The organism is Halalkalibacter alkalisediminis, from assembly GCF_028610705.1.
GTDB classification, from domain to species: domain Bacteria; phylum Bacillota; class Bacilli; order Bacillales; family Bacillaceae_D; genus Halalkalibacter; species Halalkalibacter alkalisediminis.
On the sequence record NZ_JAQQWT010000005.1, the window covers coordinates 241,701 to 299,371 of the forward strand.

A 57,671-nucleotide genomic window follows, 5' to 3' on the forward strand; every position below is an offset into this window, starting at 1 on the left:
GTACACACACTATCACAACAACATGCGTACAGTTTTGTATACATGCACACATTTTTGCAAACAAACTGCATACAAAACGTAAACATGCACACATTAATGTAAACATTCGTTTTTTTTTTGATCTCAGTTCGACAATTTACCTCCCCCTCCTCTCTTTCGTCAAAATAAAAAAACGTTCCTATAGGCACCCTAAATAAAAACTCCGTCGCTTACCTTTTCTTCAAGTGAATTTGCAAAATCCCCCTCCCCCCACTCCTTCTTTTTTCTAGAAAGGAATCTAATGGTTTTCCATGCCTCATTGCTTTCAAAAAAAAAATGAATCACGTTGCACAAATCCTCAGTCCACTCGAGAAAAATAATGGACTAATTATCTCTAGCTCTCTTTCGTCAGGCCAATCACTAAATTGATCACTTCTATTTCAAGCTTGTTCTAATTACTCACTACCTTCATTATTTAATAACCCAAAACATACCGATGCCCTAACATCCTATTGAAAATATTTTTTTAGTTTACTATTAACTAGTTTTATAACAGCGCTTTTAGTTTGTAATATACACTTTGGAGATGTTTCGTCATTCAATGCCATGCTTCGTTCAGGTTTCATTCGTCTGATTGCTTCTAGTGATTCCGATACACCTATTCGAAACCTTTTGCTTTACCATCATTGACATTGCGTTTTTTATGACCGCAATCACCGATATCATAAAAAGTAATTGTCTTATCAACCAAATCTCAATTAGTGATATTTAAGTTATGATCCATCAATCGTTAATTCCTTTTAGGTTCTATCTTCACATGATTAAATTTACTATTAACCTTTGGTATTTAGGAGTGACTAAAAATTCTACCGGTAAATCAAAGTTTATTAGTCGCGATCCGTATCCGACATCTTTACTTTCTTTTACTTCACTTAGGGAACCCTGTTTTAAACAATGTAGCTAGTACCCATTACATTGTTTGTCTTTTTAAAAGCTTCTTTAATTTCTTCTCTCACCACATCCCATGCTAACAAGATAACAACACAACAAGCGTTTGGTCACCCTCCGTTTTATAACATGGATCTAGTTCTAATGCATGGTCACTTTTAATTGCTTAGCCAACGACAGATGACATTATGATCTTTTAAAGCAGGGGAGTGAACTCTGCTATGTGCCGCCATCCAATAAATGATCCTTTCCAATAACAGGACGACTTTCTGTATCTTTTACGCAACCACATTGGATATATTCCATTCAAAATCAACTTTTCCAAATAACCCCTTGATCAAATCATGACCTACACCCATTGCGCAATTCTACTTTTACTCATAAAAAATGCACCCGAATCGAGTTTCCTGAGCGAAACTAAATATTTCCATCTTACTAGTAGATTATAGTGAAGTTGCAGACTCGCTAATCGCGGTTAAATTGTATACGAATACGATTATATGTATACATTTCTGTTTACAATGTTACAAACTTGTACACATACTGCGACAACAAGATGTGTACAAGTTTGTATTCATGCATACATTAATGTGTACTTCATGTATGCAATACGTAAACACGTATACATTAATGTATACGCTTGTTTTTTTTTACCTTTCTCCTCTCCCCTACTCCTTCTCTTTTCTAGAAAAGAAGCTAACGGTTATCGATGCCCCTTTGCTTTCTTACAACAAATGAATCATGATATAGGCCTCTTTAAGAAGCAGATAATTGACTATTTATCCTAACGCTCTTTTTCAGCCAGTCCCTAAATCGATTCAATCACCTCTATTATGAATAACCCAAAACATGTCCATGCCCAACACCCTATTGACAACGCTTTCAGTTTCTTATTAAATGATTATAACAACGTTGTTATTCAACTATACTTTGGAGGTGTTTCGTTATGTCTTATAAATTAATTGAAAAGCTCAAAACGCAATATATGAGCGGATGTGGAAAGTGGTATTCCTATAACTGGCATTATGTAGAAGGTTGTATTATGAAAGCTTATTTAGAAAGTTATAACCAAACTGGTAATGAGGAGGAATACCTTTTTGTGAAAAATTTTATAGACCAACTAGTTGATGAAAATGGAAATGTTGAACAGATTGACGTCAGCTACTACAGTATTGATCAAATTAGAATGACTGAAATTCTATTTAAACTCTATGAAAAAGAACAAGATCCAAAGTATAAAAAAGTTCTAGATCTAATCTATAAGCAATTAGAAACATATCCACGTACTTCGACAAAAAACTTCTGGCATAAAACCAATTACCCCCATCAAATTTGGATGGACGGTCTTTACATGGGTCAGCCTTTTTACGTTCAATATATTAAAGAATTTGAAGCTACTAAAGACTATTCCGATACTCTAGAACAATTTAAACAAGTAAGGAAGCTTTTGTTCGACGAAGAAACACAACTTTACTTTCATGCTTATGACGAAAGTCGTGAAATGTTTTGGGCAGATAAGTCTACTGGCCTCTCCCCTCACGTTTGGGCTCGTGCCGTTGGGTGGTTTGTGATGGCCCTTGTCGATATTCTTGAAACGTTAGCAAACGAAAAGGTTGATACACAACCATTAAAAGATCTCTTAAAAGAAGCTGTCGATGGCATGCTACGCTACCAACACTATAGCGGCATGTGGTACCAGGTTGTTGAATTAAGTGGACGAAAAGGCAATTACTTAGAATCTAGCGGCACATTAATGTTTTCATATGCGATTTTAAAAGGAGCTAGGCTAGGCTATCTTCCGGAAGGCTATCGAACATTCGGAAAAGCGGCATTTGATGGAACCGTCAAAAAGTATGTTACCGAAGAGAATGGCGAAGTTTTATTAAGTGGCATTTGTAAAAGTGCCGGTCTTGGTACACACCCAGATACAGGCGTTGTTAGAGATGGAAGCTACGACTATTACATCGCTGGAGAACCAATCGTAACCAACAACGGACATGGCGTTGCTCCACTTCTAATGGCTTTTAATGAAATAAAGCATATTCTTTAAACTTAATTGAAGACAAGGCTATCTGACGCATATATTCAGATAGCCTTTCTTGTGATTAAAGCTCAAGAACACTTATCCACATGTGGATAAACGTTTTGTTGAATATTTTTTCTTCTTATTCAGTTGTGTATAACCTTTTGGCCCCACTTTAACGATTATCCACAAAAAAAACAACCAACCGTAAAAGGTTGATTGTTCTATGCTTACGCTTGGTTCATTTGCTTACTTCTTAACTGACCACAGGCTGCATCGATATCTGTTCCATGTTCAATCCGAATTCCGCAGTTGATTCCGTTTTTCTTTAATATGTCATAGAAAGCAAGTACGGTTTCTTCCTCGCTTCGTTGATATTGACTATGCTCATCAACTGGGTTATAAGGAATTAAATTCACATACGCTCGCATACCGCCAATAAGTTCTGCAAGCTCCTCGGCATGCTCTCTCTGATCATTTACATCCTTTAAAAGAATGTATTCCAACGTAATTCTACGATTGGATTTCTCGATATAATATTCAATCGCCGGCATTAATTTTTCGAGCGGAATCGCTCGATTTATTTTCATAATTCGCGTACGGAGCTCATCATTTGGTGCATGCAGCGAAATGGCTAGGTTGACTTGTAATTTTAAATCAGCAAACTCATAAATTTTATTTGCAAGGCCACTCGTAGAGACCGTAATGTGCCTTGGGCCAATCTCTAACCCTTTTTGGTCCTTAACAATTTCCAAGAAATCAACCATATTCGTAAAGTTATCAAATGGCTCCCCGATTCCCATAATGACAATGTGGCTCACTTTTTCACCCTTACCTACTTGGTCTAGGTGAAGTTGAACCTTCATAATCTGCTCAACAATTTCTCCACTCGATAAGTCACGATCCTTCTTCAACAAACCGCTCGCACAAAAACTACAGCCGATATTACAGCCAACCTGTGTCGTTACACAAACCGATAATCCGTACTTATGTCGCATTAACACCGTTTCAATTAGATTTCCGTCTTTTAATGTAAACAAAAATTTAACTGTCCCGTCTGCTGACTCTTGCTTTGTATGCTCGGTTAATGTTTGAATGTGGAAATGCTCTTCAAGTAAACGTAGGCAGTCCTTGTTTACATCACTCATCTCGGAAAACTCGGTTACTCTCTTTCGATATAACCAGTCCCACACTTGGGCTGCTCGCCCTTTTTTATGTCCACGTTCCAACAGCCACGTCGTTACTTGTTCGGATGTTAACCCATAAATGGATTCTCTATTCATTGTGTTACCCTCTTTTCTAGCCGTTAAATGTAATGCATTCCTAATGATCTATCTTAGTATTGTCGCAAATTTAATTTCGTTAAACAAGGTTTGCACCACTTGTGATTCATTATTTCGAGAATCATACTAATTCCCTCTATATATCCAAGTCTTATTATATTACACTTTAATGAATAGATCTTTTGATTACTCTCCTATGGGAGAACTTTCCTCCCTTATCAATAAAAACCGAAATAATAAAAATGATGTTTCACCATAGAAGGAGCCTGTAATGGATCATATTTTAACACGTAATTACGTTCAGGTCACAGGTCATGGGAGCCAACCGATGATTTTTGCTCCTGGTTTTGGCTGTGATCAAAATGTTTGGAATCTCGTTGCTAAAGCGTTTGAAGATGATTATCGTATTATTTCCTTTGACTATGTTGGAGCTGGTCATTCAGATGTAAACGCCTATGACCCAATCAAGTATAGTACGTTAGAGGGTTACGCTCAAGATGTACTTGATGTATGTGAAGCTTTACAAATAAAAGAGGCGGTGTTTGTCGGACATTCTGTTGGGAGTATGATTGGTATGCTCGCTTCCATTCAACAATCACACTATTTTTCACACCTCATTATGATAGGGCCTTCGCCTTGCTATTTAAATGATCCTCCTCTTTACACAGGTGGTTTTGAGGAAAAAGACTTATTAGGACTGGTTGAGATGATGGAGAAAAATTACATCGGGTGGGCCAATGTATTTGCATCGACTGTTATGAGCAACCCCGATCGACCCGAACTTGCAAAGGATTTAGAGACTCGCTTTTGTTCGACTGATCCAATTATTGCACGTCAATTTGCAAAAGCTACTTTTTTTTCAGATCATCGTGCGGAGTTAACAAAAGTTCGTATTCCCTCACTCATTCTTCAATGTTCGGAAGATATTATCGCTTCACCAGCTGTTGGTCAATATGTTCATCAACACATTCCAAACAGCACCTTTACATTGATGCAAGCAACAGGACATTGTCCTCATATGAGTCATCCTACTGAAACGATTCAATGTATACGTGACTACTTAAACCGATGAAGGAAGGGAGAGAGGATATGGACGAGCAATTGAATGATGCACCGTGTGGCTTTTTAGCGCTATCCGATGAAGGTACAATCGTATCCATTAACCAGACCTTACTTTCATTACTGGGGTATTCATTAGAAGAATTGTCCAAACAAAACATCAACTGCATCCTTTCAGTTCCTGCTCAAATGTTTTATCAACTCTACTTTTTTCCTCTTGTAAAAGTCGAAAAACAAGTTGAAGAAATGTACATTTCTCTTCTTACAAAAAAGGGGGAAGAGATTCCTGTCCTTCTTAATGCATGTCGAAAAGAGAAAGACGGGGTACCTCTTACCAACTGTGTGCTGATTCCGATGCGTAAAAGAAATGAGTTTGAAAATAAACTTCTGTTAGCCAGAAATGAGGCCGAACAAGCATTAGCAGCAAAAAACAAAGCCAATTCAGACTTAGAAATGGTGCTGAAAACGCTAGAAACGAAACAAGAAGAGCTTTTAGAGTTAAATAACCAAAATCAAAAATACAAAACAGATACAGAAAAAGAGCTAGAACTCGCCCGAAACATTCAAGAAATCTCTTTAACTGAACCTATCCAAAATGAGCATCTTCAAATGGAATCATTTTATAAAGCCTCAAGCGATTTATCAGGCGATATGTATGGCTTTTACCAGATCGATCCACATCGATACGGAATCATCATTCTTGATGTAATGGGACATGGAATATCGTCAGCCTTAGTCTCTATGTCGCTTCATTCCTTGTTTCAGCGATTAATATCAAGAGGCATTTCAGCAGATATTGTCATGAAAGAACTCGATCGATATCTACATGACTTATTTGAAAACAATGATGAGGCGAGACACTATTGTACCGCTATTTATCTATTAATTGATACGAAGAAACAAGAGATTGAGTATGTTAATTCAGGTCATCCCCCTGCTTTCTGGCAAGGTCCTTGTGGGGAGCAGGTTGAACTTTTCTCTTCGACGCCCCCAGTTGGCTTGATTGAAGGAATACAGTTCAAAACCAAAACGTTTTCCTACACTAAAGGAGGCCGATTACTCCTTTATACGGATGGCGTGACCGACCCACTTGGCTCTAACCATTTACAGTCGATCTTGAGAGAACACCCAAATGACTCCATAACCGAATTAAAAGAACGGATTTTACAATCGCTCCATCATAAGGAACACTCCTACCATAAAAACGATGATCAATGTTTCATTATCGTTGATTTTAAATAAAGAGGATGTCTCACAGCTTGACAGCTCTTGAGACACCCTCTTTTTTATTGGTTTCACTTCTTTTATACAATCGATTCTACTACAATAACGGACCAACCCTTGCCTTTATAAGCATTATACCCTTCTGTTAAGCAGAAAGCATAAATTTGATTATTCTCCAATACATAGCCCCGATCTTCTCGACCAGACAAAACCTTTTCTACTGCTTTCAAATGCGTTAGTTTTCTTTCTAAAATTCCTGTACGGTCTTTAGAAGCGATCACATAGCCATCTGAATTGATGAGATAAAGTTGACTTTTTTCATCAAGCTTAACACGATCAATAATATCGTAAATAAACTCCCAGTTGAATCTGGTTGTAAAAACGCCAATCACTTCACCCTCATCATTATGAACAGGGCTAGAATACCCCATTGTATAGCCACCGATTACCGCAGAATAATACATATCCGTTACATGCACGGCCTTTTTTTGAATCGTTTCCTTAAACCACTCACGGTCTGACATGTTCTTTCCTACTTGGCCTTGACTTTGTGAAGCAACCATAATTTCCCCTGATAAATCTACTACAAATAAATCAAAGTACACTTCGTAAATGTTATAAATATTTTTCAAAAATGATTGAGCCGTTTGCTTTGATTCCGCTGTCGGTTGAAGCAAACAGTCTTTAATGGCATCAAACGTCGCCCAAGCTTGGACATCACAGTTGCGCTCAAACAAGTTGCGATCCACCTTATCAATCGTATCAAAGGCCATATCGACCGTACGGACCGCAATAATTTCATTTGCTTTATTTTGAATGCTATTAATAATCGTTTCACTTTCCTTACTCGCATTCAAACTTTGTTCAGCAAACTTTTTAATCTCCGTTGCAACAACGGAAAAACCTCGCCCTGCTTCTCCCGCACGAGCTGCCTCAATTCCCGAGTTTAAAGCTAATATATTTGACTTTGTTGATATGTCTCTAATCTTTTTCATTACATTTTGCATTTCGAGGTTATCTTGCTTTAATTCACTCATTAAAACCGAAACATTCAGACTTTTATCAGCCGTATGGTCCACCATTCCATCTCCTTTTTTCAGACGATCTCTTCTGTATCAAACTTCTTTAATGGGGATTATATCATAGGAAAATAGTCTTTCTATATATTTTCATTCAAACCTTGTGTCGACTTGTAAGAAAGAGACTCAATGGTTCCTATCTGTCCTATATAGGCCCTGATTTTTTGTCATTTTACTTTGTATGATCATCTTACAGTGAAAAAATTCACTCGCGTTGGTATATTTGCATCCACTTGTTCGTTAAATAAGCTTTAGTTTTTGAATGGTTTAGTCATTTTAAACAATAGACAAAAAAGAGTTTAGCTATAGTGTACATCCAATAACTTACATAGAAATGATACGATAAGCGCATGAACAAAAATACATTCAATCATTCTTCTACTGTATGATTTTGCAAGCTAAAAGGCGTACATGTAGGAAAGATGATTTTTTATTAGATACCGGTGAAAGGAATGAAGAATCATGAGCTTACAGACCTTAAATGAACAAGTGAAAACAGATCTTTCCTATCTCGCTTATGGAGGGGCTGATTGGGTCCGCCCACTCACCCATCCAGAAGGACACGTTTATGATGTCGTGATCATCGGTGGCGGTCAAAGCGGTTTAGGCACAGCCTTTGGTCTTTTGCGTGAGCGAATCTCTAATATTCTTATCATCGACGAAAACCCCGAAGGCTTAGAAGGACCTTGGGAGACATATGCTCGAATGGTCACATTACGCACACCCAAGCATTTAACCTCAATTGATCTCGGTGTATCTTCTTTAACATTCCGTTCATGGTGGGAAGCCCAGTTTGGATCAAAGGGTTGGGAAGCCATTGATAAAATTCCAAGAGGCGAATGGATGAATTATTTACGCTGGTATCGCGAAGTTCTTCATTTACCCGTTGTGAACGAAGTGAAATTAAGGTTAGTAGAGCCTCTAGAAGAAGGCATCCACCGCCTCCACTTAGATGGCACAGGAGCCCCTTCTGACACCGTTCTAGCACGTAAAGTCATCTTAGCAACTGGCATTCAAGGTGGTGGAGAATGGCACGTGCCGCCAATGATAACGGAAAACGTACCTCGTTATCTCTATGCACACACCTCTGAAAGCATTAATTTTGATGAGCTAAAAGGCAAGAAAGTCGCTATTTTAGGCGGGGGTGCATCTGCCTTTGATAACGCTAATTTTGCGCTTTCTGAAGGCGTAGGAGAAGCCCATGTCTTTGTCCGCCGTAAAAAAATACCACGTATCAACCCCATCCGCCAAATGGAAGGATCCGGTATGATTGAACGGTTCCATGTGTTATCAGATGCTGATAAATATGCGGCCATTGCCCATTTCTTTAAACACAATCAGCCACCGACCAACGATACATTTGAACGCGCAACCTCATGGGCTGGGTTTCATCTTCACCTTGGTGCACCGTGGCTTAATGTAGAGAAGAGCGATGCCGGTGCAGTGGTGACGACACCACAAGGGACATTTACTTTTGATTTTCTAATCATCAGTACGGGCCTCTTAACCGATCCTGCTCTGCGTCCAGAGTTGAGCCTAGTCGAAAGCTCCATTGCACGCTGGAGCGACTGTTATCAAGCTCCAGCAGAAGTCGCTAGTCCAGTGTTAGATGCCCACCCTTACCTTAGCCCTGGTTTTGCTTTTTTAAGCCGTGATGAAGCATGTAGGAAGAATTTACATGGTCTATTTGCGTTCAACTACTCTGCTCTCATTAGCTGTGGAATTTCAGCCTCTGCTCTTTCAGGGATGAGAGTGGGAGTCCCTAAGCTTGTGACCGCAGTTGCAGATCAACTTTTCCTCGATGACCGTGATGAGATTTTAAGCAACTTTTTCTCATATGATGAGGTGGAGTTTATTGGGGAGTGGTTGGGTACTAGGGAGATAAAGGCCGGCCATAGCTAGCCTGAAAAAGTGTTGTGATCCAAATTTAATACACTACAAAAATAAAGCTTACTGTTGCTAAAATGTAGCCAGTAAGCTTTTTATTATCGATACGTTGTCCTCAGATAAGAGCCATCACTTGAAATTTTAGCCGATCATCTTCTTCTCGGTCCCCTGAAAAAATTTCACAAAGACTACTGTTTATCCAATGGAAACTTAATCGTAACCATTGTCCCTTCACCCTTTGAACTAGTAAAGTGAATGGTGCCATTATATTTTTCTACAATATTAAAACAAATCATCAAACCTAAACCAGTTCCTTTGCTTTTTAAAGAGTAAAAAGGAGTACCCAGAGATTTTACTTCTTCTTCAGACATACCGCAGCCCTGATCCATTATTTTCATTTCAACATATCCTTTTTTTCTTTCTGCCTTCACAATGACTGAATCACCCTTATCGGAGGCCTCTATAGCATTTTTTATAAAGTTAATCATTAACTGTTTAAACTCTATTAAATGAACAGCAATATAGCAGTTTTCCTCAACACTCAATTCGATACTATTATCATGGATAATCCCATAAGATTTTAGTAAATCTGTAATACTCTGCAAAGCAGCCTTGACATCGACCCTCTCCATCTTCTTATCTTTATCTGGTTTGGCAATCATTAAAAATTGAGAAATGACATGTTCTGCTGTTTTTAATTCATCGATCATCAAAGTAAAGTTCTTCTTTGTCTCATTGTTTAATGATTGATCTTTTTCATAAAATTGCAAGAAACCTTTTACGACTGTCAACGGATTTCTTATTTCATGTGCAACAGCTGCTGTTAGTTGACCCGTTGTCTTTAATCGCTCCGACTGCTGCATTTGTTCATAATATAACCTTTGTTTTTTTATACGCAAATAGGATAGATGAAAAATGAAAAATAAAATGACCTGGATCGATATAAAGTTAATCACATTTCCTATTAGATCCATTTTTAAGTGTGAAAAATTATTACTATAATCAAATAGTATAATAAAACAGAATGTACATGCGATTAATAATGAGTTGAAAAATAAGGAGAGATAAAACAACTTCGCGTCAAAAAACAGGATAGAAAATGCAGGTATTACACATAGGAATACAAACAAAGATAATGTCTCAGGATACAAAAAGAAAAGGGTATAGAAGTAGATCGTTCCTATTATGATCAATAGTGTTCTAAAAACATGTGTCTCAAACCTAGGATAGATTAATAATAAAATGGTGAGTATGACAACTAAAACCATATGTGACATATAACCTATATTAAAATCAAATGGATTCTCAATAAATAACCCCATTGCCATAAAAGCGATGATGCTTAGCATTACGATGTAATAGACTTTTTTATGTAACTGATTGTAAAATTCTTTCATGAATTCACACCTTGCCATCATTTTATCTTAATCTACCAAAGATATTTTAATAGATAAAATTTCATTTTTATTTATGACCGTTATAGAAAATGTAATATAAACTGCTATTAATATCAATTATAGCTTTGTTTTAAAGAAATATCTTATCCTCACACAGTGCTTTACGAAATAAGAAGTAAATCCGTCCTATTGGAGAAGGGCTATTAAAATAGCAAATCAGCAGTAAAAAGAAAGTCTATCAGAGATGGTTGAGATGGCCGAGATATCCGTGCCGATTCACGACGAAATTAGCTGTTTCCTGTAGGATGTTCCTACCTTTCTTCACTTTTCATCAACACTAAACACTTATTTCACATCAGAGACCTTACATAGTATGATAAAATAACAACGTAATTAGAACTTTAAAATTTAACTACTAATCGGAGTGAACTACATATTGGAATCAAAAAAATCATTACCTGTCTTATTTGCTGTTATGTTTCTTGTTATGGTCGGGTTTGGGATCATTATTCCTGTGATGCCATTTTACGTAGAGGAAATTGGGGCCACCCCGACTCAATTAGGGTTATTAATGGCCGTGTATTCAGTTATGCAACTTCTATTTGCGCCGATGTGGGGTCGCGTTTCTGATCGTATTGGCCGAAAGCCTGTCATTATGGTTGGGATTTTCGGACTAGCTCTATCCTTTTTCTTAATGGCGGTGTCATCGACACTATGGATGCTTTTTGCCGCAAGGGTTATCGGCGGATTTTTCTCTTCTGCTAATATGCCTACGGTTATGGCGTATGTAGCAGACATTACATCAGAAGAGAATCGTGGAAAGGGAATGGGAATCATTGGGGCGGCTGTTGGCTTAGGTTTTGTCTTTGGCCCTGCCTTAGGAGGAGTCTTCTCTCAGTCTGGATTAAGCATTCCATTTTACATAGCCGGTACATTGTCTATCATTACGTTTCTATTTGTTCTCTTTGTATTAAAGGAATCTTTAACTCCTGAACAACGCAACAAGCAGTTAAAGGAAAGAACACCGTTATTAAGTGCCCTGAAAGGTCCAGTTTCTATCCTTTTTATCCTGCAATGGTTTGTCTCTTTATCATTAGCTGGTCTAGAAGCTACATTCGCTTATTTTGCTTATCAAAGAGCTAATTTAGGAGCGGTGGAGCTAGGATATATTTTTATGATCATGGGGCTAGCAGGAGCGCTTGTGCAAGGTGGTCTAGTAGGAAAGCTTACGAAGAAATATGGCGAAGGGTTAGTCATTCAAATAGGGATTGTCATTTCTGCGATAGGCTTTGCCCTCATTTTATTTGTTGATAGTTTTCTAACTGCCGCCCTGTTCTTAACGGTTTTTGGAATCGGTAATGGCTTTATTCGTCCGAGTGTTTCTTCTTTGTTAACAAAAGCATCACCAACCGGCTACGGTCGTACGACAGGGCTTTTATCTTCCTTTGATTCACTTGGTCGAATCATCGGTCCTCCGCTTGGTGGATGGCTCTTTACGATTACGATCGGCTTACCTTATATTTTAGGAATCGTTTTATCTGTCTTCGCTTTGCTTTTATATCAAATTTATAAATCAAAAATGAAGAATCCTGTACCAGGTACTTAATCATACATTAAAAGGTCTGATCTCAGAAGGAACCCTTTCTGAGATCAGACCTTTTGCTATTTAACGTTTTTGATATAAGTAACCTAGTAACCCACCTACCAAACTTGGTAGTAACCAGCCTACTCCTTCTGTATATAAAGGTAAGTGTGCGAGCGTATTTGTGATGAAGTCAGAATAAAGCCCTGCCATCGTTAATCCGTCATAAATGCTTACGATTCCAGCTCCGATAATCGCGCCACTATAAATGGAGCTCGAAAGTGGTTTGACTAAATGCAAAATGGATAAAGAAATCAATACGATTGTAATCGGGTAAATCGCAATCAAAAGAGGCAAAGAAAATGAAATTAACTGACTTAGCCCTAGGTTCGCCATCGTAAAACTAAAGAGACATAGAACGGCAATAATGACAGGGTAGGACACTCTTTTGAATCGCTTGGTTAGAAACTCTCCACATGCTGAAACCAACCCAATAGAAGTCGTTAAACAAGCCCCTGTAATAACAAACGCTAGCAGGATCGTACCAAACGGGCCAAACAAACGAGAGGTGACAGCGGTGAGGATCGCCCCACCATTGTCTAACACCCCAACTGCATTCACACTCGTCGCACCAATATAAGCTAGCGCAATATACACAAATGAAAGCCCCACTCCGGCAATGATTCCTGCTTTAATTGTATAAGAACGAATGTCTCCCACTTCTCTGAAACCCTTTTCTTGAATTCGGTTAATAATAACGATCCCAAATACAAGTGCGGCAATCGCGTCCATTGTTAAAAACCCTTCAAGAAATCCGCTGAAAAAAGCTCCCTCTATGTAAGTCTCTGCCGCATAACCAACATCTCCAAGTGGTGAGATAAAGGCTCGAATCGAGATGATGACAATTAAGACAAAAAGAATCGGTGTTAAAATTTTACCAACGCGATCAACGAGCTTAGCAGGATTAAGAGCAAGCCAAAACGTAATGGAGAAAAAGATGAGTGTCGATACGAATAAACTGAATCCACTCGTACTTGGAAGAAAGGGTACGACCCCGACTTCATAAGCTACCGTCCCTGTCCGTGGTATACCAAAAAAGGGACCGATCGTTAGATAAATGACAACTGGAAAGACGACGGCGAATGTCTTATGAACTCTTTGGGAGAGTGTATCTAAATCCCCTCCTACATTTGAGATCGTAATAATCGCCAAAAGAGGCAGACCTACACCCGTGACTAAAAAACCGAAAATGGCAGGCCATATCGATTCACCTGCTTGCTGCCCAAGCACAGGCGGAAAGATTAAATTTCCTGCTCCTAAAAACAAAGCAAACATAAAAAAGCCTAAAGCGAGAATTTCTTTTACTGGTAACTTCTGTTTCATTTGTGGATCCTCCGCTAACTTGTCTTTGAAAAATCTTTGAAACGATTACCAAATGTATCAGCATATCAAAGATTTATGATAGAGCCTGTGATAACAGTTAATTTTATTTTTTAAAACTTAAGCACATTCTTATCATAGGTTAAGTGCCCATCTGTCAAATATACATAATCATCACTAAAACCGCAAAGAATCTAACAAATAATTTGTAGATACATGTAAGTCGGTTAGTAACGGGATTTCCTATCAAGCATGCGGTTTTTAAAGCCCGTGGTTTAACGATTGAAGAGTCTATTGGAGATTTTTATTTATTTGTTTCTTGTTCATCACTCAAGTAGCACCTATTATGAATGTAAAAGAAAAGAATGGAGCTGATTGGCATTGAACCTTAAACCTCGTGATGAATCATCAGAGTTGAAAGCACTTAGATCTCTTAATATTCGTATGAATTTACCAGTAAAAGTTAAAAATTACTATACGAACCTTGAAAAAGGCTTTAAAGGTGAGCAAGTACTTGATGGCTGGCTCGAAAATCTCTCCTTTGAAAAGCTGGTTCTAAATGATTTATTGCTAGAGTGTAACCATACATTATTTCAAATCGACACATTGCTCATTTCTCCTGATACCATTTATCTTTTCGAAGTAAAAAATTACGAAGGTGACTTTTTTGTAGAGGACGATAGGTGGTTTTCTGCTTCAAGGATCGAGATCAAAAACCCCTTGCTTCAATTAAAACGAACTGAATCCTTATCTCGAAGATCGCTTCACGAATTCGGAAATAAGTTGCCTATTGAAAGCTATCTTATCTTCGTAAACCCCGAATTTCAACTTTATCAAGCTCCCTTAAACCTTCCAATTGTGTTCCCAACTCAGCTTAAACGTTTTATACAAAACCTAAAGCCGAAATCCTCTCGATTAAAAGAAACCCACTTTAAATTAGCGGAACAGCTACAATCTAGTCCCTTAATAGAAACACCTTACAATAGACTACCAGACTATGATTTCAATGAACTTAAAAAAGGAGTTTCCTGTGTTCATTGCCGATCATTAGATACGTCCCATACTAAAATGTTCCTAATTTGCAAGGCTTGTGGTAGTTCAGAAAGTTATCTTACTGCCATTTTACGCACTATCGAAGAATTTAGAGTTCTTTTTCCTAATCGAAAAATAACTACAAACGAAATTTATGATTGGTGTAACACCACTAAAACTATAAAAACGATTCGTAATGTGCTTCTTGAAAATTATGAAAAAATAGGGCAAGGCCGTTCCGCTCATTACATTGTGAAGGAGTAGTTAACTACAACTTGTTTATTTTGCCGCTCCGGCTCCTTTGATTTGCTGCGTTAAGACCTTCTATTTCTCTTGTGCATGCTTTTCATATACGTAAACAATTCTTTAGTGACCTGTACTTCTCCTCCGCTCTCTTTTCACATACCTAAACGACTCTTTAGTGACCTGTACTTCTCCTCCGCTCTCTTTTCACATACCTAAACGACTCTTTAATGACCTGTACTTCTCTTCGGCTCTCTTTTCACGTACCTAAACAACTCTTTAGTGACCTGTACTTCTTCTCCGCTCTCTTTTCGCGTACCAATCAGCTCAACGGCGGTACCTTTAAACCTGATACTCATTTGTTAGAAAAATTCCGATGAATTCCTACTACGATTTTTATTGCGTCAGTATAAAAATCGTAGTAAGCTTGTAGTAACTTAATTAAATTAATTAATTAAGTTACTACATCTTTTAAATACATGTAACGAACATATTCTAAGGAGGCATTATGAGTACTTTAGCCAATTTATCAAAAGAATTTCAATCGATTTTTAATACAACACAGTCACCTAGAACCTTTTTCGCCCCAGGTAGAATGAACCTGATTGGTGAACATACGGATTATAACGGAGGACATGTGTTTCCTGCTTCCCTTTCGTTTGGAACCTATGCACTTGGAAGCAAGCGATCCGATCAAAAGCTGCGTTTTTATTCAATGAATTTCCCTGACGTTGGAATCATTGAATCCGATTTATCAGATCTATCCTTTGATGAGTCTGATAACTGGGCAAACTACCCAAAAGGGATGTTTCTTTATATGAAAGAAGCAGGTAAAGACATTCTTCAAGGTGCTGATATTTTGTTTTACGGGAATATTCCAAATGGTGCCGGTCTCTCTTCTTCTGCATCGATCGAATTAGCGACTGGCGTTTTATTAAATGGACTATTTGATCTGAATATGGAGCGTATCCCTATGATCCAACTTGGTCAAAAAGTTGAAAACGAATACATCGGTGTGAACAGCGGTATTATGGATCAGTTTGCGATTGGCATGGGCAAAAAAGATCATGCCATCCTACTAGACTGCCAAACATTAAACTATAAATATGCACCAATTGTATTGAATGACCATGCCGTTATGATTATCAATACAAATAAACAGCGGACTTTAGCTGGATCTAAATACAATGAACGTCGTGCCCAGTGCGAAGAAGCACTAAATGAATTACAACAAGAGTTATCAATAAGTAGTTTAGGAGAATTAACGACGGATCAATTTGAGAAAAATAAACATCTCATTACCGATAAGATTAATCAAAAACGAGCCAACCATGCTGTACATGAAAATGCACGGACATTAGAAGCATTAGATAAATTGCAGCAAGGCGACCTTAACGGGTTTGGTAGACTAATGAATGAATCACACCTCTCTTTACGAGACGATTATGAGGTAACTGGTCTTGAGCTCGATACGATTGTGCAAGCTGCTTGGGAACAAGAAGGCGTTGTCGGTGCACGTATGACCGGTGCTGGATTTGGCGGTTGCGCCATTGCCATTGTTGAGAATGACAAAATAGAAGAATTCAAGAAAAATATTAACCGTATATACCATGATGTCGTGGGCTATGATGCTACTTTTTATACGGCGTCAATAGGCGATGGGGCAAGAGAACTTAATGAGGAGTGTTAATATGAGTGTTTTAGTTTTAGGTGGAGCAGGATATATTGGTTCACATGCAGTCTATCAATTAATAGATCAAGGTGAAAACGTCGTAATTGTCGATAATCTTGAAACGGGTCACAGGGGTGCTATTCATCCGAAAGCAACCTTTTATGAAGGCGATATTCGAAATTTTGATTTTCTAAACGCTGTTTTTGAAAAAGAATCGATTGATGCTGTTATTCATTTTGCTGCCAATTCACTTGTCGGTGAATCGATGGAAAATCCCCTTAAATACTTTGATAATAATGTTTATGGAACACAGGTTTTGCTTCAAGCAATGGTTGAGCATGATGTGAAAAAGATTGTCTTCTCCTCCACTGCTGCAACCTACGGAGAGCCTGAAGCCGTACCAATTACTGAAACAATGCCAACAAACCCAACAAGTACGTATGGAGAAACCAAACTTACCATGGAAAAAGTCATGAAGTGGACGGAACAAGCACATGGTGTTAACTTTGTTTCCTTGCGTTATTTTAATGTAGCTGGCGCTAGAGAAACGGCAGAAATAGGAGAAGATCATCGCCCTGAATCACATTTGGTTCCCATTATCTTACAGACTGCACTCGGACAACGATCTCATATTACCATTTTTGGTGATGACTATGAGACACCAGATGGAACTTGTATTCGCGACTACGTCCATGTTGAAGATCTCATCAATGCCCATTTATTAGCACTCAATTACCTGAGAGAAGGCGGCAAAAGTAACGTGTTCAATCTTGGAAGCAATCAAGGATTTTCAGTAAAAGAAATGATTGATACAGCCCGAACCGTAACAGGTAAAGAAATCCCAGCAAAAATGGGTACACGTAGAGCTGGTGATCCTAGCATTTTGATTGCTAGCTCCGATAAGGCAAAGCAAGTATTAGGCTGGACTCCAACACGAACTTCAGTGACAAAAATTATTGAAGATGCTTGGAATTGGCATGCAACAAATCCTGAAGGCTATGGGAAGGAAGGAATATGATGATTTTTGAAGATCTAGCCGGACTTTTTCAAAAGGCTATGGAAGTGGAATTAATTGAACCAGCTGATTTGTATTATGTTCGTAATCAGGTGATCCATCTACTTGGGTTAGAAGCATTTCCAGAAGAAGTCGTTCAAAAAACAGATGATACGATTCCAAACCTCCTGGAGAACTTAATAGATTATGCCGTAACACAAGGGGTGATCATGGATGTCCTAGATGAAAAGGAAATGCTATCAGCTAATATTATGAATTGCTTTGTTGCAAGACCCTCTGTCATTAATAAAACGTTCAACCAAAAATATGAGGAATCACCAATAGCCGCAACGGATTACTTTTATAACCTAAGTAAAAACAGCAATTATATTCAGATGAATCGAATTAAGAAAAATATTTCATATAAAGTTGATACTCTATATGGCCAGCTCGACATTACCATTAATTTGTCAAAGCCAGAAAAAGATCCAGAGCAAATCAAACGAGAACGTTCGATGAAACAAACGCTCAACTATCCAAAATGTCTTTTATGCAAAGAAAATGAAGGATACACAGGGAGAACGGGGCATCCAGCCCGTGCGAATCATAGAATTATTCATGTTCCTCTTACGGGAGAAAACTGGTATCTACAATATTCACCATATGTTTACTATAACGAGCATAGCATTTTGCTTTCTGAAGAGCACTGCGATATGAAAATTGATCGACATGCATTTGAACGATTGCTTACATTTACAGATCAGTTTCCACACTACTTTATTGGTTCAAATGCCGATTTACCAATTGTAGGTGGTTCTATACTAAGTCATGACCATTATCAGGCTGGACGTTATGAGTTTGCCATGACACGAGCAGAAGATGCCTTTTCATTTGAATTAAATGCCTTCCCAGATATCGATGCATCGGTTGTTAAATGGCCGATGTCTGTGATCCGCTTAAGAGGCACGAAAATAGATAGACTCGTTACAGCAGCTGATGAGGTTTTACAAACTTGGAGAAATTACTCTGATGAACTTGCCGATGTAATGGCCTATACGGGTAATACACCGCATAACACCATTACACCAATTGCTAGAAATCGTAATGGCCTCTTTGAAATCGATCTTGTGCTCAGAAACAATCGTACAACAGATGAACATCCACTTGGCCTTTTTCACCCACATGCAGATGTTCACCATATAAAAAAAGAAAACATTGGCTTAATTGAGGTTATGGGGCTTGCCGTTTTGCCACCTAGACTAAAGGATGAGTTGGCAGAAATACAAGCGTTTCTACTAGGGAACCAAAGTAATGTAGAAGCCTACCATCTCGAATGGGCCGATCAGTTGAAAGCTGAGTATGGGACTTTTTCTTATGCCAAAGAGGCAGAAACCGTCTTACAAAAAGAACTTGGCAAGAAGTTTGCAAAAGTACTTGAGGATGCTGGTGTATTAAAAGAAAGGGAAGCATTTGAAAGATTCATTAACACAATAAATAAATAGGTGGATGTAGTTATGAACTTAGTTACAAAAGAAATTTTGGGAAAATGGAAGGAGTACACATTAACAAATGATCTCGGAATGACGGTTAGTGTACTGGACTATGGTGGTATTATTACGAAGATCATGGTCCCCGATCGAAAGGGCAACATCGAAAATGTCGTACTTGGTTATAGAGATTATCTAGATTATCACCAAAATTCCCATTATTTTGGTGCCATCATCGGTCGAGTCGCTGGTAGGATTCAAGGTTCCACGTTTGAAATCAATGATCAGACATTTACCTTGGCAGCAAATAACGGAGATAACCATCTACATGGAGGACCAGATGGGTTTCACCAAAAGGTTTGGAAGGTTACCCCCTTTCAAACAGAAGAAGCAGTTGGTTTAACACTTACTCATAAATCGATTGATGGCTGTGGTGGATATCCTGGAAATCTAGATCTACTCGTTACCTACACACTCAACAATGAAAATCAACTTATTCTTAATTACCAGGCAAGTAGCGATCAGACAACACCTCTGGCCTTGACCAATCATACTTACTTTAATTTAAGCGGCAACCTCAAAAACACTGTACATGATCACCATGTAACCATAGATAGTAGTAAGTTTGTTGAGCTTGATAACGACCTTATTCCCACTGGAAAACGGATTCATGTCGAGGCAACCCCTTTTGATTTTCGGAATGAACGTGTGCTTGGTGATGGATTTACCGATAATTTTGGGCAAAATCAAATAGCTGCAAATGGGTATGACCATTATTTTATATTTGACCATACCATGAAGGATGAGGCGATCCTTCATGATCCTACTAGCGGCCGTATGATGACTGTGAAAACGAACCAACTTGGAATGGTTATGTATACAGCAAATAGCTTAGATGAAGGTTTACCATTACAAGAAGGTTTATCACGTAAGTACCATGGTGTTTGTTTTGAAACACAGGGCTCACCAGCATCATTACATTATGATGGTTTTCCTAGCGTTCTTTTAAATGCAGATGACACTTACAAGAAACAGACCGTGTTTACATTTAGTTTAATGGCTTAAAGAATAGGCTGAACCTTTTTATGAAAGGTTCAGCCCACTTTTATAACTGGATCAAATAATTCAACCAATAATAATGATACAGCCCCAAGTAAAGTTGCCTCATCACCCAATTTAGAAACCGTCACATTTGTCTGTCTCGCTTCAGTCGTCAAAGCTCTTTGCTGGATAGATTCAAGGATTGCTGGCATAATAAATTTTTCACTTTTCATAACCCCCCCACCTAACACAATTTCACTTGGATTAATGAGATGAATTAAGTTTGTCAAACCGATTCCGATCATCTTACCTGTTTCATGAAGTAGATGAATATAAGACTGGTTGCCACTCTCAGCTAACTCAAAAACTTCTTTACCCGTTAATTTTCCTGTACTTACTTTTATCTGTTTATCTGCTCGTTCAGCAATTGCCGCTCCACTCACGAGTGTTTGCAAACAGCCACGATTTCCACACTCACAAACTTCACCGTTTATATCAATGGTTATATGTCCCAATTCCCCGGCAATGCTTTGCGCACCATGATATAATTTGCCATTAAAAACAATACCTGCACCAACGCCACGTCCAATATTAACAGCAACCATGCTATCTACATCACCATGACCACCAAACCACGATTCACCCAGCGCCATGGCCCGAGCATCATTTTCAACTTTTACCGTTAAATTAAACTCTTCTTCCAACACATCTTTAATCGGAATATTTCTTAAGTTTAAAATAGGAGCCACAAGTGATGTTCCTGTTTCAACATCTACAACCCCATGCATGGCTACCCCAATGCCAATGATCTTATCTTGGTTGATTTCATTTGATTGTAAAATGGAATCTATATTTTCTTTTAGAATGGACATAAACTCTTCATTCGTTATCGTTTTTTTCAATAAACTAGATGTTCGTTGGAGGATATCGCCTGTTAAATCTGTTAGAATGCATTCCACCGTTTCTGGCCCAGCATCGACACCAATAACATAAAAAGCACTAGTATTAATATGCAACATAGTTGGTTTTCGCCCACCACTTGAGTGACCAAGCGAACTCTCCCTAACTAATCCTTGCTCCATTAGCTCTTTAACAATGCTGCTGACTGTCGGAGGAGTTAGACTTGTTTCTTTCGCTATTTGAGCTCTAGAGATCGGCTCGGATGTACGTATCTTATTTAAAATGATTGATTTATTAACGGATTTCATTAATTGGAATGTACCACGTTGCATAGAAAATCCTCCATATGTACTGTATCATAGCGTTTATTATATCATAGTTAGTTAATTAATTTAACTAATGGAACTAATGGTTAAATTCCATAGATATTCCTTTTTAATAATGAACTGTTTTTTGTGAAATAAGGTCTCCTGTGTCCGTAACACAAGTCTACTACACAGTGATTACAAAACATTCGTGCTCGTACTTTAGTACACTTCTTCGCAATCTTTATGTGTATTTTAATCCAAAATTATAATTATCTTTTGAAGTAATAGAATGAATAGAACAAATAGCATTCCCTCTAACATACCCATTCACGCATTGACAACAGCTATTGTCATGACTGAATTATTGTGTTATTTGCCATCGATTGCGTATGTTAAAACTAAATTATCATTGATATGTTATTTCTTGTGTTTCTCCACAAAAACGGAAAAGACTTACCTTGCCTTAAGGTAAGTCTTTTTTCAGTGCTAGAAGACTAAACTACTTGATTATGATCTTTCGGTTTCCCTTTAAAAACAAGGTGATCAACTGCAAGCATTTTACTGCCATTCATCGTAAGAAACACGGCCATCGCTAAGAAAGCCAAATCTAGTTCGTACCCTGCTAATTGGTCATCTCCTAAGAAGCCAGCAGCTAGTTTTACGGTAAAAATGGCTCCAATCATGATTATTGATAACAAAATCGACACGATTCTAGTACCTAGACCGATGATTAAGGCAATTCCACCAACCATTTCAATTAATGCAACAGCATAAGCTAATACTCCAGGTATGCCAATGCTATCAAACCAACCAACAATATTCTCAATCCCACCTTGGAATTTAACTAAACCATGTACAAAAAAACTAATTCCTAAAGTTAATCGCAATATTAACGTACCTACTTCGACCTTCTTGTTCATATTAAATATTCCTCCTTCATATCTTTTGTTTCATTAGCTTCCGAACTGCCAAACACTATGACTTAGATTTCCATAGCGATAACTGCGATGTAGCAAATTTGCGCTTTTTTCGTTATCTGCTGCCCCCATCGCGTAAAAGAGCGGGACAAAATGCTCATTACCATATGGTGGCACAGCTAGTTGTGCACCAGGCGCTTGAGAAGAGTAGTTAAATAGAGATTCGACATCCCAGTTCTCCAAGCGAGTCGCTAACCATTCGTCAAACTCAAGGGCCCAGTCGTCCACTTCACCGTTATCACTCCAATTCAACGCTCGGAGATTATGGACGGTTCCTCCACTCCCGATCACTAGAACATCTTTCTCTCTTAAACAAGCTAACGTTTTTCCAACTTGGTATTGCTCCTCAGGCGAAAGATGTCTGTTAATCGACATTGAAACGACCGGAATATCGGCATTTGGATAAAGCAATCTTAAAACAACCCAAGCACCGTGATCTAAACCACGACTTCCATCTATTGCAAAGGAAACATCATGTTGCTTAAACAACTTTTGTATTTCTTTTGTGACCTCAGCGCTCCCTTTCGCCGGATATTGAATCCGGAACAATTCCTCAGAAAAGGCACCAAAATCATAGATCGTACTATACTCATCGATACTGCTCACTTGTTGAACATTTGACTCCCAGTGAGCAGAAAATAAAACGATGGCCTTAGGTTTTGGTAACTGTTTACCTAGCTGACTCAAAAATTGAGTGTATTCATTATCTTCAATAGCAAGTAGCGGTGCTCCATGAGCAATAAATAACGCTGGAAGCATGCAAATCCTCTCCTTTATAGTTTAATGGTTTCCCTATCCAATGAATGAAATAACCAGGTCTGATAATCTTCAAGATTTTGTTGGGATACGGTATGTCCTTCTTGATACGTTTTAAACGTAACCGCTGCACCTAAACTTTGAAAATATTCATGGTTGGCTACTCCCCACTCATATGGCAAAACTTGGTCTAACTCTCCGTGTGAAATAAATATTGGCATTTCATTAACTGGTTTACCTTCGCATTTCTCTTTAACAAAACCAGGAATGTATCCACTTAGAGCGACAATGCCCTTAATTCGCTCCCTTAGTGTCAAACCAAGTGTCATAGATAGAATCGCCCCTTGACTGAAGCCAAGCAAGTACAATTGTCTTACATCTATTGGATACTGCTCTGTCGCATAATCAAGAAAGCCAGTCAGCTTTTGAACCGCTTGATCAAACATCTCTCGGTGTGGCCTCCCATATCCTTGAATCGTAAAGTAAGCAAAACCTGGAGGCAGCTCGAGATGACCGCGAATACTAAAAATGTAAAAATGCTCCTCTAGTCCTTTCACCATAGACAACATGTTTTGTTCGTTACTTCCCATTCCATGCATGACAAAAAGCGCCGGATAGGTTTTATGGGGATCAACTTGCTTCGGTCGGTGAAGCTCATATTTCATAGGTCTGCTCATTTACATCATCCCTTCCTAACAAATTTATAAACCTCTATGTTAACTATAAAGAAATGTTTCTGATTGAGGATATTAGATTCATATAAGAAAACAACCAACTAAAAAAAGTAAGCCTCTATATCTGGCTATATGTTTTTATATATGAATATTAATTACTTATAAGATAACAACGACTAGTGTAGATTGTCAATCTTTTTTTTGCTAAGATAGAATTAAGTTTTTTATTAGGAAACGTTAGAGGTGATTTATTTGGAATTAGGATCAAAAATACGAGCGATACGTAATCGAAAGAAAATCACCATTGCCCAAATGTGTGAAGGAACTGGATTGTCAAAAGGATTTATTAGCAATGTTGAAAACAATAACACCTCCCCGTCGATCAACACATTGCAAACCATCTCTACTTTTCTAGGGGTCCCATTGCCATATTTGTTGTTAGAAAAGAAACAGCACATGCGAGTCGTAAGAAAAGAGGAACGTACTCACTCTACATTTAACAATTTAAAAATTGAGCATGTAACATCCAAGGGTGGATTAAGAATGATGCTAGTTGAATTTCCTCCAGGTGCTTCAATGGGGGAAGCCAATGCCCATGAAGGAGAAGAATGTCATTTAGTTTTAGAGGGAAGAGTCCTTGCTGAACAAGGGGAAGACTCGATGGTCATTGAAGAAGGGGATTCGTTTAGTTGGAATGCTAGTGTCCCACATTTTGTCAAAAATATTGGCGACGGAAAAGCAGTTGTGTTGATATCTACTTATTCTGATACTGAGCTTAATGACGTTTTTTAATCGTTTGATTATAACCAACTCGTTTCAAAAAATAGGCTGCTGAAGGAATGAACATTTCAGCAGCCTATTGCTATTCTTTCTATTATTGGATCATTTGCCTCACTATTTCCCTATTTCTTTTTTTGAAGACTTCATTATGTGAAGAAACCATCCCTATCTTATTAGCATTGGGTTCCCGTTGGCTTTTCGATGGCCTTATCTGGGGTGATGATTCTACTCTTTTCTTCTGTTGATCCTTTTAAAGTAGATTTTATTGCTAAATGGTTGGCAGGGAATATATGGGGTTCTGATTGGCCGTTTATTTGGGCAATTCTTCCATGGTTAGTCCTTCTCATTCCTTTTACTTTGTATAAAGCGTATCGTTTAAACATCATCGGACTTGGTGAATCCGTAGCCATTGGGGTGGGCATTTCAGTTGAACGGGAGCGTATCGTATTGCTTTTAACGGCCGTAGCTCTTGCTGCTTCAGCGGTCTCTGTAACAGGAGGTATCGCTTTTATTGGCTTAATGGCTCCCCATATTGCCAAAGCCTTAGTCGGACCAAGACACCCATTGTTTATCCCGGTTGCCATTTTACTCGGCGGTTGGCTTTTAGTGCTTGCCGACACCGTCGGCCGCAACTTAGTCGATCCTGATGGCATTCCAACAGGAATCATGGTAGCCTTAATCGGCGCACCTTATTTTATGTATCTATTATTAAAGAAGTAGACTCCTTTACATAGTAAGCCCCCTTACATTTTTAAGGGGGCTCATTTTTATTTGCTTTTTAAAAACGTACCATGAAGAACATGTATGGATTAAACATGATCACGCGCTATCTTTTTTCCCATGTTTTCGTAAAAATCTGTTCTCCTGCTTCATAGGCAGTAAGAGTGTTCATGAAAGTTCCACGTGAAACATTCGATGACCAAACAGTTCGCCCATTTGACCAAATCGATAAAAGACCGGAGTAAGAAGCCGTTGCAAAAGTGAAAAGATGGAAACTCCTTCTTATGTCATCAAAATAGTAACTTAAACTAGTCCACGCTCATTTTTTTTACCTTGGCCTTTTAATTCTAGACTAAACTTGATAATAAAAGCCAAGTGTACGTTAGGCGTTAACCTCAATGGTATATTTAGCCATTTCGTTTCATCTAAACAACTAACCAAGATGCTCTATTTTAATCGGCACACCTTTTAAAGCAGATTCTAGAGCAGCACATGTAACAACCTGTGTTTGATAGGCATCCCTATAATCTGAGAGAATTCCTGAGGTATCTCCTGTTCTGACGGCATGAAGAAATGCTTCACTTTCTTTTATATAGGGGTTATCTGAACCTAGTTCTTCAACCTTTGAACCATTAGGCTCTATTATGCTTAGACGGTCGGGCTGCCAATCTATTATACCCTGGTCCGTAAAAAGCGTTAAACCAACCTGAGAAATTCCATTTGGAAGAATACATGTATTAGAAATAGTAGCTATTACCCCACTTTTCATCTTGAAACTTACCGTACCCACATCAGCTACCGTTACATGATCATATTTTTTATGATTAACACGATTTGCGTGGAAGGCAAAAACTTCATCCACTTCTCCAGCTACATATCGAAGTAAATCGAAAATATGGGTGGTTTGTTCAATGAATTGTCCGCCAGATCCCTCTTGCTTTCTCCACCAAGCAACCTCAGGCATTGGGCCCATCCATTGACCTGAAACCAAGCCAATTGTTTGATTACCGATGCTCTCTTTTAACCTTTTAACAGATTGTTTGTAACGAAAATGATACCCGACAGATGTTATTAACGATGTTTTCTCCATTTGAGATAAAATTAATTTAGGCTCATTTAGATCAACACCAAGGGGCTTTTCCACTAGGAACGGTATGTTACGATCTATCAACTCTGTCTCGATATCTCCATGTGACATGGGGGGTACACACACATAAACAGCATCTAGTTGTTCTGTATCTAACATCTCTTTAATCTGCCCATATCCTTTTGCCCCTTCATAGCTAGCCGCCATGTCATCAGCTTTTTCTTTACTCGTCCCACAAATGGATTGAACCCTTACTCCAACCATCTTAGATAAATGATCTGCATGTTTTCTACTAAACCAACCTGTTCCTACCATTCCAATATGTAAAGTCATAGACCAACCTCCTAAATATGTACCCTCTAAAGTACCCTCTAGCTCAATACCTTTTCTAGGTGGAGCAGATTATTCCTTTAAATAGATATGAACTATTTAGTTTTCTATCTACAATATCTCTATCCTTGACCGTTTTTAATTTTTTTCTTCGCTCAGAGATAAAAGTTATATCTACTCCTTCCCTCATCAACCTTTGCCTTTGTGGCACCGACAAAAAAAAGCTCTGCTCTTACTTGAGCAGAACCTTTTCAATCAACTAACTTTCTTCTCTATAGAACCAACCATTTTTGCATTTTCATAAAAATTATTAAAGTAGTCGTTTGTTTCAGCGACAACGACCTTCCAAAGAAGTAGAAGGGCAATTAAGTTTGGAATCATCATCAAAGCATTGGCCATGTCAGCAAATGCCCAGACTGTTGCAAGGTTCGCAACTGTACCAACGCCACAAGCAGCGATGTAAACAATGCGGTAGCCTGCGATTCCTTTTGAGCCAGCTAAATACTCAAAACATTTCTCTCCGTATACATACCACCCAACAATCGTTGAGAAGCCAAAGAAGATAACGGAGAAGGAAACAATGTATTCACCAGCTACACCAAGAACAGAAGCGAACGCTGCACTCGTTAATGCCCCACCTTCCAATGTTCCGTCGTGCGTTACACCAGAAAGTAAACCACCTGATGGATCCCAGAAACCTGTAATAAGAAGCGTTAAACCCGTCATTGTACAGACAATAATCGTTACGATAAATGTACCAGTCATCGAAACAAGCGCTTGTTTAACAGGATGGTCTGCACGCGCATTACCAGCAATTAATGCCGCTGTACCGAGACCGGCTTCATTTGAGAAAATCCCACGAGCGACTCCATTACGAATGGCTTCAGAAACCACAACCCCTAGGAAACCACCAGCTGCGGCTACAGGATTAAAGGCATAATGAAAAATAAGTTCAAAAGCTGGTATAATCATATCAAAATTTAAAATTAGAATTAAGATGGCTCCACCCATGTAAAGGAATGCCATGATTGGAACAAAGAAACTAGCAACTGTACTAATACGTTGAATTCCGCCAAAAATAATGACACTAACAAGTACAATTAAAATTAAACCCGTTACCCAGTTGGCCATCCCAAAGCTATTGCTAGTAACATCAGCAATCGTATTGGACTGCACACTATTTCCAATACCTAAAGCGGCAAAGGCACCAAATAAAGCGAAGGCAATCGCAAGTAATTTATATTTTTTTCCAAGACCGCGTTCGATGTAATACATCGGCCCACTTGAATATTCACCTTGGTCATTTTTGACACGATATTTAACAGCAAGCAAAGCCTCGGCATACTTAGTGGCCATACCTAGTAAACCAACGATCCACATCCAGAAGATTGCACCAGGACCACCGAGTGTAATCGCTGTTGCGACACCGGCAATGTTCCCGTTACCAATTGTGGCAGCAAGTGCTGTCATCAAAGCTTTAAAGTGACTTACATCCCCTTCTGCTGCTGCATCCTTACTATCCTCTTTCCCAAACCCGATCTTAAAGGCATAGATCAGGCGGCGAAATTGAAGTCCTTTTAAAACAAAGGTTAAAAATAAACCTGTCCCAAATAATAAAATTAAACTAGGTGGGCCCCATAAGACGTTATTGATTTTTCCTAAAATCTCTAAAATATCCATTTCATCACTCCCAGTAGATAACGCTTTCAATATAGGCTATTATGTTCGTATGTGTTATTTTAACATAACGTTATATGCTTTTGTTTGTAAAAATTCACAAATTGTAAACGCTTTAATTGTGTTTTAAGAACAAAACTGTTTTCCTACTATAAAAAAGAAGGTGTTTTTATAAATGAACATCCAAAAAAATAGCTCCTTTGACCGGCCATTTGATTCGTTAGAGGAATTTGTTGATGCCATTAGCGATCGCTTGCAATGTCCTGTAACGATTGAAGATTCTAACCACCATCTCCTTGCATATAGCTCACATACCGATAACACAGATAAGGCTCGTATCTCTACGATTATCGGGCGGCGTGTCCCTGAGAGGGTCATTAACCGTTTTTGGAAAGAAGGTGTCATTCCCACACTTAACCAAAGTGATCAACCACTTGTTATACCACAAATCAATGAGATTGGATTAGGGAACCGAATAGCTGTATCTATCAGGAAAAACAACGAAGTTCTCGGTTATATTTGGGTTCTTGAGGTTGGACGTACACTCACAAAAGAAGATCTCACCGATTTAAAATTAGCTGCTAGCAAAGCGAAAAATCAACTACTTCAGCTTAATTTACAAAAGAAAAAGAAAGAAAAAAGCAACCAAGAACTGCTCTGGCAAATGATTACCGGAGACACTAAAAATCATCCGGACATAGCCAATCAGCTTTCCAAAATTGGTTTGAAACCAAACCAGCCATTAGCTATTCTTTTATTTACGTTTCATTCCATTGATGACGAGCTTCATAAGAAATTAGTCTATGTAGCAAAAACAACACAAAAGATTAATCTCTTAATTCAAACGGTAGATGAGAATCAACTCATTTTTCTTGTCTCCCCCCTCTTTCAAACGAATGATTTTAACAAAATAGCAAAGGAATTTACAGATATCTTTAAAGCACAAGTGCATGAGCGTTTTGGTATTTCTGACATTCGCTCTGGATGCGGATATGCCTATGAAAATTATGAACTGATTAAAAGAAGTTATGACGAGGCAGCAAAGGTCATTGCTCTTAAAGAAATTTTCACAAAAGAACTAACCGAAGCGAACTTCTATCATGAGCTTGGTGTCTTCCGTTATATCGATTTATTGCAACAAACGGAGGCGTTACAAGACATGAGTATGAATCCAGCCATTCAAAAGTTACAAAGCTATGACTTAGTTCATCATACCAACTTACTCGAAACATTAGATGTCATTCTTGATAAGGATGGACACTTAAATGAGGCGGCAAAGGAACTTCATTGTCATGTCAATACCCTAAACTACCGTCTAAAGAGAATCCAAGAAATTACGGCTATCCAATTAAAAGATCCTGTCCAAAAGTTTGGACTCTATCTAGATTTGAAACTTACTCGCTCTAACGATTTGTTAAAAACAACAAAAGAACGCTTACAGATTTGATATTTCACACAATGCGCTCCTCCCGATGTCGTTTTATACTAGCGATATAACAAATTCAAATCCCTTTTAGGAGGACGACATAATGATTATTGGTATTCCAAAAGAAATTAAAAATAATGAGAATCGCGTTGCTATTACGCCAGCTGGTGTAGTTGCTCTAACTAAGAGCGGTCATGAAATTTTAATAGAGCAAGGTGCTGGAATTGGTAGTGGCTTTGAAGACACGGATTATACAGCAGCTGGTGCAACGATCATTCCTGAAGCTAGTGAAGTATGGGCAAAAGCTGAAATGGTGATGAAAGTAAAAGAACCACTAAGCTCTGAATATGGTTACTTCCGTAGTGGTTTAATTCTATTCACATACCTACACTTAGCGGCAGAGCCTGAGCTTGCTAAAGCGCTTGTTGACAGTGGTGTGATTGCCATTGCTTATGAGACAGTAGAAGTAAATCGTACCCTTCCATTGCTTACTCCAATGAGTGAAGTAGCGGGTCGTATGGCTTCACAAATCGGTGCACAGTTCCTTGAGAAATCAAAAGGCGGAAAAGGCATTCTGTTATCAGGTGTTCCAGGTGTGAAACGTGGCAAAGTAACGATTATTGGTGGTGGTGTCGTTGGGACAAACGCGGCTAAAATTGCGGTTGGACTTGGTGCAGACGTTACGTTAATGGACTTAAGTGCAGATCGTCTTCGTCAACTTGACGATCAGTTCGGTAACGACATCCAAACGTTGATGTCTAACCCATTAAACATCGCAGAAGCGGTTAAGGATTCAGATCTTGTTATCGGTGCCGTTCTCATTCCTGGTGCAAAAGCTCCTAAGCTTGTAACAGAAGACATGATTAAGTCCATGTCACCAGGTTCTGTTGTCGTTGACGTTGCGATCGACCAAGGTGGAATTATCGAGACCGTTGACCAAATTACTACACATGATAACCCAACTTACACGAAGCACGGCGTTGTTCACTATGCCGTTGCAAACATGCCTGGTGCGGTTCCACGTACATCTACAATTGGGTTAACGAACGTAACGATTCCTTATGCGCTTCAAATCGCAAACAAAGGGGTAGAAACAGCAGTAGCTGAGAATCCAGCACTAGCTCTTGGTGTGAACGTAGCAAACGGTGTGGTTACATACAGTGCGGTTGCACGTGATCTTGGATATGAGTTAGTATCTGTTGAGGATGCTCTTCGTAAAACAACCGTTCTTTCATAGAACTCATTAAATAGCATCAAATAGACCCTCTCCTTCTCACGATGGAGAGGGTCTTAAACTAGCAGGAGGTCCTCCTATGAAAACAAGCAGTTTCAGAAATACATACGCCCAAGTCTCATTAAGAGCCATTGAAGAAAATGCAGCTTCTTTTAAAACTTGGATACAACCTAACTGCCAACTAATGGCTGTCGTAAAAGGAGATGGATATGGACACGGTGCCATTACAGCAGCAAGAGCCGCCCTAAAAGGTGGCGCTACCTACTTAGGCGTAGCCATTTTAGATGAAGCCCTTGAACTCCGTGCAGCGGGGATTAAGGCTCCTATCATCGTTTTAGGCTATACCGCTCCAGAAGCTCTTCAAGCAGCGGTTAGAAACGAAATCACCATAACCGTATTCTCAACTGAAGTTCGTGATGCTTTACTAAAGCTGGCACAAGCAGAAACGACACCAATGAAAGTCCATATTAAAACCGAAACCGGAATGGGCCGAATAGGTGTACAAACCATTAAAGAACTAATAGAACTAATTACGCCTCTTTCTCATCATGAACATATTGAAATAGAAGGATTGTTTACTCACTTCGCCGAAGCCGATGTACCTACATCCTCTTATACAGATGAACAATTTGAAAAGTTCATTGCCTTTGCTCAGGCATTAGAAAACAAAGGAATAAAAATCCCTATTAAACATTGCTGCAATAGCGCAGGAACACTACTGCATAAAGACAAGCACCTCGACATGGTGCGAGTAGGCATTAGTTTGTATGGACTTAAACCAGATGTGTCTCTTCACATGCCAATCCAACTCAAACAAGCCATGCACCTCTACTCAAGCATTGTTTCCTTACGCAAGCTATCAGCTGGCTCCTCGATCAGTTACGGGCGAACCTTCTCCTTACCAGAAGATCGAACCATTGCCACCCTTCCTATTGGCTATGCAGACGGGTTGTCTCGCGCATTGTCTAACAAAGGCCATGTGATCGTTAACTGGCAAAAGGCACAGGTAGTGGGCCGAGTTTGTATGGATCAAACGATGGTTGATGTCACTGGGATTTCTGATATTCATATAGGGAAACGTGTTGAGTTTCCTATTGATGAAATGGCTGAAGCTGTTGGAACCATTAATTATGAGATTGTTTGTGCGGTTAGTAGGAGGGTTCCGAGGTATTATCGTGAAGGTTAGCAGGCTCTAACATTAACTTTATAAGGGGACATTTTTTTCAGGAAAGCCATGAGTGTCGTCTACAAACCAGCACTTATGGCTTTTTGGGTATTGTTTATTTATAGAATACTTTATCTACATTGTACTTCGCCTTGAGTTCATTAATGATATACGTTTCATAAATTTCTCGATGAACAGGGTCTTCGATAAGACAAATCTCTATTTTAGTCACTTCGTCGCGATGCATTTTAATTGGCGAAACCGTATCCTCAAAATGTTTTTTAATTCTCGGTCTTAACTTTCTTGCTTTGCCGACAAATAACAGTTCCTTACTGTCGTTATAAAACATGAAAATACCGCCCTTATCTCTAGGGATCAGATGAAAATCAGTAAAGCCGTAAATATTGCTTAGCTCAGGGTAATCTTGTTTCGTAATGGTGACATTTGGTGTTGGAATCGTTATGTTGATCAATTCAGTTCACTTCCTCTACTTAGTGCTGTACATATTATCATAAGTCGACAAGTAAAGCTATTTTGACTCTTTCAGTATTTTATTATATTTAATACGGACTCATATGGGCCCCCACCTACTTATGATACGATTCACCTTCAAATATTTAAATGAGGTTTTTTAAGTGTTTTTGATCTTTTGGAAGGTTCAGAGGATATCTCCAATATTTTTCCTTCTTTTCTACTATTTCAAGTTATCTTTCTGACTTGAGCTAACTTGTATAAATCGCTCCCAAGTCTTAGTTATGTTTTCAACATATTACAATTTCTCATATACTGAAACCCTACTAAAATGAATGGCTAACTTAAAGTTCTACTGGCCTCAGAAATTGTAAGTGTATAGATTTAGTCAATTTACTCTTTTTATAACTATTCTCGTTCCACTTCTTTTATTAAAATGAATACAAACGGACACATTAAAATGCCAAGAAGCTCTATACTTTTTCGACTACATCACTTGAAAAATTGAAGGGCATAAATTACCTAAACGGTAACTTATGCTTTCTGAAAAGTATTCGTATTTCCTTTCAGATTTGAATGATCTTTATCAACTAAACCAAGAGTTTGCATTGTTGAGGTATGAATTTCATGCAGATGCTCTAGGTTTTCCATTAGGGATAAGCCATGAGAAGGAATCATTTCTTTTATTTTCAGTTCCCATTCATTGATATGTTGTGGGAAGCATTTTTTTATTAACTCAAGCATGACTGAAACGGCGGTAGAAGCACCCGGCGAAGCTCCGAGCAAAGCAGCTATTGAGCCATCAGAGGCACTAATCACTTCTGTACCGAATTGAAGCATTCCTCTTCCCTCTTCTGTATCTTTGATAACTTGTACACGTTGGCCTGCTACGACTAAATCCCAATCCTCGCTTTTGGCGTTCGGGATAAACTGACGTAACTCTTCTATGCGTTGTTCTTTTGATAACCTAACTTGCTTGATCAGGTATTTTGTCAATGGTATGTTTTTTGCACCTGCCGACAACATTGTTACAAGATTATCTGCTTTTACAGAAGTAACCAAATCAAACATTGAACCGGCTTTTAAGAACTTTGGCGAGAAGCCAGCAAACGGCCCAAATAGCAACGATTTTTTATTGTCGATAAATCGTGTATCAAGATGAGGAACAGACATTGGAGGGGCTCCAACCTTTGCTTTACCGTATACTTTTGCATGATGCGCTAATACAACCTCAGGATTATTACAAACCATGAATATTCCACTCACTGGGAATCCACCAATATATTTCCCCTCGTGAATGCCAGATTTTTGAAGTAAATATAGGCTTCCTCCCCCTGACCCGATAAAGACAAACTTTGCAGTATGACGTTCGACAGTATCGCTGTCGACATTCCGCACTTTCACTTCCCATAAGCCGTCACTAGTACGATAAATATCAACAACACGATGCTTGTAGTTTATATTGACATTTTTACTCTCTAGGTGATCAAACAACATTCGCGTTAAAGCGCCAAAGTTGACATCAGTTCCAGATTCAATTCTTGTTGCCGCTATAGGTTCAGTCGTTGCACGGTCTTGCATAATAAGCGGAATCCATTCCATCAGTTTTCCCGGATCATCGGAAAATTCCATCCCCTGAAACAGAGGATTGGTTAACATCGCTTCAAATCGCTTCTTTAAAAAAGATACATTTTGATTGCCCTGTACAAAACTCATATGAGGCAATGGCATGATAAAGTTCTGTGGGTTACGTATCCGGTTATTGTTTACAAGATAAGACCAAAACTGCATGGATTCTTGAAACTGTTCATTAATTTTTATAGCTTTACTAATATCTACAGATCCATCCGCCTTTTCATTTGTGTAGTTAAGCTCACACAGAGCCGCATGCCCTGTTCCGGCATTATTCCATTCGTTAGAGCTTTCCTCCCCAGCGTTTGCAAGCCTTTCAAACACTTTAATTTCCCAGTCCGGTGCTAATTCTTTCAATAGTGAACCTAAAGTTGCACTCATGATACCAGCACCAATTAAGATTACATCGGCTTTAGTTTGTCTGTTGCTCATGTTCACCTTCCTAAACCTAAGATTTGCAGAAAGGATGTAGGTACTCTTGCTTAGACACCACAGTAAGCCTCGGCACACCTAGTTACACCATTTCTCGGTCAAGTATAATTAAGAATCGTGATTCACTATTATTATGATAGTTATAAGCTATTTAAAATCCGGTAAGAAGTGGAAAATCCGTGCCTTAAACCCTAGGAATAGGCATAAACCACGACCTTTAAGATATTTTTAGAATACTCATTATTTGTCCAACGTTTTAGTTCTCGTTTGCAATTAAAAACCTCACCTAATTATGATACGGCTCACCGTAACTAATCTAAATGAGGTAGTGTCATTCCATCTCGTACCGAAGAAGGGAAGCTTTGAGTTCTTATTTATGCCTTATTCCATATACTATATTTCTCATTTAATTAAACTATCATGGAATTCTTTTATTCAGACTATATGTTCATAATTGGTCATGATGCTTCGTAAATAGCAATAGGTAAGGGAAGTATCCCTTACCTCTGCCAAAGCGAAAGGCTTCGACACTATGTTGTCCCCCGCGATTATCCGCTGTTGCCAATCGCATATAGTTTTTTGAATTATTTTCAATTACGACATGTCTCGGGTTTATTCATATCCCTAGCTTCAGCCAATCGTTCCAAAACCCTTTTTAAGCCGCTTTTCTCCTTTTTCAAACATCTTTTCACGCGGGATACCATGCTCGACCGTGCATTCGTTTCTAGTTCTATCATTTCATATGTTTCTCCATTTAGAAGCCTTTCTGCTACTTGTAATCGTTGCATAAATGCCTCTAATTCCTTTTCAGTGGCTATGTCCTCAAAAAAATCAATACATTCTGCAACTGTATTCAACGAAAGCAATGCCTTAAAAAACTGCTCTCTATTTGCTTTCTCTTTATCTACTTTCATACGCTGTCCCCATTCTATCTATAATAAGAAACAAAAAGGTTAAAAGTTAAAGTGATATTTGGTTGTTATCTAGTTCATGGTACGGCTCGTCTATATCTTTGTGAGGAAGAACTGATATAAAGCGAGTGTAACCATAAATAATGGCAATGATAGGTGTAATAAAACACATAAAACAAAACAGTACGTATTCAACACCGATATTTAATGTGGACATAATAAAGGCACCTGATACTCCCCAAGGAATAAGTGGATGAACGACTGTGCCTGCATCTTCAAGTGTTCTTGATAAATTTTTTGGATGAAGTCCTGCTTTTTTATATGACGCTTCTAGCATTTGGCCAGGTAACACAATCGATAGATATAATTCGCCAATAATGGCATTAACCCCAATACAAGATAAAACAGTCGTCAAAATAATATTCCCTTTCCGCTTTAAAAAGCTGCCAATGCCTCCAATGATGACTTGATGAAATCCAATTAACTGGATGAGCCCGCCAAATGCAAGCGCTGTTAATATTATCGATACACCAAACATCATGCTTGACAAACCTCCAAGTGATAGTAAATTGTCAATCGCTTCAACGCCTGTTTCAGCAGTAAAACCGAAGTGAGCAGTTACCATCAAATCACCAATAGAAGCTTCTGGTACTGTATAAAATCCTGTAATAACCGCAATAAGTAAACTACACATTAATGTCGGTATAGGTGGGACTCTTTTCAAAGCCAAAACAATGATTGCAAGAGGAGAAATTAGCGTAATGGCTGTAAGAGGAAATTGTTCGCTCAAGGTACGAGTCATTTCCTCAATTTGGCTAATATTAGGATTGATAAATCGTGAATCAAGGCCAATTAACGTAAAAATTACTAGCGTGATGATCAGAGCTGGGACCGTTGTCCATAACATATAACGGATGTGCTCAAATACATCCACTTTTGCTATAGCGGAAGCAAGATTAGTTGTGTCTGAAAGGGGAGAAATTTTATCTCCAAATATCGCACCACTTACAATGGCACCAGCTGTCATCGCCGGTGATATATCCATTCCATAAGCAACACCCATAAAAGCAACACCCATTGTACTAATAGCACTCCAGGAGCTACCAGTCATTACAGAGACAATTGCACAAAGTATAACTGCTGAAACGAGAAAGAACTGTGGTGATAAAAATTGGAGACCATAATAGGCCATTGTTGGCACGGTACCGTTCATTGCCCATACCCCTATGACAATACCAATTATGGATAAAATTAAAATTGAAGGAAGACCAGCCGAGATACCTTTAACCATTGCTCCTTCTAGAGCTTTCCATCTATGTCCGAGTATATAACCATAGAAGGCAACTACAGAAGTGGCAATGACAATTGGTATTTGAGGAGCAACCTGATAATACAAAATGCTTACACCTAATATAAATGTAATAAAGATAATCAACAGAATAGACATAAAGAAAGAAGGGGTGCGAGTTGTCATATTATTCCTCCCAAAACACATTGTAAGCGCTAACAAAGATAAACAAGCCATTTTTTTAAGTCTCTATCTATTTGCTATTTGAAATAGGGAACATTTTGCTTCCCCTAACACGGTTTCTCCGGTCAACTTTGAGGTTTTTCCTTTCATTACAATATCAACCATTATAATTGATGTTCAGCATTTTGTATATAAATTATATGGATATAATTAAAAGCAGGAATGGTTGAACACACTCTCATAAAGAATTACTTTTTTGAAACACAAGGGGCAACTGGACTTCTCACTTCCACTATGCCCCTGCGCTACTTAACAGTTTTCACTTCCAACTATACTTATAATCTTTATCTTCATATTGATGTGCTTGTTTGACAACCTTTAGCGGCCTAAATGTATCAATCATTACCGCTAACTCTATGGTTTCCTTCTTTCCGATACTTGCTTCAATCGTTCCTGGATGAGGGCCATGCGGAATTCCTGAAGGATGCAATGTAACTGAACCTTCTCCCACACCTTTTCGACTCATAAAATTGCCCTTTACATAGTAAAGAACTTCATCGCTATCAACATTACTATGGTAATATGGAGCTGGAATCGCTTCAGGATGATAATCATACATCCTAGGTACAAATGAACAGATAACAAAATTGTTCGCTTCAAACGTTTGGTGGATTGGTGGTGGCATATGAATTCGCCCTGTAATTGGTTCAAAATCAGCTATATTAAATGTATAAGGGAAAAGATAGCCGTCCCATCCAACAACATCTAACGGATGGTGACCAAACATATGTAAATGCATAAATCCTCTTGATTTTGTTTTAACCATGTATTCGTTGCTATCGACATGTGTCTGTAATTTTTCTGGCCCATGAAAATCCCTTTCGCAAAACGGGCTATGTTCAAGTAGTTGGCCATGAACATTCCGATAACGCTTCGGCGTTGTAATCCAACTGTTCGTTTCAATCACTAGAAATTTCGTGTCCCCTTCGTCTGGGACTACTCGGTAAATCGTCCCGATTGGAATAACAATATAATCACCAGGTTTATACGTTAAGGTTCCAAATGTCGATTCAACCTTACCTGTCCCATAATGTACAAATAACACTTCATCGCCATCGCCATTTCGATAGAAGTAATCCATCTGTTGGGTAGGATTCACAACACCAATGAGAACATCTTCGTTTCCAAGTAAATACTGCCTTCCCGACACTGCATCTGTTGCTTCATCATATTTATGAGAATGTAAATGGCGCGGAGCAAGATCACTTTGTTCTTCATATTGAATTCTGCAGTCCTCTAACAATTCTGATTTAATAATACTAGTGGGTGGATTATGGTGATACAAAATTGATTGAATTCCAGAAAATCCTTTCGTCCCCATCACTTGTTCGCGAAATAAGGACCCATCCTCTTTACGAAAAACCGTATGTCTTTTGCTAGGGACTTCTCCCATTTGTTTATAGAATGGCAATGGTAAAACCTCCTTAAATAGTTGATATCTACCAATTGAATCTATGAATCCAAAGCTGGAAGGATTCGCCCAGTTACTTCTCCAAATCCGATTCGATATCCGTCTCCTTGACACCAACCTGTTATCGTTAACACATCCTCGTCCTCAATCCAGACTCGTTGTTCACCCGTTTCCAATTGAATCGGATCCGTTCCACGCCACGTCAATTCTAGTAAACTACCACGTTGTTCTTTCACTGGTCCGCTAATCGTCCCTGATGCGTGTAAATCTCCTGGTCTTAGATTACATCCAGCAACTGTATGATGACTAATTTGCTGGGCCATACTCCAGTAGAGATAGCTGAAATTCGTAGAGACGATTTTTTGAGCCTTTTCCATCCTTTTTCCCTTTAAATAGACTTCAAGATTAATATCAAACGAGCTTGCTCCCTCTTTTTGAAGATACGGTAATGGGGTTGGATCCTGCTTCGGTCCTTCTACTCGAAATGGTTCAAGGGCATCAAGAGGAATCACCCATGGCGATACCGATGTGGCAAAGCTTTTAGCCAAAAACGGACCAAGTGGTTGGTATTCCCAAGCCTGGATATCACGAGCACTCCAATCGTTCACCAATACTAATCCAAATATCTGATCTTCAGCATCTGCTATGGCAACCGGTTTGCCTTGTTCATTGCCTGGTCCAATAAACCAGCCCATTTCTAACTCTATATCGAGTTGTTTACTCGGTCCAAAAATAGGGCTACCTTCTCCAGCTGGTTTCATTTGTCCTTTGGGCCGGTGCACATCCGTGCCGCTAATCACTACTGAACTCGCTCTCCCATGGTAACCTACTGGTAAATGGGTCCAGTTTGGCATAAGTGCATTTTCTTTACCTCTAAACATTGTTCCGACATTGGTCGCATGTTCCCTTGAGGCATAGAAATCTGTATAGTCGCCGATTTGTGCGGGTAATAATAACTCGACATCGTTTAAGCTAATAATAGCTTCCTTACGTAGCGCTGTATGATCACGTAAAGTCGGCTCATCCTCCTTTAAAAGACGTTGGACTTCTTCTCTGACCATTTTCCATACCTTGCTTCCAAGCCCCATAAATTTATTAAGTGTAGGCTGACTGAAGATCCCATCTTCCTCAATCCCTACTTCTTTAAAGAACCCTGCTGACTCTATTACTGAAAGATCCAAAACATACTCTCCTATAGCAACACCGACACGGGGTTTTCCCCCACTCAAAGGTTGAAATACACCATAGGGTAAGTTCTGAATTGGAAAGTGTGAATCTGGATCGACGTTAATAAAAGACTTCATCATTCTTAACAGCCCTTCCCATTAAATTAATTGAAGTGTTCGAAGGTCTTCACGTGGTTCGCAGAAGCTGCAACTTCCATAGGAACAAAGCGCATTCTGACGAAGTTGCTCAATGTCTGAAGCCTCAACCTCCAAGTCCTTCCACGTAATTCCTCTATTTGTGAAAGTAAAATTGGAAGACTCTTGATCAGCTAATATTTTGGCTATTGTTGCTCTATCCAATTTGTGAGTCCGCGCTAACATACCCGCTGTAAAAACATTTAGAAACCCATGCATGCTCGTATTGACTTCCTCACGATACATCCGAATTGGATGGTGCAATCCGGCAGTAAATTTCTGCGGGATGTTTCGTTCACTGCAACCTACTAGAACCGTTGCTACCTGCTCTGGAGTTGGAAAAGCATTTGCTGTAACACCGCCCGTACGAAGCTTTACACCAAGTGAATGTCCACTCTTTAAATTATATTGCGCAATTTCATCAAGCGTTTTGAGCATGTTCATCTCCCACTCCTCATCAAGAGACATGGTCACTTCACAAAACGTTTGCATATTATACTCGGCTGTCTCCGTGGCAATCCTCTCAAGCAATCTCTGGTTTGGTACGATAGGAGGAAGCGGCATCTCGAACATATTAATCGCAACTATCCCTTCATGCCTCATACAAAAATTGGCTTGTTTTTTCAAGTCTGCGCCTAAAACATTAAGACAATCTTCAACACCTTTACTTCGCCCGCCGATTGCTGAAATGTCCAATCTCTTTTCTTCTGAAAACAGAGGTACATAAGGATCTAGTTCACCTAATCTAGTTGCAGGTATGATAAAGCGTCCCAGCATCCATGAATCTTTATAAGATTTGTAAGCTGCGTAATTTTGTATCGCAGGCTCTAAAGGCAGTTGTGCCGGCGGAAACAAGCCGGCATAATCAATTAAATTAGATAAATATGCTTGAATACTAGATTTGAAAACATCTTCACTCACTTTCACTTAGACACTCCTTTCTTCCTAATGCATGACCTTCACCATTAACTTAAATTAAATATTCCCTCTACGTTCTTGCTCACGTTCAATGGATTCAAACAAAGCTTTGAAGTTTCCTTCTCCGAAGCCTCTTGCACCTTTACGTTGAATAATTTCAATAAATAAGGTTGGACGATCAACAATGGGTTTTGTGAAAATCTGTAGTAAATAACCTTCATCATCTCGATCTACTAGAATATTAAGTTCTTGTAGTTTTTTAACATCTTCATCAATATCCCCGACCCTATTAATTAAATCTTCATAATACGTATTGGGTGTCTCTAGGAATTCAACGCCATTTTCTCGTAATGACCTTACTGTAGTAATAATGTCATTTGTTAAAATCGCTAGATGCTGCACACCTGGACCATTATAAAAATCTAAGTATTCCTGAATTTGTGATTTTCGTTTTCCTTCGGCTGGTTCATTAATCGGGAATTTAATACGACCCGTTCCACTTGTCATAACTTTAGACATCAATGCAGAGTATTCTGTTGAAATATCTTCATCATCAAAATGTTTTAGTACGTTAAAACCAAACACTTTCTCGTAATAAGTGGTCCATTCGTCCATACTTTCCACATTTCCTACAACATGGTCAATTCCTACAAGTCCTGAAGAAGTAGAGTTATTTAATCCCTCATATGGTTGATAACCTGGTAAGAAGCTACCTCGATAATCTTGAGTTTCAATTAACGTATGAATAACATCTCCGTATGTTCCAATAATTGCTTTTTTTACCGAACCACTTTCATCACTTTCTACCCAAGGCTCTCGAATCGGAATTCCCCCACGTTCAACCGCTCCATAATAAGCTTTTTCCACATTTGACACTTTTAAGCCAATATCTTTCGCCCCTTCACCATGCAACTTCACAAAAGATGAAATATCTGTTTGATCTGTCAATGACCCTGTAATAATGAGACGAATGGCTCCCTGTTCAAGAACATAGGAAACTCGGTCACGACTCCCTGTTTCAAGTCCACGATACGCTTTTATTTCAAATCCAAATGCATGACAGAAATAATAAGCAGTCTGTTTGGCATTTCCAACATAGATCTCCAAGTGATGAAAACTTTCTACTGGGAAAACTTCCTTCATCTTTTGGTTATTTAATTCCGTTACATTTTTGGCCATTTTAGGTCCCCCTTGAATTGAAATGTTGAATCTTTTAAAAGATTAATATTTAATACGACGCTTTGCAAACGCTTACTTTAACGCATGAAATTGGTATATGAATAAAGATAGAACACCTAATAACCACTATTCCTATTTTACTTAATTACTAAGGTTAACAACTTTATTACGACAAAGCGGTGGTGCTTTCACTTCGATACTTGCTTAGGTTTTAAGTCAATAACTATAATCACTACAGCACCATATCAAATGTGTCAGGAGGTTTAGTATAGTGAAACATGCTGTGAAATTTTGTTCAAATAACTTTAATAATGAATTACAGAAAGTAAAAAGCGACTTAAAAAATTCACCTAATATCGATGTAATAGAAGATGAATGTCTCAACTATTGTGGGCAATGTTTCGTACAACCTTTTTCTCTTATCAATGGGAAAAATATTACATGCGATGCCGTTAACGAGCTCTATGCTAACATCATCGAATATATAGAAACTTCCCAAGTCAACTGTTCAAGTCCAAAACTTTATAAATAGTTTAGTAGTTTAGGCTAAGTATTGATTTTAAAAACGCTAATTGAAAGCGGTTAAATGAGCACCTACCTTTAAACTCGAAATTGAAAATATAACTGGAGCGAATTAGTAATGAAAACTATTCTAACAAAACGCCAAATGAAAGAAACACAAACAATTTCAATGGATTTATTTGAAAAAATGCAAGAACATGAACAGATTTTATTTTGCAATGATCCAGAAACAGGTTTGAGGGCAATCATTGCGATACATGATACAACTTTAGGACCTGCTATAGGTGGAACTAGAATGAGAAACTATGAAAGCACTGAAGAAGCACTAGAAGATGTTTTGCGGTTATCAAAGGGAATGACGTATAAATGTGCTGCCGCTGATGTTGATTTCGGTGGAGGGAAAGCCGTAATTATCGGTGATCCAACGAAAGATAGAACTCCAGAATTATTTCGAGCATACGGACAATTCGTTGAATCGCTAAACGGCAGGTTTTATACAGGTACAGATATGGGTACGGAATTAGAAGATTTTGTTCACTCATACAAGGAAACCAATTGTATCGCCGGATTACCAGAAGAATACGGCGGAGGGGGAGAAACGTCGATTCCAACGGCTCTCGGTGTTCTTTATAGTATCAAAGCCGTGGCAAGAACATTGTATGGAAATGAAAGTTTAAAGGAAAAACGTTTCTCAATTCAAGGTTTGGGCAAGGTTGGTTTTAAAGTTGCAGAGCACCTGTTAGCTGAAGGCGCTGATTTATATGTAACAGATGTTAATGTTGAGACTGTAAATAGTCTAGTTGAAAAAGCTAAGCAAATGGGTAGAACCGTTATACCAGTTAAAGGTGAAGAAATCTATGGGGTCGGTGCAGATATCTTTGTTCCATGTGCCATTGGTGGTATTATCAATGAACAAACGATTGATCAACTACAAGTAAAGGCAGTTACAGGGGCCGCTAACAACCAACTTCTCCATGAAGAATGTGCTTTCAAATTAAAGGAAAAAGGCATATTGTATGCTCCCGATTATATTGTAAATAGTGGAGGAATTATTCAAGTTACAGATGAATTGTATACACCAAATAAAGATCGAGTTTTAAATAAAACAAAGGCCATTTACCATTCACTGCTTGAAGTATTTTCACAAGCCGATCAAAAAAACATGACTACCATTGAGGCAGCAAATGATATTTGTGAAAGTAGAATTGAATTAAGAAAAAGCAGGAATAGTTTCTTTTCCCCGAAAAAACGCGCAAAATGGCATGTTCGTTTTTAATAGAAAGTTAATTTAGGAGTATGATTGAATATAAAGGGAGTTAATCTTCCTTTATATTTTTTTATATTCACCTAGCAGCACAAAGCCTATTCTATCTCATTCAAATCAAGACTCAGGCATAATCCAAATGATTTCACGTATACGAACTAAGAATGCGGAATCGTATTCTTGGATCACAACATGATCAGGTTTAGCATCAGCAACCACTCCGTTCACTGGACCACGTGACGTATCAATCACCACTCTTTTTCCAATAAGGCTGTGAAGAGCTGCATATACATATGGCTCTACTACTGCAACTTGCATTGGACTATTTGCTTGACCCTGTGAATTCATTCCTGTGTGATACATAAGATTTATTTCCCACCCAGTAGATTCCATTATTATCTATTCATATTATGGCAACCTAGCTCGGCTCGTTCCCACACCTATTCATTTTTTCAAATAACTTCTTACCCTAATTCCCCGCTAACCAACTCTCGATTCCACTCCTTAAATACTTCATTATGAGAAGAAACCATCGCTGCTTTTTTTGCAATAGGTTCAATGAATTGCTTCACTTTGTTCACGGCATTCGCTGCATCATGAAGTGCACCAGCAATAAAATTCACTTTGCCTTCACATAATAAAATGACTCCTGCAGCATACAGCTCGCCCTCTGCGACAAGCTTTCCTTTTTGAAGAGCAAAAGTATGGTCTGCATAACGTTCGGACAAATAAATATCATGAAGAACCATGCAACTATAGCGACTATCTTATAAAGGATTCTCCCCCAATGCCTAAATCAAAAAAGTTGATGAATGAAGCCATCGCACTAATATCATCCTCTGCTTAAAAAACCTCATTTACTTATGGTACGGCTTGGCGAATAATAAACACTTAGTAGATTTTAAATAGAAAGTTTATCTATTAATATAACCATCAACCACACTATTGTGAGGTCTAATGTATCAACTTGAATTCATTTACTAATTCCACCTGCATATTTATGTAAATAGTTATTTACATTATTTTTTGCATTTGGTAAACTTTTTAATACACAGGAAACATTTTAACCTTTAAGGCATATGATTCATTAAAGTAATTAACAAAATAATAAATTCTATCCTAAACAAAAAACTTTAAGCATTTTTTTACCTAAAAAGTTTCCCTAAGGCAAAATAAATTCTTTAAGGAAACAATAGAACTAAGGAGGAGTAGTAAATGAAGTTTTTTAGAAATATAGAAGTGCTTCCATCTCTAATCGTTTTAATGCGTGTTCTTTTTGGACTAGGTTGGTTATTGGCAGGGGTAACTAAACTTACCGAAAAGTCATGGTTTAAACAACCAGGGGTATTTTTGAGCGAGTATCTGATGGAATCATTACAAAATTCTAATGTCCCGACCTTTTATAAAATTTTCGTAGAGCATGTAGTTTTAGAGCATGTGATGATTTTCAACTATGTTATACCAATCACTCAAATTATACTAGGTTTATTTCTTATAGTAGGTTTATTCACCATACCTTCTGTCCTTGCTTGTCTCTTTATGCACATTAACTTTATCCTTTCTGGAAATATGAATTTAATTAGCCTTTTTCTTTATACAAATGCATTTTCATTAATTATTTTCAGAAAAAGTATCTATCACTTCAGTCTTGATAAGTATTTTAATTTAGAATCTTTATTCGCCATTAGTCTAAACAAAAGAGAAAAAAACGTTTTTTTACCATCTAAAAAAGAAAGTTTACTTCGTAATTCCTAAATCAAATTATTGATTAAATCTGATAACATTATAGTAATCCAATAAAGCAATCCAAAAATATTTGCCAACACAAAACCGTATAATAAAATTCTAGATACCTTCAATATTATGACTCCCTTACTTAACCTTACTGATAGCTCCTAACAATGGCATTCAAAAATCACTTTATAAAATTTAAAACCGTCACTTTGATTAGTAACGGTTTTTAACTTTATTTTATCAGCTTTGTACTATTTATGATATGACTCACCACTGTGTACCTAAATGAAATTTTTAATATTTATAAAGACTGGTTAAATTTATTAAGATAAAAATAAATACCTGCTTGTTCATATCTATAAACCGATTAACATCGTCCTAGCCGTTCGCCATTTTACAGGTTGTAGATCCTTCACTACCCATAACCCTCCTTATAAATTAATAATATTCTTACCTTCCTAACTCCATCTTTCTCTCTGCTCTACACTTATCGAAATTGCTGTATAAACATCTTTTCTATTAATTATTTTATTTAGATACTATTCTAATCAAAACTTGGTAATCCTATATAAAAAAACGAAAGGGATTATACGATGAAGCCACCTAAAAGCGAGTCTAGTTTCACTCATCAGCAGAAAAGAAGTTTTTTTAATGACTTCAAAGAATCATTAACGACTTTAGTATCAAATTATTCACCTTCTGAGTCTCCACCAAAACCGATACAGTTACCATTAAAAACGGGTCAAACGAGTACTGCTCACACCCGAGCGACCTTTATGGCTTTCGCAGATGCTGTTATTCCTTCAACGAATGGTGCATTAGACTTACGGCTTGATGATTATCTCATCTTTGGGTTAGATCATTATATCTCGATCCAAGGACAATGGGGGATGAATAACATTCAACTGTCCTCTGTAACTGCTGGAGTACTCGATGCAGGTGCCAAGCAACTTATTCTCTCACAAAAAGTCCAAGAGACGCCTAATCATTCAATCTTTCCAGAAGGAGGGCCATTTTCTTCCCTTTCAGTGAATGATCGATTCGAAGCCATTCATTTATTAGAAAATGGACAAGTTGATATGGAGAGTCTTCCCCCTCCTTTTCAAGGAAATTTAGGTTTAGTAGAAAATATTTTAGGTAACCTTCATCAAATGATCTTGCTTGGTTATTATTCCGAATGGTTTTCTCTTGGTACCACTCGTTTAGCCCCTCCAGAAAACCGGAAAATCGAAAGGCCCTTTATGACATGGGATTTAGTTCATTATCCAGGTCCTGCTTTTGGCTATCGCGACCTGCGTGGATTTCTTGTAAAAAATTTTTCTGAATAGAAGGTGTACGCTATGAATGTTGATGCTGATGTGATCATCATTGGGGCTGGCGGTGGAGGAGCCGTGGCTGCAAAAGAATTGGGAGAGTTAGGAGTGAACGTTCTCATTCTTGAAGCAGGTCCTTGGTATGGAAATAAGAAATGGAGCCATCCTAATCAAAGTCGCGGATCAGTGAGTAGCTCTAGCCCCAAGGACCTGGACATTAATCTCTTTCGACAACAATATACCAAATTCGAACACTCTATGAACGATACGACATCTGGTCGTTTCCGCTGGGGACCTGCTGATCGCAGGCGTGCTCCTTGGCAGCGAATGATCCCTGCTGGTGGGAAACTTTGGCAAGCGACTGGTGTCGGCGGAACGACTCAACATTATTGGGCTAATTCTCCGCGAGCTTATTCAACGGCAATTGATGATGTTTGGCCGATTTCGTATCGCGAGTTACTGCCATACTATGAAAAAGTCGAAGCAACATTACCTGTTCGCCCTGCACCTACCACTGCAAAAGAAGAAATGTTTTACTATGGAGCAAAAAAAGCCGGGTGGTCCTTTATTAATACATTTAATCCGACAGAACCTGGCTATCGTCCACAGCCAAATGCCATTTTACATCCAAATAAACGACTAATGGATACGAGCCACAGCTTAGAGGAAATATCTAAATTAGAGGGTTGTACTCTATGCGGTCATTGTGTCAATGGCTGCCCGCACGGTCCATCAATGGACAAAGTAGCAAAACGCTCGACTAACGTCAGTTATGTTCCTCTTGCACTAGCCACTGGAAATGTGGAAATTCGGCCTAACACTTATACGACAAAAATATTAACTGAGCACGATCCAAACGGAGAGTTACGAGCCGTTGGAGTGGAATATAGAGATACGTGGACAGGCGAGAAAGGAGAATTATACGCAAATGTAGTTATCATGGCAGCAGGCTGTATCGAGAGTCCACGGTTATGGCTTAATTCACAACTTCCGTATAATTCTTGGGTTGGACGAGGATTGACAAACCATTATTGGGATTGGATTACTGGCGTATTTGATGAAAAAGACATTTTCGGTATATTAGGACAAAAAAACATTAATCCATTTGTTGGTCCAACGTCTGGCGGGAGATTGGATTACCCTGGGTTAGGATGTATTCAGCCTTCTGGTGTAAGTCCTGGTTTGTTTTCAGCGTTAACTTTTGGTTTTAGTCAGAGCGGCTATTCATTCAAACAAGACCTTTCCTCTCAAGATCCATGGGATTTACAGGGACGATTGGTTGGAGATGAGCTAAAAAAATGGATGCTTAACTACCAAAATACTTTAAGTATTATGATTCTTACCGATGACCAACCTCATAAGAGAAATGGTGTATCACTTGATCCAATATTAAAAGATGAACATGGTCCTATTCCTGTTATTCGCTATACAACAAGCAAAGAAGATAAGAAAAAAAGAGACCAATTAGCGAAAATTTCCGCAGAGATTTTACTCAAGGCTGGAGCAAAAAAGATTATTCGTACCAATTGGCCAGCCCATTTATTTGTCCATATTGAATCCACCATGCGCATGGGTCATGTCGTTGATGATATTTGTGAAGCATACCAAGTAAAAAGACTATTTATCGCTGATAACAGCGTTCACTATAATGGCATTGGCGGGCCAAATCCTACTCTTACCACACAAGCTTTAGCAACACGGACGGCAGAGAAGGTAGCAAGCAAATATTTTAGTTGAGCATGCTTTTTTCATATCCTTTCAGTTCAGAGAATATAAGTGGTCACACACAGGAATACTTTAGTATGAGTAATATTCTTATGAACATGCTCTTAAAAATTAATAGAGACAAAGGATGCGATTACATGAAAGAGCGAAAATTACTACATATCATTACTGCAATAGGCATAGCAGGTTGGGCGTTGTTATTCCGTCGAAAAGGTGACTTTAAAGATTGGTTTCTCATTTATCTTTTTAAAACATTGGTTTCTACATTAATTGATAGTCCCGTCACAAAAGCTAAATATGTTCAATATCCGAATAGATATTTTTCAAAACTTTTTGATTCAAACATTGTGTTTCTATACATTTTGTTCCCTCTATCATGTGTTATGTACAACCAACTTACTTATAAAATGAAACCTATGAAAACTATTTTTAGTGTATTCCTTTTTAGTGTGCCAATGGCCCTGATTGAAAATATACTTGAAAAAAACACAAATCTCGTTGAATATAGAAAAGGTTGGAATGGATATTATACTGTTGCAGTCCTGTCTGTTACATTCTGGATTGTTCGATTATTCATTGAAGGAATTCGGTTTATAGAAAAAAAGCGAAAGCCTGCTGACGATACCCCTAAACAAGAATTTAGTAGAGTTGAGTTCTATTGAATTTTCCCTTTAATTGATCAAAACAGAAAACGCCACTGACTTATATATATCAGTGGCGTTTTAAATGTTTTTAATCTCACCTACTAATGATACGGTTCCACGTAATGTATGTAAACACAAATTTCTATTTGACCATAAAGTATATATCAGCATTTAAATAGAAAGCACCAAGCTTAGTAGCCAACCGCAAACATTATTCCCAATTGGGATGTTATTCTGCTTAACCAAGTCGGTGTTTGAGTTACTTTTATCGGATAAATCGAATAAATATTTGAACCGAGAGTAACACTACACATAAAACTAATGTGGGGGTATTAATGACATGAAACAGATTATTCTCTGGTCACTCTTGATATTGCCTTGGGCGTCCTTGTTTTTTTTGAAAATGGATACTGTGCGCAGGTACATGCCGGTCGCTCTCTTTATGACCGTTATTCATACCTTGGCATATCAAGCGGCTTACCATTACGGATGGTGGAAAGAGACAGGTTCCAGTCTGTTCGGGTGGGATAAAGTCGTCCCGGTTCCTTGGGTGTATGGAGCATATTTAGTTATAGTTATCTGGATATTCCGCTTTACTTTCGGGAAATTTTGGATGTATTTGACTGTTAATATACTTTTGGACGGGTTATTTATGTACATCGTTTACCCGGTATGGCAACGGATGGGGCTTGTTTCGAGTGAATCGACTTTGTCTACAATAGCTATTGTTGCTATGATGATCGGTTTTGCGTTAATCATCTATCTGTATCAACTGTGGCAGGACGACGTGTTCAAACAACCCAAAGCCAACGCATAATTGACCAAGAACTGTCTTGATGTCCCCTTCATTGGAGAAGGAAAGCGAAGTAACCGAAAACATGGATATCTCCGATTCAAAGACTTGTCCACGTTGACTTTATAATAGCGATTACCTTGCTCCACAAACTGTACGAAGCAGTAGTTTCCGCACATTCTACATTGGTTTTGGCCTGCACCTTGCTAGGCCTTTTTATTGCGAAGATGGCCGCAGCTGTGAGAATCGGTGCATTTGCCACAAGGATTCTCCTCTGAATCAAATGATACTCCTTGCTTATGCTTCTATTTATGGTACGGTTCAGCGAACATCCCCTAAGAACATGGTTAATTTCAAATATAAGGTATTCATCTATATAATGTTTTTAAGATTTTATATTTATAGTGGGAACTTTGAAAAAGATGTTATCTTTCCATTCATTCTATAGTCAATTGTTTTATTGTCGTTTTACCTAATATTTTTGTAATAAGAAAGAGTAAAAAAATCCGATTATAACTTTGAAGGATCCTAAATTTCAAAAGGATACCTGCCCTTAGCTATATTCATTGGCGGAGGAGCAGGTACTTTGTTTATTTAAGCGACTATTTATGATACGAAACGAATCTAAATGAGGGAAATAATTACGCCCTCCAGTAAAAGGAGGGTTTCTCGACGAACTTTATATAATAAATACTTTCTATTTTAAGATTGTACCAATTGGCGTCGGGATGCGAATTTATACCCTCCATAGTATCTGTCAAATCTATCATACTTATCCTGAGCTTCTGCACCCATTTCTCTCGTTTTATCTAATCCCGCATTCGCTATCTTTCCTACTGTGTTCCAAAACCCCATGTCAATCCCCCCCTAATTAAATCTCTTCTGCTTTCTTTCTTGCCTTGTCTGAGGCACTGCCAGTCTGAAAGGGACAAATAAACTGCATAAGCTCACGATTTCACCTCGTTCACTTTCCGAGGTACATATATGGAAAATGAAGGTAAATCATTTAAATCAATTAACCCCCTTCAAATTAATGAAGAGGGTTTTTTTATCTCTAAGTTGGGGTAAGTGAGAGCACCTACCCACTTCGACACTTACATTAGCATTTAGGGAAACTACATCCCACAATGATTAATAAAATAAACAACACAACAATTAAAGTAAAGTCTTTCCCACGAGCAGGAGCGGCATAACCATAACCATAACCATAACCATAACCATAACCATAAGCAGGGGCAGCAGAATATGGCATAGGTGCATCCGTTATTCCAGCCACCATAGTAGGCGGTATATTAGGTGGTACATTTACTCCTGCCATCATATTAGGAGGTATATTTACGTTATCATACATATTTTAGCACTTCCTTTTCGGTTAGTATATTTACACTACATTATACTCACCTATGTGGAATGTGAACCTGTTTACCTAATAAATGGGTGGGTGTCACTGTTTTGGGACAGAGCGACAGATTTATTGCATGCTTGTCACTACCCGAGTAGTGTAAAATTTTCCCCATTAATTACTTGAAAATAAATAATAATAGCCGTAACTGTTGTAATAATAATAGTAAATCCAGCCCCAAATGTCTCCATGATTCTGTTGCATTAGGATGAATGCCTATCATTTTTTAGGTTTAATAGGGCCATCTATTTTATGAATGTTAAAGTACCTTAAACGAATATCATTCGCTAAGAAAATAATAATACCATCACGATTTGATGTTTTAAATATGTGTTCATAATGTTCAATTCAAAAGGTTGGAAATGAAATAAAGGATTTTCCCTCGTATACAAAATCAAAAAAGATAAGAACAAAACAAATAATACCATTGAAAGTAACTTGTAAGCATGTAATTAATATTTACTAAGGAAAAAAATTATGTATTTGTTATTAAGCAAATTGAAAACACTATTCATCTTCTATATATTCTAATATCCTAGGGTTTATGAAGAGTACTCAATAAAACAAGCTGGCACACTAAAAAAGATTGACTGTAAAATGTTTCAGCCAATCTAAAGTAAACTCATTTACTTATGATACGGTTCTCCGTAGTGTATAACTGATATTTTTTAATTTATAAGCTTCAATAAAATTATGGTCGAGTTAAGTAATCTTCCTCTATGTATCCATTATAAAGTTCATACGTTTGAAATCTTTAGATAAATAAAAGGCCTGAGGGATAGGAGGCTCTCTCCTCATAATGGGTTCGTTCTCCCTAAAAAAGAGAGTTTATAATAGTAAATGACTTAAACTCTATAAGAGCGTGTTTAAAAAGATGGCAACGGGTCCACACGCTACAAGGCGCTCATTGCTAGAGTCTGTTCAAAAAAACTTGAATTAAACCTTTAAAACCTACCTTGTTAGAGGTAAGTTTTAAAGGTTTAATTCTACTTTATAATTTTACAAAGTTTAATGCTTAGTAGAAAAGACTCTTGATTACCTTTTAAGTACAACTCATTCTTTCTCCAGACTACGAAATGCTTGCTATTAATGAACCAGAATTCACAAAAACTTTCACAGAAAGTAATAAGTCATACATTTGAGTACAGCGAACCTGACTATTTATTTTTCATATTCAATCACTAGTAATTAGACTCTTTTCCGTAACCGATCTAGTAGTACAGCTATGACAATGACTAAACCTTTAACTACTTGCTGCCAATAATAATCAACATTTAATAAAGTCATACCATTCGTAAGAACAGCTACTATTAATACCCCGATAATGGTACCTTGTATACGACCAAATCCACCAACAAAGCTAGTACCTCCTAAAATAACTGCAGCAATCGCATCGAGCTCAGCCCCAACACCAACCATCGGCTGACCTGTGAACAAGCGACCTGCCATGACCACCCCTGCTACACCTGCTAACATACCACTTATAGAATAGACATTGATTAACGTTCTCTCTACTTTAATACCTGTTAACCGTGAAGCCTCTTCATTACCACCAACTGAATAAATGTGGCGCCCAAACATCGTATATTTAAGCATAATAAACATAACAATATAAACTAAGGTCATGACATATATAGGCGTAGGGATCCCTAAAATGTAACCGGAACCAATAAATTTGAAGTTTTCCGATGCTAATACAACAGGATATCCTCCTGTAATAACAAAAGCTAAACCTCTAACATAAGTCATACTACCCAGGGTAACGATAAACGAAGGTAATTTAGGTTTTGCTGTGAAATATCCATTAATAGCTCCCACTAAATAACCTACTCCAACACCAGCTAACATTGCTATAGGAACCGGTACACCTGCATTTGAAAGCATTACAGAAATAACGCCAGATAATGCTAATATTGAACCAACCGATAAATCAATACCGCCTGTTAATATAACTAAAGTCATCCCGGCTGCAAGAATGGCTGTAATCGAGCTTTGTCTGAGTATGTTCAAAATATTACTTGGGTCAGTAAAATTCGGTGCAACAATCATCATTACGACAATTAACAAAAAAAGGATAATTACCATACCTAAGTTATTGAAAATTTGCTGAGAACGTTTTTTAAATGACACCCGTGTTTGAACTGATTCTTGTGGATTTATATTCATTATTTAACCTCTCCTGTTGCAAAATACATTATTTTTTCTTGAGTAGCTTCCTCTCGGGATAGCTCTGCTCTTAATTTTCCTTCATGCATGACCAAAATTCGATCACTTACTCCAAGTACTTCAGGTAATTCAGATGAAACCATTAGAACGGCTAATCCTTGGTCAGCTAATTTACAAATAATTTTATGAATCTCTGTCTTAGCACCAATATCAACACCACGAGTAGGTTCATCAAGTAGTAAAACCTTTGGACTAATGGATAACCATTTAGCAATAACAACCTTTTGTTGATTACCACCACTCAATCCCATAACATTTTGTTCTTTAGAAGCAGTCTTGACACCTAGCTCCTTAATGTACCGCTCTGCGTCATGATCCATCCTCTTTGTCTGTAATAATCTATATTTACGATATGTTGGTAGCTGGGCCATTAATATATTTTCTTTAACTGATAGATTAGGGAGTAATCCTTGTTCTTTTCGACTTTCTGGAACATGAGCGATGCCTAATTTCATAGCCTCGATTGGATTGTTTATTTGAACGTCCTCACCGTCTAAGAGAATACGTCCCTCCTGTAATTTGGACAAACCAAATATTGTTCGAATGAGTTCAGTCCTTCCCGCACCAACTAGTCCTGCTAAGCCAACAATTTCACCCGGATACAGTTTTAGTGACACATTATCAACTAGATTTTTGTCAGAGATTCCTTGCAACTCTAGAGCAGGCACTTCGTCTTTAGGTCTAATGGTTTCTTGTTTTCTCTCTTTCACAAAGAGATCGCTTAACTCTCTTCCTACCATAAGCTTTACAAGGTTATCAGGACTAGTTTCTGAAATAGGACCGCTCTTAATCCAATTTCCGTCTCTTAACACTGTTAAACGATCGGATATTTTAAAGATTTCATCCATTCTGTGAGAGATATAAACAATCGCAACGCCTTTTTTCTTTAATTCCTCAATAATGCCAAACAGTTTCTCTATTTCCTTATCCGTTAAGGAAGCCGTAGGTTCATCCATGATTAAAATCTCAGAATTAAATGATAATGCACGAGCGATTTCTACCATTTGCTGCTGCGCTACACTTAATGTGGATACATTTGCTTTTGGATTTAAAGAAGAACCGATAGATTTCAACACGCGATCTGCCGTTTCATAGATTTCATTCCACTTCACCAAACCCAGCTTATTTTTCTTGAATTTGGTACCCATTAAAATGTTTTCGCCAATGGATAGATTAGGTGATAAGCTAATTTCTTGATGAATAACACTAATCCCCTTATTCCTAGCTTCCATCGGATTATTCCATCGCTCTTCATTACCTTTGTAAACGATCTTCCCAGAATCACGGTCTGGCTGATATACACCTGCCATTATTTTCATTAGTGTTGATTTACCTGCACCATTTTCACCCATCAATGCATGAACTTCACCTTTGTAAAGTTCGATGTTTACATTTTTCAATACTTGCACACCTGAAAATGACTTGTTGATCGAATCCATAGTTAAAATAGGTGAATCTGTAGGTGAAGGATGAAACGTTTGCTTATTTCCCTGAAGTACTGTCATTTCCGCCACTCCCTATTTACACATTTATCTAACCTTCAAAAAGGCTTAATTAAGATCGAATATGGCGCTCTTTTTATGAGCACCATATCTTCTTTTATGAATCTACTGAACAGGTAAAAATTTACCAACCTTCATAGGAGTCAACATTATCCTGTGTAATAAATTTAGTAGGAATTAGGACTTCCTCCGCTACTTCCTCGCCTTCAATGATTTTAAGCGCTAAAGCTACACCATCGATAACCATTGTATTAGGGAATTGAGCAGATGTTCCTGCGAAGCTACCACCAGCTTTTAATAAATCTACTGCACTTGGTGCACCATCAACAGATACGATAAAGAACTCATCTTGACGTCCAGCTTGTTCTTGGGCAATTTGAACACCTACTGCTTCTTCATCATTTATAGTAAAGACTGCATCAATTTGTTGATTAGCCGTCAAGATACTTTCCATTACATCAAGAGCTTTTTCACGGTTACCTTCACCATTTTGGTTTGCAATCACTTTAATGTCTGGATATTCACTAATCACTTCATTGAAACCTTTAATTCTGTCTGTAACAGCGGAAACTGGAGGACCATCAATAATAACGATGTTACCTTTTCCATCAAGTTGCTCTACTAAGTATTCAGCTGCTAGTCTACCTGCCTGAACGTTATCAGACATAACAACCGTGTTAATTCCACCTTCAGCAAATCCGTCAAGAGCTACGACAGGTATTCCAGCTGCTCTGGCTTGAGCTACTGCACCGGCAATACCAGCAGAATCAAATGGGCTTAACAGAATCAAATCAACTTTTTTTGTGATAAAATCTTCAATCTGTGCAGTTTGTTTAGCAAGATCATGCTCTGCACTTACAGTAATAACTTCTGCATCGTACTTAGAGGCAACTTCTTCAGCACCTTTTGACATTGCTACGAAGAATGGGTTACCTAATGTCGGAACCGTCAGTCCAATTTTAAGCTGTTCACCCTCAGTTCCTACTTCATCTGTGTTTTCATTATTAGGTTCAGCGGGTTCACCGGAAGACTCGCTCCCTCCTCCACTACAAGCGGTCATCAAAGAAATTACTAGAAGTACAGCAACCATAGATAAAAACTTTAGACTCTTTTTCATTTTAATCCCCCTAATTTCGTTCATTAAGTAAGCGGTTACAAAATGTCACAAAACGTTTAATACAGAAAAAAATATGAAGTGTTACACATTACTAAACTATTAGCACCACCTCCTTTAGTACATAACCGTGACCGTTTTCAATCGTTTTTTTCTCTTACGCAGACCAAATAGGATAGCGCTTTCAATAAGTAAGCTAAAAGTAAACTTATCCTCTTCTTGATTGATTATGACTGTATTTGATTGATTATGATTGTATTACACCGTTGAAATACTGTCAACATCTAGTCTAAATGGAAATATTTATACTGATATTATATAAAGTTCACACTTTTATTGAATTCTGACCTTATAATGATTAGATTTTTGTAGTCTTATAGCCATATATTCATATTCTTTATACATTAATAAAACTATTTAATATATTATTTAAATAGTTTACAGTGAAAATTTAATTTTTTTGAAAAATTTTTTTTATTTGAATCCACCACTAGTGTTGCATAAAAGAAGCTATTTAAAATCTGATCATTCTGTCACTTGTTCATCCTAGTAAATAAGCTAAAAAGACAACACCAAGTGAAAGGTGGCACTGTCTATTTGGTAAAATTATAGAATTACACTTGGAAGACAACGACTTTTTCTCTTTTACGGAATCCCGCTAAGAACAATGTTGTTTCCCTTTCACTTTTGTCTGTCGACGCCCATAGTAGTCTATTTTCATTTTAACAAAAAATAGGAAAATCCCACCTGGTTAGGTGGGATAAAAAATTATACAAAAAGATTGTGAAGAAAATATTTATAAACAAGAGAAATAAATAAGATTGATAAAGAAGCAATAAGAGTTGTCCTTATTATGGTATCCCCTTGTTTAACTGCTAGTTTACTTCCTAAATAATTACCAAGGATATTACCTAAAATCATTGGTATCCCTTTTAATAATAAGATATGTCCACCTATTATAAAATCAACCAAAGCACCAATATTGGAAGCAAAATTAAAAATTTTCGATGTAGCTGAAGCTTCAAGCAACGTCAATTTTACAACATAGTGAAATAATATAATCATTAAGCTTCCAGTACCAGGTCCAAAAAACCCATCATAAAATCCTGCAAAAAAACACACTAATAGTGTAATAAATACGGCAAATTTACCTGTAGGCATCTTAGCGTTACAATTACCTTTTCTTTTAGGTAATATAGTTAAAATTAACCCTATTGGGAATAAAAACACAATAAGTTTTCC

At 38.0% G+C, this 57,671-nt stretch carries 46 protein-coding genes and 2 pseudogenes (1 of these 48 only partly in view); 22 read left to right on the forward strand and 26 right to left on the reverse strand.

Translation table 11 applies throughout. The features are described 5' to 3' along the window. Window positions 1–1,873 precede the first annotated feature (1,873 nt). Complete coding sequence (locus PQ474_RS10160; RefSeq protein WP_273842633.1) at window positions 1,874–2,977, forward strand: glycoside hydrolase family 88/105 protein; 1,104 nt, start codon at window positions 1,874–1,876, stop codon at window positions 2,975–2,977. A 203-nt stretch (window positions 2,978–3,180) separates the two neighbouring features. On the opposite strand, the gene rlmN is transcribed toward PQ474_RS10160, so the two are convergent. Beyond that, entirely contained in the window at window positions 3,181–4,233 is a 1,053-nt protein-coding gene (rlmN, locus tag PQ474_RS10165; RefSeq protein ID WP_273842636.1) for a dual-specificity RNA methyltransferase RlmN, read from the reverse strand. Window positions 4,234–4,504: 271 nt separating this feature from the next. Between rlmN and PQ474_RS10170 the strand changes: the two genes are divergently transcribed. Both PQ474_RS10170 and PQ474_RS10175 read left to right on the forward strand, forming a co-directional pair. Further along, window positions 4,505–5,305: an alpha/beta fold hydrolase gene (locus PQ474_RS10170; protein ID WP_273842637.1), complete on the forward strand. Its 801-nt coding sequence runs from the start codon at window positions 4,505–4,507 to the stop codon at window positions 5,303–5,305. A gap of 17 nt (window positions 5,306–5,322) precedes the next feature. Continuing rightward, window positions 5,323–6,534: a SpoIIE family protein phosphatase gene (locus PQ474_RS10175; RefSeq protein ID WP_273842639.1), complete on the forward strand. Its 1,212-nt coding sequence runs from the start codon at window positions 5,323–5,325 to the stop codon at window positions 6,532–6,534. A 62-nt stretch (window positions 6,535–6,596) separates the two neighbouring features. Here the strand turns inward: PQ474_RS10175 and PQ474_RS10180 are convergent, their stop codons facing one another. Next, window positions 6,597–7,598, reverse strand: a complete 1,002-nt coding sequence (locus PQ474_RS10180; protein ID WP_273842641.1) for a methyl-accepting chemotaxis protein — start codon at window positions 7,596–7,598, stop codon at window positions 6,597–6,599. Between the two features lie 459 nt (window positions 7,599–8,057). Here PQ474_RS10180 and PQ474_RS10185 point away from each other — a divergent pair, with 459 nt between their 5' ends. Beyond that, complete coding sequence (locus PQ474_RS10185) at window positions 8,058–9,497, forward strand: NAD(P)-binding domain-containing protein (protein WP_273842644.1); 1,440 nt, start codon at window positions 8,058–8,060, stop codon at window positions 9,495–9,497. A 173-nt stretch (window positions 9,498–9,670) separates the two neighbouring features. On the opposite strand, the gene PQ474_RS10190 is transcribed toward PQ474_RS10185, so the two are convergent. Then, window positions 9,671–10,879, reverse strand: a complete 1,209-nt coding sequence (locus PQ474_RS10190) for a sensor histidine kinase (RefSeq protein WP_273842646.1) — start codon at window positions 10,877–10,879, stop codon at window positions 9,671–9,673. 436 nt (window positions 10,880–11,315) lie between these two features. Between PQ474_RS10190 and PQ474_RS10195 the strand changes: the two genes are divergently transcribed. Next, window positions 11,316–12,485, forward strand: a complete 1,170-nt coding sequence (locus PQ474_RS10195; protein WP_273842649.1) for an MFS transporter — start codon at window positions 11,316–11,318, stop codon at window positions 12,483–12,485. Between the two features lie 60 nt (window positions 12,486–12,545). On the opposite strand, the gene brnQ is transcribed toward PQ474_RS10195, so the two are convergent. Then, window positions 12,546–13,844, reverse strand: coding sequence for a branched-chain amino acid transport system II carrier protein (gene brnQ / locus PQ474_RS10200; RefSeq protein ID WP_273842652.1), 1,299 nt, complete (start codon window positions 13,842–13,844; stop codon window positions 12,546–12,548). Between the two features lie 378 nt (window positions 13,845–14,222). Here brnQ and PQ474_RS10205 point away from each other — a divergent pair, with 378 nt between their 5' ends. From PQ474_RS10205 to PQ474_RS10225, 5 genes are all read left to right on the forward strand, one after another. Further along, complete coding sequence (locus PQ474_RS10205; RefSeq protein ID WP_273842654.1) at window positions 14,223–15,137, forward strand: nuclease-related domain-containing protein; 915 nt, start codon at window positions 14,223–14,225, stop codon at window positions 15,135–15,137. Between the two features lie 487 nt (window positions 15,138–15,624). After that, a complete protein-coding gene (locus tag PQ474_RS10210; RefSeq protein WP_273842657.1) occupies window positions 15,625–16,806 on the forward strand; it encodes a galactokinase in 1,182 nt (393 codons plus the stop codon). 1 nt (window position 16,807) lies between these two features. Further along, a complete protein-coding gene (gene galE / locus PQ474_RS10215; RefSeq protein ID WP_273842659.1) occupies window positions 16,808–17,806 on the forward strand; it encodes a UDP-glucose 4-epimerase GalE in 999 nt (332 codons plus the stop codon). After that, the gene (galT, locus tag PQ474_RS10220) at window positions 17,806–19,284 is read left to right on the forward strand and encodes a UDP-glucose--hexose-1-phosphate uridylyltransferase (RefSeq protein WP_273842863.1); all 1,479 of its coding nucleotides are present in this window, start codon (window positions 17,806–17,808) and stop codon (window positions 19,282–19,284) included. Before galE ends, galT begins: the two co-directional genes overlap by 1 nt. A gap of 12 nt (window positions 19,285–19,296) precedes the next feature. Continuing rightward, a complete protein-coding gene (locus PQ474_RS10225; RefSeq protein WP_273842660.1) occupies window positions 19,297–20,334 on the forward strand; it encodes an aldose epimerase family protein in 1,038 nt (345 codons plus the stop codon). A 29-nt stretch (window positions 20,335–20,363) separates the two neighbouring features. Here PQ474_RS10225 and PQ474_RS10230 read toward each other — a convergent pair whose 3' ends face one another. The 4 genes from PQ474_RS10230 to PQ474_RS10245 all read right to left on the reverse strand — a co-directional run bounded on the left by PQ474_RS10230 (window position 20,364) and on the right by PQ474_RS10245 (window position 23,928). Continuing rightward, window positions 20,364–21,542, reverse strand: coding sequence for an ROK family transcriptional regulator (locus PQ474_RS10230; RefSeq protein WP_273842663.1), 1,179 nt, complete (start codon window positions 21,540–21,542; stop codon window positions 20,364–20,366). Between the two features lie 470 nt (window positions 21,543–22,012). Next, on the reverse strand, window positions 22,013–22,438 hold the full coding sequence (locus tag PQ474_RS10235; protein WP_273842664.1) for a DoxX family protein: 426 nt from the start codon (window positions 22,436–22,438) through the stop codon (window positions 22,013–22,015). Between the two features lie 33 nt (window positions 22,439–22,471). Continuing rightward, entirely contained in the window at window positions 22,472–23,254 is a 783-nt protein-coding gene (locus tag PQ474_RS10240; protein WP_273842665.1) for a DODA-type extradiol aromatic ring-opening family dioxygenase, read from the reverse strand. A 14-nt stretch (window positions 23,255–23,268) separates the two neighbouring features. Next, window positions 23,269–23,928 carry an alpha/beta hydrolase gene (locus PQ474_RS10245; protein WP_273842666.1) on the reverse strand — a complete coding sequence of 220 codons (660 nt, stop codon included), beginning with the start codon at window positions 23,926–23,928 and terminating at the stop codon, window positions 23,269–23,271. A gap of 249 nt (window positions 23,929–24,177) precedes the next feature. Here PQ474_RS10245 and PQ474_RS10250 point away from each other — a divergent pair, with 249 nt between their 5' ends. After that, window positions 24,178–24,717, forward strand: coding sequence for a helix-turn-helix domain-containing protein (locus tag PQ474_RS10250; protein ID WP_273842667.1), 540 nt, complete (start codon window positions 24,178–24,180; stop codon window positions 24,715–24,717). Between the two features lie 171 nt (window positions 24,718–24,888). Beyond that, window positions 24,889–25,425: pseudogene (locus PQ474_RS10260) on the forward strand (FecCD family ABC transporter permease); the annotation flags it as partial. 433 nt (window positions 25,426–25,858) lie between these two features. Here the strand turns inward: PQ474_RS10260 and PQ474_RS10265 are convergent. Both PQ474_RS10265 and PQ474_RS10270 read right to left on the reverse strand, forming a co-directional pair. Then, window positions 25,859–26,845 (reverse strand): Gfo/Idh/MocA family protein, encoded by a 987-nt coding sequence (locus PQ474_RS10265; protein WP_273842668.1) that lies wholly within the window; start codon window positions 26,843–26,845, stop codon window positions 25,859–25,861. Between the two features lie 252 nt (window positions 26,846–27,097). Beyond that, window positions 27,098–28,522: an alanine/glycine:cation symporter family protein gene (locus tag PQ474_RS10270; protein ID WP_273842669.1), complete on the reverse strand. Its 1,425-nt coding sequence runs from the start codon at window positions 28,520–28,522 to the stop codon at window positions 27,098–27,100. A 172-nt stretch (window positions 28,523–28,694) separates the two neighbouring features. Between PQ474_RS10270 and PQ474_RS10275 the strand changes: the two genes are divergently transcribed. The 3 genes from PQ474_RS10275 to alr all read left to right on the forward strand — a co-directional run bounded on the left by PQ474_RS10275 (window position 28,695) and on the right by alr (window position 32,365). Continuing rightward, window positions 28,695–29,966, forward strand: coding sequence for a PucR family transcriptional regulator (locus PQ474_RS10275; protein WP_273842670.1), 1,272 nt, complete (start codon window positions 28,695–28,697; stop codon window positions 29,964–29,966). Between the two features lie 82 nt (window positions 29,967–30,048). Further along, on the forward strand, window positions 30,049–31,182 hold the full coding sequence (ald, locus tag PQ474_RS10280) for an alanine dehydrogenase (protein WP_273842671.1): 1,134 nt from the start codon (window positions 30,049–30,051) through the stop codon (window positions 31,180–31,182). A gap of 76 nt (window positions 31,183–31,258) precedes the next feature. After that, complete coding sequence (gene alr, locus PQ474_RS10285) at window positions 31,259–32,365, forward strand: alanine racemase (RefSeq protein WP_273842672.1); 1,107 nt, start codon at window positions 31,259–31,261, stop codon at window positions 32,363–32,365. A 94-nt stretch (window positions 32,366–32,459) separates the two neighbouring features. On the opposite strand, the gene PQ474_RS10290 is transcribed toward alr, so the two are convergent. The 8 genes from PQ474_RS10290 to hppD all read right to left on the reverse strand — a co-directional run bounded on the left by PQ474_RS10290 (window position 32,460) and on the right by hppD (window position 42,190). Beyond that, window positions 32,460–32,816, reverse strand: coding sequence for a nucleotide excision repair endonuclease (locus tag PQ474_RS10290; RefSeq protein WP_273842673.1), 357 nt, complete (start codon window positions 32,814–32,816; stop codon window positions 32,460–32,462). Between the two features lie 533 nt (window positions 32,817–33,349). Beyond that, complete coding sequence (gene mqo, locus PQ474_RS10295) at window positions 33,350–34,915, reverse strand: malate dehydrogenase (quinone) (RefSeq protein WP_273842865.1); 1,566 nt, start codon at window positions 34,913–34,915, stop codon at window positions 33,350–33,352. A gap of 554 nt (window positions 34,916–35,469) precedes the next feature. After that, window positions 35,470–35,793 (reverse strand): YerC/YecD family TrpR-related protein, encoded by a 324-nt coding sequence (locus PQ474_RS10300; protein WP_273842674.1) that lies wholly within the window; start codon window positions 35,791–35,793, stop codon window positions 35,470–35,472. A gap of 46 nt (window positions 35,794–35,839) precedes the next feature. Continuing rightward, entirely contained in the window at window positions 35,840–37,264 is a 1,425-nt protein-coding gene (gene nhaC / locus PQ474_RS10305) for a Na+/H+ antiporter NhaC (protein ID WP_273842675.1), read from the reverse strand. Window positions 37,265–37,580: 316 nt separating this feature from the next. Next, the gene (locus PQ474_RS10310; RefSeq protein ID WP_273842867.1) at window positions 37,581–38,714 is read right to left on the reverse strand and encodes a homogentisate 1,2-dioxygenase; all 1,134 of its coding nucleotides are present in this window, start codon (window positions 38,712–38,714) and stop codon (window positions 37,581–37,583) included. Window positions 38,715–38,773: 59 nt separating this feature from the next. Beyond that, window positions 38,774–40,039: a fumarylacetoacetase gene (gene fahA / locus PQ474_RS10315; RefSeq protein ID WP_273842676.1), complete on the reverse strand. Its 1,266-nt coding sequence runs from the start codon at window positions 40,037–40,039 to the stop codon at window positions 38,774–38,776. An 18-nt stretch (window positions 40,040–40,057) separates the two neighbouring features. Then, window positions 40,058–41,020, reverse strand: coding sequence for a hypothetical protein (locus PQ474_RS10320; protein WP_273842677.1), 963 nt, complete (start codon window positions 41,018–41,020; stop codon window positions 40,058–40,060). A 48-nt stretch (window positions 41,021–41,068) separates the two neighbouring features. Next, a complete protein-coding gene (gene hppD, locus PQ474_RS10325; protein WP_273842678.1) occupies window positions 41,069–42,190 on the reverse strand; it encodes a 4-hydroxyphenylpyruvate dioxygenase in 1,122 nt (373 codons plus the stop codon). A gap of 271 nt (window positions 42,191–42,461) precedes the next feature. Here hppD and PQ474_RS10330 point away from each other — a divergent pair, with 271 nt between their 5' ends. Together PQ474_RS10330 and PQ474_RS10335 are read left to right on the forward strand one after the other, a co-directional pair. After that, the gene (locus PQ474_RS10330) at window positions 42,462–42,722 is read left to right on the forward strand and encodes a DUF1450 domain-containing protein (protein WP_273842679.1); all 261 of its coding nucleotides are present in this window, start codon (window positions 42,462–42,464) and stop codon (window positions 42,720–42,722) included. Between the two features lie 108 nt (window positions 42,723–42,830). Continuing rightward, window positions 42,831–43,988, forward strand: coding sequence for a Glu/Leu/Phe/Val dehydrogenase dimerization domain-containing protein (locus tag PQ474_RS10335; RefSeq protein ID WP_273842680.1), 1,158 nt, complete (start codon window positions 42,831–42,833; stop codon window positions 43,986–43,988). A 105-nt stretch (window positions 43,989–44,093) separates the two neighbouring features. Here the strand turns inward: PQ474_RS10335 and PQ474_RS10340 are convergent, their stop codons facing one another. Both PQ474_RS10340 and PQ474_RS10345 read right to left on the reverse strand, forming a co-directional pair. After that, on the reverse strand, window positions 44,094–44,339 hold the full coding sequence (locus PQ474_RS10340) for a YuzF family protein (RefSeq protein WP_273842681.1): 246 nt from the start codon (window positions 44,337–44,339) through the stop codon (window positions 44,094–44,096). 101 nt (window positions 44,340–44,440) lie between these two features. After that, a pseudogene (locus PQ474_RS10345) lies at window positions 44,441–44,638 on the reverse strand (thioredoxin reductase); the annotation flags it as partial. 553 nt (window positions 44,639–45,191) lie between these two features. On the opposite strand from PQ474_RS10345, the gene PQ474_RS10350 reads away from it, so the two are divergent. The 5 genes from PQ474_RS10350 to PQ474_RS10370 all read left to right on the forward strand — a co-directional run bounded on the left by PQ474_RS10350 (window position 45,192) and on the right by PQ474_RS10370 (window position 50,209). Next, window positions 45,192–45,731, forward strand: a complete 540-nt coding sequence (locus PQ474_RS10350; protein ID WP_273842684.1) for a TQO small subunit DoxD — start codon at window positions 45,192–45,194, stop codon at window positions 45,729–45,731. A 572-nt stretch (window positions 45,732–46,303) separates the two neighbouring features. Further along, the gene (locus PQ474_RS10355; protein ID WP_273842685.1) at window positions 46,304–47,038 is read left to right on the forward strand and encodes a hypothetical protein; all 735 of its coding nucleotides are present in this window, start codon (window positions 46,304–46,306) and stop codon (window positions 47,036–47,038) included. A gap of 12 nt (window positions 47,039–47,050) precedes the next feature. Beyond that, entirely contained in the window at window positions 47,051–48,760 is a 1,710-nt protein-coding gene (locus PQ474_RS10360; protein WP_273842687.1) for a GMC family oxidoreductase N-terminal domain-containing protein, read from the forward strand. Between the two features lie 125 nt (window positions 48,761–48,885). Then, complete coding sequence (locus PQ474_RS10365; protein ID WP_273842689.1) at window positions 48,886–49,410, forward strand: CBO0543 family protein; 525 nt, start codon at window positions 48,886–48,888, stop codon at window positions 49,408–49,410. Window positions 49,411–49,732: 322 nt separating this feature from the next. Next, window positions 49,733–50,209: a hypothetical protein gene (locus tag PQ474_RS10370; RefSeq protein ID WP_273842690.1), complete on the forward strand. Its 477-nt coding sequence runs from the start codon at window positions 49,733–49,735 to the stop codon at window positions 50,207–50,209. Between the two features lie 678 nt (window positions 50,210–50,887). On the opposite strand, the gene PQ474_RS10375 is transcribed toward PQ474_RS10370, so the two are convergent. The 6 genes from PQ474_RS10375 to PQ474_RS10400 form a co-directional block, all read right to left on the reverse strand. After that, window positions 50,888–51,040: a hypothetical protein gene (locus tag PQ474_RS10375; protein ID WP_273842692.1), complete on the reverse strand. Its 153-nt coding sequence runs from the start codon at window positions 51,038–51,040 to the stop codon at window positions 50,888–50,890. A 244-nt stretch (window positions 51,041–51,284) separates the two neighbouring features. Further along, window positions 51,285–51,437, reverse strand: a complete 153-nt coding sequence (locus PQ474_RS10380; RefSeq protein WP_273842870.1) for a YjcZ family sporulation protein — start codon at window positions 51,435–51,437, stop codon at window positions 51,285–51,287. 1,338 nt (window positions 51,438–52,775) lie between these two features. Continuing rightward, complete coding sequence (locus PQ474_RS10385; RefSeq protein WP_273842694.1) at window positions 52,776–53,753, reverse strand: ABC transporter permease; 978 nt, start codon at window positions 53,751–53,753, stop codon at window positions 52,776–52,778. Then, window positions 53,753–55,252, reverse strand: coding sequence for a sugar ABC transporter ATP-binding protein (locus PQ474_RS10390; RefSeq protein ID WP_390187184.1), 1,500 nt, complete (start codon window positions 55,250–55,252; stop codon window positions 53,753–53,755). Before PQ474_RS10390 ends, PQ474_RS10385 begins: the two co-directional genes overlap by 1 nt. Before the next feature lie 187 nt (window positions 55,253–55,439). Continuing rightward, complete coding sequence (locus PQ474_RS10395) at window positions 55,440–56,432, reverse strand: ABC transporter substrate-binding protein (protein WP_273842700.1); 993 nt, start codon at window positions 56,430–56,432, stop codon at window positions 55,440–55,442. A gap of 765 nt (window positions 56,433–57,197) precedes the next feature. Continuing rightward, a protein-coding gene (locus tag PQ474_RS10400; protein ID WP_273842872.1) for a sulfite exporter TauE/SafE family protein crosses the window boundary here: on the reverse strand, window positions 57,198–57,671 show its 3' portion. The gene runs 27 nt beyond the window's last position; only the last 474 of its 501 coding nucleotides appear in the window; the start codon falls outside the window, past its right edge; it ends in the stop codon at window positions 57,198–57,200.

Excerpts from the sequence above, each read along its gene's own strand:
- nhaC (WP_273842675.1), bottom strand. The coding sequence starts at position 37,264 with ATGACAACTCGCACCCCTTCTTTCTTTATGTCTATTCTGTTGATTATC.
- PQ474_RS10380 (WP_273842870.1), bottom strand. The coding sequence starts at position 51,437 with ATGCCATATTCTGCTGCCCCTGCTTATGGTTATGGTTATGGTTATGGT.
- galT (WP_273842863.1), top strand. The coding sequence starts at position 17,806 with ATGATTTTTGAAGATCTAGCCGGACTTTTTCAAAAGGCTATGGAAGTG.
- PQ474_RS10210 (WP_273842657.1), top strand. The coding sequence starts at position 15,625 with ATGAGTACTTTAGCCAATTTATCAAAAGAATTTCAATCGATTTTTAAT.
- PQ474_RS10370 (WP_273842690.1), top strand. The coding sequence starts at position 49,733 with ATGAAACAGATTATTCTCTGGTCACTCTTGATATTGCCTTGGGCGTCC.
- alr (WP_273842672.1), top strand. The coding sequence starts at position 31,259 with ATGAAAACAAGCAGTTTCAGAAATACATACGCCCAAGTCTCATTAAGA.
- PQ474_RS10265 (WP_273842668.1), bottom strand. The coding sequence starts at position 26,845 with ATGACTTTACATATTGGAATGGTAGGAACAGGTTGGTTTAGTAGAAAA.
- PQ474_RS10300 (WP_273842674.1), bottom strand. The coding sequence starts at position 35,793 with ATGAAAGTAGATAAAGAGAAAGCAAATAGAGAGCAGTTTTTTAAGGCA.
- PQ474_RS10355 (WP_273842685.1), top strand. The coding sequence starts at position 46,304 with ATGAAGCCACCTAAAAGCGAGTCTAGTTTCACTCATCAGCAGAAAAGA.
- PQ474_RS10340 (WP_273842681.1), bottom strand. The coding sequence starts at position 44,339 with ATGTATCACACAGGAATGAATTCACAGGGTCAAGCAAATAGTCCAATG.
- PQ474_RS10360 (WP_273842687.1), top strand. The coding sequence starts at position 47,051 with ATGAATGTTGATGCTGATGTGATCATCATTGGGGCTGGCGGTGGAGGA.
- PQ474_RS10395 (WP_273842700.1), bottom strand. The coding sequence starts at position 56,432 with ATGAAAAAGAGTCTAAAGTTTTTATCTATGGTTGCTGTACTTCTAGTA.
- PQ474_RS10270 (WP_273842669.1), bottom strand. The coding sequence starts at position 28,522 with ATGGATATTTTAGAGATTTTAGGAAAAATCAATAACGTCTTATGGGGC.
- ald (WP_273842671.1), top strand. The coding sequence starts at position 30,049 with ATGATTATTGGTATTCCAAAAGAAATTAAAAATAATGAGAATCGCGTT.
- rlmN (WP_273842636.1), bottom strand. The coding sequence starts at position 4,233 with ATGAATAGAGAATCCATTTATGGGTTAACATCCGAACAAGTAACGACG.
- PQ474_RS10385 (WP_273842694.1), bottom strand. The coding sequence starts at position 53,753 with ATGAATATAAATCCACAAGAATCAGTTCAAACACGGGTGTCATTTAAA.
- PQ474_RS10350 (WP_273842684.1), top strand. The coding sequence starts at position 45,192 with ATGAAGTTTTTTAGAAATATAGAAGTGCTTCCATCTCTAATCGTTTTA.
- PQ474_RS10245 (WP_273842666.1), bottom strand. The coding sequence starts at position 23,928 with ATGAGCAGACCTATGAAATATGAGCTTCACCGACCGAAGCAAGTTGAT.
- hppD (WP_273842678.1), bottom strand. The coding sequence starts at position 42,190 with ATGGCCAAAAATGTAACGGAATTAAATAACCAAAAGATGAAGGAAGTT.
- PQ474_RS10185 (WP_273842644.1), top strand. The coding sequence starts at position 8,058 with ATGAGCTTACAGACCTTAAATGAACAAGTGAAAACAGATCTTTCCTAT.
- PQ474_RS10240 (WP_273842665.1), bottom strand. The coding sequence starts at position 23,254 with ATGCTTCCAGCGTTATTTATTGCTCATGGAGCACCGCTACTTGCTATT.
- PQ474_RS10225 (WP_273842660.1), top strand. The coding sequence starts at position 19,297 with ATGAACTTAGTTACAAAAGAAATTTTGGGAAAATGGAAGGAGTACACA.
- galE (WP_273842659.1), top strand. The coding sequence starts at position 16,808 with ATGAGTGTTTTAGTTTTAGGTGGAGCAGGATATATTGGTTCACATGCA.
- PQ474_RS10235 (WP_273842664.1), bottom strand. The coding sequence starts at position 22,438 with ATGAACAAGAAGGTCGAAGTAGGTACGTTAATATTGCGATTAACTTTA.
- PQ474_RS10180 (WP_273842641.1), bottom strand. The coding sequence starts at position 7,598 with ATGGTGGACCATACGGCTGATAAAAGTCTGAATGTTTCGGTTTTAATG.
- PQ474_RS10365 (WP_273842689.1), top strand. The coding sequence starts at position 48,886 with ATGAAAGAGCGAAAATTACTACATATCATTACTGCAATAGGCATAGCA.
- fahA (WP_273842676.1), bottom strand. The coding sequence starts at position 40,039 with ATGATGAAGTCTTTTATTAACGTCGATCCAGATTCACACTTTCCAATT.
- PQ474_RS10170 (WP_273842637.1), top strand. The coding sequence starts at position 4,505 with ATGGATCATATTTTAACACGTAATTACGTTCAGGTCACAGGTCATGGG.
- PQ474_RS10310 (WP_273842867.1), bottom strand. The coding sequence starts at position 38,714 with ATGGGAGAAGTCCCTAGCAAAAGACATACGGTTTTTCGTAAAGAGGAT.
- brnQ (WP_273842652.1), bottom strand. The coding sequence starts at position 13,844 with ATGAAACAGAAGTTACCAGTAAAAGAAATTCTCGCTTTAGGCTTTTTT.
- PQ474_RS10375 (WP_273842692.1), bottom strand. The coding sequence starts at position 51,040 with ATGGGGTTTTGGAACACAGTAGGAAAGATAGCGAATGCGGGATTAGAT.
- PQ474_RS10190 (WP_273842646.1), bottom strand. The coding sequence starts at position 10,879 with ATGAAAGAATTTTACAATCAGTTACATAAAAAAGTCTATTACATCGTA.
- PQ474_RS10275 (WP_273842670.1), top strand. The coding sequence starts at position 28,695 with ATGAACATCCAAAAAAATAGCTCCTTTGACCGGCCATTTGATTCGTTA.
- PQ474_RS10160 (WP_273842633.1), top strand. The coding sequence starts at position 1,874 with ATGTCTTATAAATTAATTGAAAAGCTCAAAACGCAATATATGAGCGGA.
- PQ474_RS10175 (WP_273842639.1), top strand. The coding sequence starts at position 5,323 with ATGGACGAGCAATTGAATGATGCACCGTGTGGCTTTTTAGCGCTATCC.
- PQ474_RS10230 (WP_273842663.1), bottom strand. The coding sequence starts at position 21,542 with ATGCAACGTGGTACATTCCAATTAATGAAATCCGTTAATAAATCAATC.
- PQ474_RS10335 (WP_273842680.1), top strand. The coding sequence starts at position 42,831 with ATGAAAACTATTCTAACAAAACGCCAAATGAAAGAAACACAAACAATT.
- PQ474_RS10390 (WP_390187184.1), bottom strand. The coding sequence starts at position 55,252 with ATGGATTCGATCAACAAGTCATTTTCAGGTGTGCAAGTATTGAAAAAT.